Here is a 56218-nt window from a genome sequence, read left to right as displayed (position 1 = left end):
GGCAGCAATCGGCGCCCTTCCGCCTCCTTCTCCTCGACGGCCCTCGGCACTGAGGCAGACGCATGGGCTACGCCCTCAATTTCAACCTGATCTGGCGGCATTTCGACAAGCTGTGGGGCGGCCTGCTGCTCAGTCTCGAGCTCGCCGTGATCTCCATAGCCATCGGCATCGTCATCGGGCTCGTTCTGGCGGTCTGGTACGTCTCGGCCGGGCGCGTCGTCCGGTCCATAATCGCCGCCTATGTCGAATTCATCCGCAACGTGCCGCTGATCCTGCTTGTCTATCTCGTTTTCTACGGCCTGCCGACCGTGGTCGATCTCGCCTACAGCGCCCAGACCTCGTTTGTCGCGACACTGTCGCTCTATAGCGGCGCGTATCTGGTCGAGGTGTTTCGCTCGGGACTCGAAGCCGTGCCGCGCGGACAGATCGACGCTGGCAAGGCGATCGGCCTGACGCCCTGGCAGCGGCTGCTCCATGTGCGCCTACCGACGATGCTGCGGATAACGCTGCCCGCGCTTTCCAACACGTTCATATCGCTCTTCAAGGACACGTCCGTCGCCTCGGTCATTTCGGTGCCCGAGCTCACCTACGGCGCCCAATGGATCAACTTCAACACCTTCCGGATCGTCGAGGTCTACCTTGTGGTGACGGCGATGTACCTCTTGACCGGCTACGCGCTTCTCTATGCGCTTCGGCTTGTCGAGCGCCGGTTCAGGGCGGCGCACTAACATGCTTGGCCAGATCGCCTATGCCTTGCCCTTCCTAGCCCAGGGTTTTGCCGTGACACTGTGGGTGTCGCTGCTTGTCGTGGTGTTGTCGCTCGTCGCCGGCGTGATGATGGGCGTCGGCCTTGTCTACGGCCCTACGCCGCTGCGCTGGGTGGTGCGCATTTTCAGCGACACCATACGCGGCATTCCGATCCTGGTGCTCATCTTCTTCGTCTATTACGGCCTGCCTGCCATCGGCATCCATCTGGAGTCCTTCTGGGCCGCCGTGCTGGCGCTCACCCTGTTCAAGACGGCCCAGGTCATCGAATATCTGCGCGGCGCGGTCGGTTCCATACCGAAGGGGCAGTCCGAGGCGGCGATGGCGATCGGGCTGACCTTTCGCCAGCGACTGGCCTACGTCATCTTTCCGCAAGCGTTCAGGCGCTTCCTGCCGCCATGGATCAATGGCGTCACCGATGCGGTAAAGGGCAGCGCGCTGGTCTCGCTGCTGGGCATCACCGACCTGATGCACGCCATCAACCAGGTCATCGGCCGCACCTACGAGGCGATGCCGCTCTACATCCTCGGCGCAGTCATCTACTTCGCCGTCAATTACGCCCTCTCCCTGGCCAGCCGACGGCTGGAGCGGCGTTTCTCCTTCATCCGGGAATAGCAAGATGTCCATCGCCCCGCCCGCCAATCCGGCGCTTCTCGATATCCGCGACGTTTCCAAATCCTTTGGATCCGTCGAGGTTCTGCGCTCGGTCAGCCTGCAGGTGACACGCGGCGAGGTGGTGACTGTCATCGGGCCTTCCGGCAGTGGCAAGACCACGCTGCTGCGCTGCGTCAACTTCCTGGAGAGCTACGACAGCGGCTCCATCCGCATCGACGGAAAGGAGGTTGGCTTCCGCGAGACGGGAACACGCCAGCGCCGCAGCGAGCGCGACCTGGCGAAGATGCGCGCCGAGACCGGAATGGTGTTCCAGAGTTTCAATCTGTTCCCGCATCTGACCGCGGCCGGCAACATCATGCTTGGCCTGCGCAAGGTGCGCGGCAAAAGCAGCGCCGAAGCCCGTGCCATTGCCGAGCATTGGCTCGGCCGGGTCGGCCTTGCCCACAAAGCAGACAGCCTGCCGGCCGAGCTTTCCGGCGGCCAGCAGCAGCGCGTCGGCATCGCCCGCGCGGTGGCGATGGAGCCAAAAATCCTGCTTCTCGACGAGATAACCTCGGCGCTCGATCCGGAACTCGTCGGCGAAGTGCTTGAGGTCGTGCGCAGTCTGGCCGAAGACGGCATGACCATGGTGATGGTCACGCACGAGATGGCCTTTGCACGCGACGCCTCGAGCCGCATCATCTTCATGGCGGATGGCGGCGTCAGTGCCGCAGGCCCGCCTGCCGAGATTCTGGGCGAGGAGATCGACAACGAACGTCTTCGCAGCTTTTTGGCGCGGTTCCGCGCCTCGCATTTCTGACATCGGACGGCGAAAGCTGTCGCAAGGAGCCTTTTCATGTCGCCTTACACCCGGCTCGCCGAACTGGGCCTGACGCTGCCCGAGCCGCCGACGCCGATCGCCAATTTCGTCACCCACGCCGAAAGCGGACGGCTGATCTTCCTCTCCGGCCAGGGGCCATTGCGCGCCGATGGCACGCTTTGCACCGGCAAGGTGGGCGAGGACGTCACGGTGGAGGAGGCCTATGGGCATGCCCGTCTCACCGGCTTGAACCTGCTTGCCGTTATGCATGCCGCAGCGGGTGACCTCGGCCGCATCGTGCGCGTCGTCAAGCTGCTGGGTTTCGTCAACGCGATCCCGACCTTCAGCGACCATCCGAAGGTGGTCAACGGCTGCTCCGATCTTTTCGCCGAAGTCTTCGATAGTATCGGCGGGCACGCCCGCTCGGCGATCGGTGTTGGCTCTTTGCCGGGAAACATCACGGTCGAAATCGAGGCGGTCGTCGAGACCGCCGCCTGACGTCTACCAACGGGACCTCTAGAGATGAAAACCTATTCCGAAAACGGCTCCAACACGACAATTCGTCAACGACTCGGCCTTCGCCCGATCATCAACGTTTCCGGCACGATGACGGCGCTCGGTGCCTCGATCATCGTCCCGGAAGCGATCGCCGCGATGTCGGAAATCGCTTCGCAGTGGGTGGAGATGGACGATCTGCAACGCGCCGCAAGCACGGTCGTCGCGCGCCTCACAGGGGGCGAGGCCGGCTTCGTCACCGCTTGCTGCGCCAGCGGCATCACCATGGCGATTGCCGGCACGATGACCGGCACCAACCTTCTGGCGATCGAGCGGCTGCCGGACGACACCGAGGGCCTCAAGTCGGAGGTCATCGTCCAGCTCGGCCACATCGTCAATTACGGCGCGCCGATCGACCAGTCGATCCGGCTTGCCGGGGCCAAGGCCGTCCCGGCCGGCACGGTCAGCGTGACGCAGGATTATCATGTGCGCGACGCGATCCGCGACCGCACCGCGGCCGGCCTCTACGTCGTTGCGCATCACACAGTGCAATACGGCATGCTCTCGCTCGAGGAATTCTGCGAGATCTGCCACGCCAAGGGCGTCCCGGTGATCGTCGACGCCGCCTCGGAATACGACCTGCGCGGCTTTCTCGCACGCGGCGCCGACATCGTCGTCTATAGCGGGCACAAATTCCTCTCGGGGCCGACTAGCGGCATCGTGACGGGGCGCAAGGATCTGGTGCGAGCCGCCTATCTCCAGAATCGTGGCGTTGCGCGGGCGATGAAGGTCGGCAAGGAAAGCGTCGCCGGCACCATGGCGGCGCTGGAGGCCTGGGAGCGTCGCGATCACGCCGGCATCCGCAAGCGGGAGGATGCGGCCTTGCATCTGTGGGAGGACGCATTGCAGAGCCTGCCCGGCATCGCCGCGCATGTCATTCCCGATCCGACCGGCAATCCGCTCGACCGCCTGCAGGTTTTTGTTACGCCTGAGAGCAGGTTCAGCGCCGCCGGCCTTGCCTCGGCGCTGGCGGCAGGCTCGCCTCCTATTATCGTGCGCAACCACGAGGTCGAGCGCGGTCACTTCTTCCTCGACCCGTGCAATCTCCATCCCGGCGAGGCGGAGATCGTCGCCGAACGCCTGCAGGCTGTGTTGAACGCAACCGACCGCCCGGCGGATGCGATGAAGCCGGCTCGCAAGGACACCGCCGGCGCGTTGCGCTGGCCGGATTAGGTGACGATGGCGCCATGCGCCCGAATGGACGCAGAGGCATCGCATCCTTGCCGTCGATCCCGAATTCCGCTAATGCGCGCCTTTGCCGCCGGGAGCAGAAGCTTGGACGATCAACGCGCCGACGTCGCCATCATCATGGGCAGCCAGTCCGACTGGGCGACGATGCGCCACGCCGCCGAAACGCTGGAGGCGCTGGGCATCCCGCATAAGCGGCTGATCGTCTCGGCCCATCGCACCCCCGACCGGCTCTATGACTTCGCCAAGGGCGCCAAGGCGGCCGGTTTTCGGGTGATCATCGCCGGCGCCGGCGGTGCGGCGCACTTGCCGGGCATGACAGCGGCAATGACGCCGCTCCCCGTTTTTGGCGTGCCGGTGGAATCGAAGGCGCTTTCCGGACAGGACTCGCTGCTCTCCATCGTGCAGATGCCGGCAGGCATTCCGGTCGGCACGCTGGCCATCGGCAAGGCGGGCGCCATCAATGCCGCGCTTCTGGCTGCGGCCGTGCTGGCGCTAACCGACGAAAAGCTCGCTGCTCGGCTCGATGCCTGGCGCGCCGCCCAGACCGCCAAGGTCGCCGCCGAGCCCACGGACACGCCATGAGCCTGCCTGCGGGATCGACCATCGGCATCATCGGCGGCGGCCAGCTCGGCCGCATGCTGGCCATGGCTGCCGCCCGCCTCGGCTACCGCACGGTCGTGCTGGAACCGCAGCCGGATTGCCCGGCGGCACAGGTCGCCAACCGGCAGATCACCGCCGCCTATGACAATACGGCCGCGCTCGCCGAACTGGCTGCAGTCAGCGCGGTCGTCACCTACGAGTTCGAGAACGTGCCGGTCGTGGCCGCCAGCGCGCTTGCCGTCACGGTCCCGGTCTATCCGCCGGCACGCGCACTGGAAGTGGCGCAGGACCGGGTGGCGGAGAAGAAGTTCCTCAACGGCATCGGCATTCCCACGGCGGATTTCTGTCCCGTCGACAATGACGACGAATTGACGGCGGCGCTGAAAAAGTTCGACGGCAGCGGCATATTGAAGACGCGGCGCATGGGCTATGACGGCAAGGGCCAGCGTGTCTTCCGCAACATGGAAACGGGCGGCTTTGCCGGCACCTGCGAGGCGATGGGCAACGTGCCGTTGATCCTCGAATCCTTCGTCGCCTTCGAACGCGAGATTTCGGTGATCGCGGCGCGCGGCATAGACGGTTCGCTCGCAGCCTACGACCCGGCAGAAAACGTCCACCGCGACGGCATCCTGCACAGCTCGACCTTGCCAGCCAGGATAGGCTCCGAAACCGCCGCTGCGGCGCAGGCAGCAGCAGCAGAGATACTTGCCGCACTCGACTATGTCGGCGTCATCGGCATCGAGTTCTTTGTCCTTGCCGACGGCGCGCTGCTGGCCAATGAGATCGCGCCGCGTGTTCACAATTCCGGCCACTGGACGGAAGCCGCCTGCATCGTCTCGCAGTTTGAGCAGCATATTCGTGCTGTCGCCGGCCTGCCCTTGGGAAATCCCGGCCGCCATTTTGACTGCGTCATGGAAAACCTGATCGGCGACGACATCCTGCGCGTCCCAGCGCTGCTCGCCGAGCCTGACCTGATGCTGCATCTCTATGGCAAGGCCGAGGCGCGTCCCGGCCGCAAAATGGGCCATTTTACGCGAATGAGCCGTCGCCGCTGAGGCTATTGGACGGCGCCGCTCTAACGCCGTCGATAGAGCAGAAACTCAAAATCCGCCGCACCATGAAGCATGCTGCGGTTGACACGGGCAAGGCTCCTCGTTTATGAGCCACGCACAAGTTGAGAGGCGCGCTTTCCGAGCGCGCCTTAATAATTCGGCCCAAGCGGGCCCAGACCGACGGGCAAGACCATGAAGATCAAGAATTCGCTCAAGGCGCTCAAGGCGCGTCACCGCGACAACCAGCTGGTTCGCCGCAAGGGCCGCGTGTACATCATCAACAAGACCGCTCCGCGCTACAAGGCGCGCCAGGGCTGAGTCTTTTCGCGTGGAGGCCTGCCTCCACGCTTGCATGATGTAATTGCTGGCCTCCCGGCCCTCTCACGCTAAATTCAGTTTGACGATCTGCCGTCCGGGGTTAGATTCTCGGCCATGCGGATTCGTTTTGCATTCTTCGCGGCGCTTTTTCTTTTCGGCTCCGCCGTACCTCCGGCTCAAGCGGAGGACACGGTCGCCCCTCCGATTGCCACGACCAGGGAGGCAAGGCTCGACCAGCTGTTTGTCGACCTGAAGCGCGAGCGCAACGAAAAAGCCGCAGAGCGCATCGCCGCGCGCATCTCGAACGAGTGGGTGCAATCCGGCAGCGCCTCGATCGACCTGATGATGCAATGGTCGCAAAAGGCGGTCGAAGAGAAAAAGTTCGACGTGGCGCTCGACTTCCTCGACCAGGTGGTGACCTTGCAACCGGCCTATGCGGAAGGCTGGAACCGGCGCGCCACCGTACATTTCATGATGAATAATTTTGGGAAATCGATGGCGGACATCGACCGCACGCTGCAGCTCGAGCCGCGCCATTTCGGCGCGCTGTCCGGCCTGGCACAGATCATGGCCGTAACCGGCCACAAGGAATCGGCGCTGGAAGCCTGGCAGCGCGTGCTCAGCATCTATCCGATGCTGCGCAGCGCCCAGGATCAGGTCGGCACGCTTTCGGAAGAACTTGCCGGCGAAGGGATTTGATGCCGGTGGACCAGTGCGCCTGGCTGCGACGCTCCACGGCAATTTCAACATTGCTGCCGTTCTTGCAGTGCTGCTTGTCGGTGAGCGCGAGGTGTGGTTTCCTGTCTAGGGTTGGAGCGGTTCGGCAATCATGATCGCAGCTTACATCGACGAATTCATAATGTTTTGCGCCGGTCTATGGATGTCGGGCGTCGGCTACGGGTTCTTTCAGCTGCCGAACCAACCCCAAACCGGACAACAGACTTGGCTGGCACGCCTTCCCAGCCATTTCAAATGGATGGGACCGCTCTTGCTGATAATCGCGATCGTGCTCGCCGTCGCCTCACCTTCTTGATCGGCAATAAGTCGCTACGCTCCCAGTCCCATCGAGGCGAGGCTTCAGCTTGGTGAATTCGGCGTGAGCGGCCTAAAGCCGTCGCGTTTGAATGGATTCTTGCGACGCGCTTTAAGTCTTTGTTTTTACCCAAATCGCTGCGCATCTTTGGGTGATTTGCTCTAGCGCCTGATCTGGGCGTCCGAACCGACATAGGCGATGCGCAGCATGTTGGTGGAGCCCGGCGTCCTCAGCGGCACGCCGGCCGTGATGATGACCCGGTCGCCCGGCTTGCCGAACCCTTCGTCCAAAGCGATGCGGCAAGCGCGGTCGACCATGTCGTCGAGGTCGATGGCATCGGGCGAGACGACACAATGCGTGCCCCACAAAAGCGACAGCCGCCGCGCCGTGTTGACAATCGGCGACAGCGCGACGATCGGCACCTGCGGCCGCTCGCGCGCGGCGCGCAGGCCGGTCGTGCCCGACGCCGTATAGCTGATGATCGCCGACAGTTTCAGCGTCTCGGCGATTTCGCGGGCGGCGAGCGAGATGGCGTCGGCGCCGGTCGCTTCAGGCTCCGAGCGCTGTGCATTGATGATGCCGGCATAGGTCGGGTCGGTTTCGACCTTGCTGGCGATGCGGTTCATCATCGCCACCGCCTCGACCGGGTAGGAGCCGGCCGCGGATTCGGCCGAAAGCATGATGGCGTCGGCGCCTTCGAACACGGCGATCGAGACGTCCGACACTTCGGCGCGGGTCGGCACTGGCGCGGTGATCATCGATTCCAGCATCTGCGTGGCGATCACCACCGGCTTGCCGGCGCGGCGCGCGGCGCGGGTGATCTGCTTCTGGATGCCGGGCACGGCTTCGAGCGGCATTTCAACGCCGAGATCGCCGCGAGCAACCATCAGTGCGTCCGAAAGTTCGATGATCTCGGCCAGCCGGGCGACGGCTTGCGGCTTTTCGATCTTGGCCATGATGAGCGCCCGGCCGCGCGCGATCTTGCGCGCTTCCGCCAGATCCTCCGGACGCTGCACGAACGACAGCGCCACCCAGTCGACGCCGGTGGCCAGCACCGCATCCAGGTCCCTGCGGTCCTTTTCGGTCAGCGCGCCGACCGGTAGGTCGGTGTCGGGCAGGCTGACGCCCTTCTTGTCGGAGATGGTGGTGCCGGCCACGACGGTGCAGACGATCGCCTTGCCGTCGCTCCTCACCGCCTTCAGCTCGAGCTTGCCGTCATCGATCAAAAGGCGGTGACCGGCCTCGACCGATCTCAGGATTTCGGGGTGGGGCAGATAGACCCTGGTCGAATTGCCGGGCTCGGGATTGTCGTCGAGCGTGAACGTCTGGCCGCGTGTCAGCGCCTCCTTGCCGTTGGCGAATTTGCCGACCCGCAGCTTGGGCCCCTGCAGGTCGGCGAGAATGCCGATCGGCCGGCCGACCGCTTTCTCGACGTTGCGGATGCGACCGACAAGTGTGCGCATCAATTCATGATCGGTGTGGCTCATATTGATGCGAAACACGTCGGCGCCGGCTTCGAAGAGCTTCTTCAGCATGTCCTCGGAGGAGGAGGCCGGACCGATGGTGGCGAGTATCTTGACCTTGCGGCTGCGTCTCATTGACTGTTTGTTCCCGGGGCGGCTGGAGCGCCCCCCGTTGCGGGGTCATCGGTCAGCTGGACCATCCAGCTTGCCTGCTCGCCCGTGTCATATTCCTGGAATCCGGCGCGCTGGAAGCCCCGAGCGACGCAATCGGCAACGCCGGCGATCTTGAACTCTTTTTCGGCCACGCACATGTTGATCGGGCCATCCCAGCGCCCGCCACGCTCGGCGTCTTCTGCATAAAGATAGTAAAACCTTGATGACAGCGGCCCTTCGATCAACGTCTTGCAGCTCGATCCCTCGATATGCCACCAGCCCTCGGTGATCCAGCCGGCCTTGGCGCGATAGCCGATGCCGACGCCGACCAGATTCTGCGTGGCGTTGCAGACACGGAAATCGGCGCGCGCGGGCGAGGCAGCAACCATCGCGGCGAGGCCCACGGCAAGGGTCAGGAGCGGCATGGCGAAGCCGTAGCGCACGCGCGACTTGCCGGCGGAACCCATCCTGAAACCCTTCAAGAACCACATTTGCATCTCTCAACGCCCCTTTTCGGAAAAGTCCGGGCGCATGTCAACGCGCCCTTTTGCTCAATTCCAATCGATTTAGAAAGGCTCCGGCGCATGGTCTGTCACCTTCCGCCAGATTTCCGCAGAAACCGTGGCCAAACGACGGCATTGCGCACGCGTCCTCTTCGTGGAATGACGATACCACCCTCCCCGGAAGCCAGCGAACAGACCATTTCCCGCCGATGACCCGATCCACAGTTTTCGCGCCATTCGACATCGTCGAAGGCGACCGCAAGCGAGGCGTCGTGCTCTTGGCCGATCACGCTCGTCGCGACCTGCCGGAGGACTATGGCAGCCTCGGCCTGCCGGCGGTGGAATTCGACCGCCATATCGCCTACGACATCGGTGTCGAGACAGTGACGCGCGAGCTGGCGGCTTTGCTCGGCGTGCCGGCGGTGCTCACCAACTTTTCGCGGCTTCTGATCGACCCCAATCGCGGCGAGGACGATCCGACGCTGATCCGCCAACTCTATGACGGCACCGTCATTTCGGGAAATTATCCGCTCGCCCCGGAAGAACGTGAAAGGCGGCTCGATCGCTTCTACCGGCCCTATCACGATGCGGTCGGCGCCATGATTGCCTCGGTGGCCCAGGCTTCCGCGAGTGCGCCCTTCATCTTTTCGGTACATTCCTTCACCCCGTTCATGCAGGGCTTCGTGCGCCCCTGGCATGTCGGTATCTTGTGGGATCGCGACGACCGAGTGGCGCGACCGCTGATCGATATGCTGGCCGCCGACAAAGACCTCGTCGTCGGTGATAACGAGCCTTATGACGGCGCGCTACGTGGCGACACCATGTTCAGGCATGCCATCGTCAACGGCTTTGCCCATGCGCTGATCGAAATCCGCCAGGATCTGATCGCCGATGGGAAGAATGCGGTCGCCTGGGCCGAACGGCTGGCGCCGATCGTTGACGCGATCAACAGCCGTCCCGATATACATCAGGTCAAACGATTCGGCTCGCGCACCGGGCCGCTGTAAGGGAGGGCCCAAGGAGGCCAAGAACACATGACCGAACTCAGCGACGAGCAAAAACGCGATTTCGAAGCCGCCGCCTTCCGCCGGCTGGTTGCGCATCTGCGCGAACGCACGGACGTGCAGAACATCGACCTGATGAACCTCGCTGGCTTCTGCCGCAACTGCCTCTCCAACTGGTATCGCGACGCCGCCGAGGCCGAGGGCGTCGATCTCAGCAAGGACCAGTCGCGCGAGATCATCTACGGCATGCCCTATGCCGAATGGCAGACGCTCAATCAGCTTGACGCCTCCGATGCCAAGAAGGCGGAGTTCGAGGCAAGACGCCCCAGGGATCATTAGGATCGCTGAACGACCGAGTTCGGCCCGAGCCGGTCAGCGCAAACCGAGAGGAACGCTGCGAAGGGAGGAGAGCATCATGTCAACAGTCAAGGACGTCTTGCGCGAGCTCGTCGCGCTCGAAGATCCGAAGATGCGCGAGGCCAATGAACGCCGTGGCGACGATCACGGTGTGAACCTCACCCATCTTCGCGCTCTCGCCAAGCGATTGAAGACCCAGCATGACCTCGCACTTCAGCTCTGGGCTACAGGAGACACCGCCGCGCGCCTTGTCGCGACCCTGGTGTGCAGGCCGAAGGCCTTCTCTGCGGCCGAGCTCGACACGATGATAAGCGACATTCGCTCTCCCAAGCTGCTCGATTGGTTCATCGTGAACGTGGTGAAGCCCGGCCGCCACGCCGAAGAACTTCGTCCGGGCTGGAAGGACGGCGACGACCTTGTCGGTCGCGCAGGCTGGAGCCTGACGACCGAAAGGGTCGTCAAGAACGCCGAGTGCCTCGATCTCGATGCCCTGCTCGACCAGATTGAGAAGGAGATGAGAGAGGCGCCTGCCCTGAAACAATGGGCCATGAACCATTGCCTCGCCGAGATCGGCATTCACCACCCGAAACTTCGAACGCGAGCAATCGGGATTGGCGAACGGCTCGCTGTCCTCATCGACTATCCTGCATCGCCTGGCTGCACGCCACCTTATGCACCGATGTGGATCGCCGAGATGGTTCGCCGACGCGAGGGGACCGGAGGTCCATGACGGAACCTTTTGGCTTGGCCCAAGCACTTTCAACCGGGAGCGCTTGACTGGAAATTGAATCGATCTAATTTGCCGCGCGAAGCTATTTTCGCACCGGATTCTACACGATGGACACGCTAAAAATCATGCAGACCGCCATTCGTGGACGATGGGCCGTGGCGGCCATGTTCCTGGCCAACGGCTTTCTGACCGGCGCCTGGGCGCCGCAGATCCCGGTGTTCCTGACCCGGCTCGACATCTCGAAGTTCACGCTCGGCCTGCTGATCCTGCTGTTCGGCGCCGGCGCAGTCACGGCGATGACCTGGTGCGGCCACCTGATCTCCAGGCATGGATCGCGCACCGTGCTGCGCTGGTTCGGTCTCATCGGAAGCTTCGGCCTGCTGGTTGTGGCGCTCGCGCCCAATGTGCCGCTTGCGGCCATCGCCATGTTCATCTTCGGCGGTTCGATCGGCGGCATGGATGTCGCCATGAATGCCAATGCGGTGGTGGTGGAACGGCGGTTGTCCCGCGCCATCATGTCGTCCTCCCACGGCTTCTGGAGCCTTGGCGGTTTCGCCGGCGGCGCTCTCGGCGGGTTCGCCATCCAGAACTATGGTCATCTCGCCCATGCGATCGTAGTGACGGCGTTCGCTTTCGCCCTGGTTGCAGTGGCAGTCCGCTATCTGATCGCCGAAGACAAGCCGCTCCGAGGACCATCAAGGGGCACCGGGCAGCGCAAATTTGCCCTGCCTGGAAATCCGCTGGTCTATCTGGTCGGGCTGATGGCGCTGATGACGATGATCTCCGAGGGCGCGGTGCTCGACTGGGCGGCGCTGTATCTGCAGCAGGAACTCGGCGCCGATCTTGCCATCGCTGGCCTTGCCTACGCGGCCTTTTCCGGCATCATGGCCGTGATGCGTTTCTTTGGCGACGGCGTGCGCAACCGTTTCGGCGCGGTGACGACGCTGCGCGTCTCGGCCCTTGTCGCCGCTGCCGGCATGCTGGTGGCCGGGCTGGCGCCCTCGCCCTGGCTCGCCATCGCGGCTTTTGCCTTCTGCGGCTTCGGCATCGCCAATATGGTGCCGATCCTGTTTTCGGCTGGCGGCAACCAGGAAGGCATGTCGTCCGGCACCGGCATGAGTGTCGTCACCACAATGGGCTATTCCGGCATTCTGGTGGCGCCGTCGGCAATCGGCTTCATCGCCGAGCACTCAAGCTTCGGTCCGATCTTCGTCGCTTTGTCGGGGCTGCTGGTCGTCGTATTTTTGATGGCCGGGCTCGCTCACCGCGCCGAATTCGCTCCCGACGCAGCGCCAGCCGAATAGCGCTTCAACTCCTCATAGAGAAAATCCGCGACACGGCGGATGCGCACGCTGGTGCGCACGTCGCGGTGCATGGCCAGCCATACCGGCAGCGTCGGCAGCGCGAGGCCCGGCAGCAATGTCTCCACCAACGGATCGCGGTCGGCCAGCGGTTCCTGGCCAAAACCGATACCGTTTCCCGCCCGCACCGCCTCCCACAGCACAATCTGGTTGTCGGTCCTGAAGCGGAAGGCATTGCGGGTGAGCGGGACGCCAAACTGCGCAAAGCCGCGAATGATCTCGTCGCTGCGGTCGAAGCCGATCAGGTCGTGGCCGACGAGATCGCCGGGCTTGAGCGGACGACCGCGTCGGTCGAGATAGGATTTTGCCGCGCAGGCGCGGAGCGGAATGTCGGTCACCTTGCGCGCCACCAGCTCGTTCTGCGCCGGCTTGACCATGCGGATGGCGATATCGGCATCGCGGCGCAAAAGGTTCTCAACCTGGTTCGACGCGACAATCTCGACCTCGATGCCGGGCTCCTCGGCACCCAGCCGCGCCGTCATCTCGGGCAGGACATAGGCCGCCACCACCTCGCTGGCGGCAATCCGCACCGTGCCCTCGATCGCCTCGACCGATCCCAGTGCCAAAAGCGAAAAGGCGCTTGCCTGCTCGCTCACCGCTCGGCCGCGTTCATAGAGCGTGCTGCCGGCTTCGGTCAGCGCATAGCCGCGCCGCCCGCGCCGGAACAGGGTGACGCCGAGCGCCTGCTCCAGCTCGGCGATATGGCGGCCGAGCGTCGGCTGGCTTGCGGCCAGCTTACGCGCGGCAGCGGACAGGCTGCCGGTTTCCGCCACGGTGACGAAGCTCTTAATCAGGTTCCAGTCGATTTCCATTCAAAACTGAATATCATATCGCCAAATTCAGTCAATTTCCATTCATTTTCGAGCGGGTCATATTGCGAGCGTAACGCAAACACGGAGACGAAAAATGACCAAGATTGCAATTCTCGGTGCCAATGGCCGGCTCGGCCGCGTGGTGGCCAAGGCCTTTATCGACGCCGGCTATGATGTCCGCGCCGTCACCCGCAGCGGCAAGATACCGGCAGAGCTCACCGGCGCCACGGCCGCCGCCGGCGATGGCCTCGATCGCGAGGCGCTTATCCGCGCCACCGAAGGCGTCGACATCATCTTCAACGGCCTCAACCCGATCTACACCGACTGGGGGAAGTGCCTGCCGATGGCCGAGAACGTCATGGCCGCGTGCCGGGCGAACGACGCATTGCACCTCGCTCCAGGCAACGTTTACAATTACGGCTCACCGATGCCGACGGTGATCACCGAAGACACGCCATTTCTCCCGACGACCGAAAAGGGCCGCATCCGCGTCGCCATGGAAGACCTCTTTCGCCGCGAGGCCGAAGCGGGTCGAGTGCGCACCATTCTGCTGCGAGCCGGCGATTTTTTCGGCGGCACCGGCACCGGCTCGTGGTTCGATCTGATTGTGGCCGCCAAGATGGACAAGGGCGTCTATACGGCCCCCGGACCGGCCGATCTCGTGCATGAATGGGCCTATCTGCCAGACCTGGCCAAGGCTTTCGTCGGATTGACCGAAAACCTCAACAAGCTCGGCTCCTACGAGGCGCTGAACTTTCCGGGCCACGCCGTCACCGATCTGGAGATCAAGGCGACCGCGGAACAGGCCCTGGGGCGCACGCTGAAACTAACGTCGATGCCGTGGTGGGTGCTGCGCGCCGGCAGCCCGTTCGTGGCGATGTGGCGCGAGCTCGTCTCGATGTCCTACCTTCGCTTCGAGCCACACCAGCTAACCTCGGCGAGGCTGGAGGGCATCATCGGCACGATCCCGCATACGCCGCTGGATAAAGCCATCGCGGATGCCCTGAACGACATCGGCATTCCAACCGCCGGTGCAGCAGGCAACCGGATCGCCGCCTGACAGAAGATGCCTGATCAGGAGAAGCAGCGGCGGCCGATAGGCCTCCGCGGCTTGCCGTAGGCACAAGGCTTCAGATCCTGCCCATCAACAGCAGCACCAGCAGCACGATCAGAATGACGCCGACGATACCGGAAGGGCCATAGCCCCAGGATCGCGAATGCGGCCACGTCGGCACTGCGCCGATCAGGATGAGGATCAAAATAATGATGAGAATGGTGCTGAGCGTCATGAGAGATTCCTCGCCATGAGGTGCTACTATACCGCTACAATGCGAAAGGCCGCCCGGTTGTTCCCGAGCGGCCTCTTCTTTGAGCGGCCAATGGACGCGCGGCACTCCAAGCAAAATCGGCCTATTCGGCGGCCTTCGGGAAGGCGATCGCCGGTTCGGCGTCCAGCTCTGGTGTCGACTCCTCCGGCGAGATCGCACCCTTGCCGCGCCCAAACAAGCGGCTGAACCAGCCGCGCCGTGCGCCGGGCTTGACCTTGGCCCGGGTGAACACCATCAGCATCGACGGCGTTACCACCAGCGTCAGCACGGTGGCGAACGACAGGCCGAAGACGATCGCCGAGGACAGTGAAATCCACCATTGCGTCGACGGCGCGTTGATCGTCGTCTCGTGATGGAAGATTTCGAGGCCGAGGCCGAAGGCGATCGGCAACACGCCGAGAATCGCCGACACCGCCGTCAGCACGACGGGGCGCGCGCGTTCGCGGCAGGTCTGCAGCACCGCTTCGACCTTGTCCCAGCCCTCTTCACGCAGCCGGTCATAGGTGTCGATCAGCACGATGTTGTTGTTCACCACCACGCCGGCCAGCGCGATGACGCCGATGCCCGACATGACGATGCCGAATGTTTCTCCCGTTATCAGGAGTCCCAGGAACACGCCGACCGTTGCCATGACAACGCAGGACAGCACCAGCCAGACGCTGGTGAACTTGTTGAACTGCGCCAGAAGCACGATGAAGATCAGGAAGATCGCGGCGCCGAAAGCTTTGCTGAGGAAGGCGCTGGCCTCCGCGCTGTCCTCGTTCGAGCCTGCGAGCTTCCAGCGTATGCCGCTGCCGAGGTCCATGTCGGCGACGGCCTGGGTGACCTGCTGCTGGACAGCAGCGACCTGTTCGCCGGCGGCGACATTGGCCTGGATGACCACCGTGCGCGCGCCGTCGATGCGGTTGAGGATGCCGACGGTCGGCTCCGGCTTGCGCACGACGAAATTCGAGATCGGCACCGAGCCTTGCGAGGTCTGCACCCTGAGATCGTCGAGCGCCGACAGCGTGCGCCGGTCTTCCGGCAGGCGCAGCCTGATGTCGACGGCGTCATCCGCCCCGGCTGGCCGGTATTCACTGAGCTTCAGCCCATTCGTCACCAATTGCACCACCGTTCCGACCGAGGTCGGGCTGATGCCGTATTGTGCCGCCTTGGCGCGATCGACCTCAAGCGCCCAGTCGACGCCGGGCGGCGGCAGGCCGTCGGAAATGTCAATCACACCGGACACCTTGGCAATGCGGGCGGCGACCGCGCGTGCCTTGTCGTCGAGACCTTTCGGATCGACGGCCGAAAGCCTGATCTGGATCGGCTTGCCGGTGGGCGGGCCGGCCTCGGGCACGCGAACCTCGACGTCGACGCCGGGAATGCCGGCCATGACGCCGCGCAGTTCGTCCAGGATCGCATTCGCCGATTTGCGCTCGCGCCAGTCGACGAATTCGTATTGGATCACCCCGACCACGTCTTCAGGTATGTCCTGGCCACCGCCTTGCGTCTTGCCGACACGGGTATAGACCGACTTCACGCCTGGCCAGCCGAGAAGCCGGTCCTCGGCGATCTTTGTGGAGGCATCCATTTCGGCGAGCGAAAGGTTGCCGCGGGCGTGCACATAGAGCAGGCCGTAGTCAGGCTCGACATTCGGGAAGAACTCGACGCCTGCGCCGTATTTCGAATAGGCAAAGCCGACACCGAACAAAAGCGCGACGGTGAGCAGAAGCACGGTGACGGGAAAGCGCACCGCCTGCTTGACCACGGCCATGTACCAGCCATCACGGTTGTCGTCCTCGTCATGGGGCGGCGCCTTGGCGAACAAGGCGCCCAGCGTCGGCGCAAAGACCAGCGCATAGAGCATCGAGGCCGAAAGCGTGACGATCAGCGTGATCGGCATGTATTTCATGAAGTCGCCGATGATGCCTGGCCAGAACAGCAGAGGCGAAAAGGCGGCGATGCGCGTCATCGTCGCGGCGATGACCGGACCGGCCATGCGCTTGGCGGCAAGCTCGAAGGCCTCTGCCTTCGGCATGCCTTCGCTCATGCGCCGCTCGGCGAATTCGGTGACGATAATGGCATCGTCGACCAGCATGCCGACCGCCAGGATGAGGCTGAACAGCACGATCATGTTGATCGTGTAGCCCATCATGGCCAACAGAAGGATGCCGATCAGGAAAGACGATGGAATGGCGAGGCCAATCAGCACCGAGGCCCGGCCCGACAGCGCGTAGAGAATGACGATGAACACCAGGATCACGGCGATCACGACGTGGTTCTGCAGATCGCCGAGCAACTGGTTGACGAAGACCGACTTGTCCTGCGTGTAGGTGACATGCATGCCTTCCGGCATGGTCTTTATGAAGGCGTCGGAGACTTCCGTGACCTTGGCAATCGTATCGATCAGGTTGGCGCCGATGCGCTTCTTCACCTCGATTGCAATCGCCGGCTTGCCGTCGAGGCGGGTGACCGTCTCGGCATCCTTGAAGGTGGAGCGGATGGTGGCGATGTCCTTGGCCTGCACCACCGCGTTGGGGGTGGCCACGACCGGCAGGTTTGCGACGTCCTCCGGAGTCTCGATAAGCGAGGGAACCTTGACCGCGTATTTGCCTTCGGATCCTTCGATGTTGCCGGCGGCGACAAGACTGTTGGAATTGCCGACGGCGCCGATCAGCTGCTCGAGCTGCAGCCCGTAGGAAGATAGTTTCATCGGATCGATGACGACTTCGACGAGATCGTCGCGCGCGCCCTGCAGCGAGCCTTCCAGCACGCCCGGCACTTCCTCGATACGATCGCGCAACTCGCGCGCCGCCGCCGTCAGCACGCGTTCGGGCACCTCGCCCGACAGCGTCACCACCAGGACGGGGAATTCGGAGATGTTGACTTCGGTGACCACAGGCTCCTCGGCTGCCTGAGGCAGGTCGGCCTTGCCGTCCTGGACCTTGCTGCGTGTATCCTGCAGCGCCGTCGCCAGGTCCGTCTGCGGCTGGAACTCGACCAGCACATAGCCGCCGCCCTGGAAGGCGGCCGAGCGCATTTCCTTGAGGCCCTTGAGGCTTTTCAGCTTGGCTTCCATCGGCCGCAGCAGAAGGCGCTCCGAATCCTCGGGCGAGATGCCCTGATAGATCAGGCTGACATACATCATCGGAATCGGAACGTCGGGTTCCGCTTCCTTCGGCGTCGACTGATAGGCGACCGCACCCGCAAGGATGAGGAAGATCAGGACCGAAATGGTCAGCCGGGCATTGTTGATTGCGAGCTTGACGATATCCATGATTATTGCGTCCCGGCCGTCGCTTCGCCCAACAGCTTCTGGATGGTCGCCTGGTCGGCCTCGACCGGCTTGATCACTTCGCTTTCTTTCACCAGTTCCTGGCCGGCGACGATGATGCGCGCATCGGCAGGGATGCCGCCGAGCACCAGGCCGGTTGGCGTGTCGTCGACGAGGTCGATCGGGAAGAACACGACCTTGTCGTCCTTGTCGACGGCGCGAATGCCGAGGTCGCCCTTGTCGCCGAGCGTGACCACCGAGCGCGGCAGCATGACGGCGTCGGTCGGCTGCGCGCTCAGCGCGATCTCGGCCGTCATCCCGGCCGGAATGGTGCCCTCGGGATTGGGGATCGCGATCTCGACGCGGAAGGTGCGGGTGGCGGAGGAGGCGTCGCGGCTGATATAGCGCACGGTGCCCTCGACGGTCTGGCCGCTGACCAACCGTACATTCGCTTTGTCGCCGATCTTCAGATAGCCGAGATCACGTTCGCTGACTTCGCCGCGGGCAATTACCGGATCGAGCTTCAGAATGGTCGCCACCTCACCGCCCTGCATCACGGAACTGCCAAGCTCCACCGGCACCCGGTCGATGACGCCGTCGAACGGCGCCTTCACCTCGTTGCGGTCGAGCTCGGCCTGCGCGGCTTCCAGGTGCGACTGGGCCAGCGTGAGGTTGGAGCGGGCCGTGTCGAGCTGCAGCTTGGGCAGATTGCCGGTTTTCATCAGCCGCAACGCTGCATCGAGTTCGGCCTGACGCTGAACCAAAAGCTGCTTGGCGTTGCTGACCGCCGAAAGCTTTTCCTCGGCTGCCAACATCAGCACGAGGTCGCCGGTCTTGACGCGCTGTCCCTGCTTGACCGGCAGCTTGTCGATGACGCCGGCGACACGCGTCGCCAGGACCGCGCGCTTATCGGCTTCGGTCAGTCCGGAAATCCGGATGGCGCGCGCATAGGTGCGCCGCGGCGGGGTAATGACCGCGACGGTGCGTAAGGCTGCCTTTGGCTGTTCTGCCTCAGTGGGCTTGGGCTTACCCGCGTCAGCCGTGTTTGGCTGCTCGACTTCGCCTGCCTTGGGCTTGTTGTCGGCAGACGCGCTCCCGACGGACGAGAACTCGCCCGTCACCATCCAGGCAGCGAACCCGACAAGCACAACAATGGCTGCAAGCTTGTGAAACCTGTATTTCGGCATCATCGTTTTTCCAGTGCGCGGGAATCGGCCAGGCCGCGTCTTCTAACTCGGCGCGTCGCCGATATGGGTGCGCGCAAGGCCGTGTTCAACTTGCCGTGATCGACGAACGAGCTTCTACATCAAAGTTGCACCGCAATATAGTCAGAAAAGTTGATGGGTTATTACTTCGCTGGGCAGGACGCGCTCGCCGCCATGAGGCGCGCCGGACCAGCGCGGCCGTTCGTCTGCGACATCGCACTCGGCGCAACGCGGATGCAAGAGTACCGTGTAGACCGCATTCCTCGGGCAAACCCTTGGTTGCGTCGACCATCATCGGTTCTGTGTTCGGCTTTCCGGTGCCGTTGGGAAAGGCGCCATCGAAACAGCGTGGCAGCAGCTGTCAGCATGGTGGAAACCAGTTTCATGCGAAGGTCACCTCCCTCGACATGGGCAGTGTCCGGATGCGCTTGCCGGTCAGTGCGAAGATGGCGTTGGCGAGTGCCGGTGCCGCCGGCGGCGTGCCGACCTCGCCGACGCCGCCCATCTTGTGAAAATTCTCCAGTATTGCGACTTCGAACGCCGGACACTGGGAGATGCGCATGGCATCGTAGTCGTGAAAATTCGACTGTTCGACCATGCCGTCGGCAAAGCTGATTTCCTGAGCCATCGCCGCCGACAGGCCATAGATGGCGGCGGAGATGAGCTGCGCCTCGATGATGCCGGGATCGAGTGCGGTGCCGACATCGGCGGCGATCCACACCTTCTCAATGCGGATTCCGGCCGGCGTGTCGGCGACCTGGACGATCTCGCCGACCCAACTGCCGAAGGACAGCGTGAACGCCATGCCCTTGGCCTTGCCGGCGGGCAGCGCCTCGCCCCATTTTGCCATTTCGGCGACCTTCTCGACCACCTTCACCGCTGCCGGATAGGCAGCCATCAGCTTCTTGCGCAGTTCGACCGGATCGGTTTTCCCGGCGACGGCGATCTCGTCCAGAAATCCTTCATGGAAGAAGCCGTTGATTGAACTGCCGACCGATCGCCAGGAGCCGACAGGGATCGAGACGGGTGCGGCGACGCCAGTCACCCGGTAGTTCGGGATCGTATAGGGCTGGTTATGGGCTCCGTCGACGATCGACTTGTCGGGGCCGAGCGGCGATATCGAGGGAAACAGCCGGCGCAAGGTGCTGGCTATCAGCGATGGCGAGGCGATTGTCATGTCGACGGCGACCGGCATGCCGTCGCCGCCAAGCCGCGCCTGGAATTTGCCGATCGCGGCTGGCCGGTACGCGTCGTGGCGCATGTCCTCCTCGCGCGTCCAGATCACCTTGATCGGCCGGCCTGCGGTCTCCTTCGCCATCAGCGCGGCACAGAGCGCATAATCCACCTCGACACGTCGACCGAAACCGCCGCCCATGAATGTGGTGTGGACGTTGACCTTGTCCTGCTCGATGCCGACAACACTGGCGCAAAGCTGGCGCACCAAGGTCGGCGCCTGGTTGCCGCACCAGATGTCGAGGACGCCGTCCTTCAACCGCGCCGTGGCGTTCATCGGCTCCATCGTCGCATGTGCCAGATAGGGCACCGCGTAGTCGGCCTCGACTATTCTTTCGCGCGGCGCGTCGGCGAAGGCGGTATCGACATCGCCATCGTCGCGCATCACCGAGCCTTTGGTCCCAAGCGCCTGCTTCAGCACGTCGGAAATCGCGGCGCTGTCCAACGGATATTCGGGATCCGCCCATTCAGCGTCGATCGCCTCCGCCGCCTTGAATGCCGCCCAGGTGTTTTCGGCGATGATGCCGAAGCCGTGGCCGTAATTCGTTTCGATCGGCACGATCTTGATCACACCAGGCATTTTGCCGGCCTTGGAGAGGTCCGCCTTGACCGGCTTGGCCCAGAAGCGCGGGCTCATCTTGATCGTCCCGTACAGCATGTCCGGCAACGTCACGTCGATGCCGAAAATCGGCGCCCCGGTGACCTTGGCCGGCATGTCGATGCGTTTTTGCGGTTTGCCGAGCAGTTTCCAGTCAGCTTTGTCCTTGAGCCTGACATCCGCAGGCGGCGCCATCGTCGCAGCGGTCGCGGCGACAGCGCCATAGGTCACCGACTTGCCCGACGCCTTGTGCAGGACCCTGCCATTGGCCGTTTCCAGCTCGGCGGCGGCTATGCCGAGCTTTTGCGCGGCCGCTGCAATCAGCATCTGCCGCGCGGCGGCACCTGCCTGCCGCATCTTCAGGAAAGCGTCGCGCGTCGAGGCCGAGCCGCCTGTGCCTTGGAGGGCGAGGAATTTTCCGACCACGCCCATGCCGGCGCGCACTGCTTCCGCGGTCATGCTTTCGTCGAAGAAGGCGAACGGACCGCCCTCTTCCAGGATCGCTGAGTTGTAATAGGCGTAGGAGGCCGGGCCGTGCTCGACCTTGACCTGGTCGAGCCCGACATCAAGCTCTTCGGCAACCATGGCGGCGAGCGTCGTCGAGATGCCTTGTCCCATCTCGGCACGCGGCGCAACGATGGTGATGGTGTTGTCGGCGCCGATCTTCACATAGGGATTGAAGGTCGCTTCATCAGCGGCGAGATCGCCTTCCAGCGGATTCGGATAGGGTTTGCGATAGTAATAATAACCGACGGCGACGCCACCCGCGATGGCAGCCGCGCCGATGAGAAACGTGCGGCGGGCGGTCTTTCCGACACTGGCCATGGTCAGATCCCCGCCGTCTTGAGGACGACCGCTCGTCTGATCGCCGCGCGGATCTTCGGGTAGGTGCCGCAGCGGCAGAGATTGCCGCCCATAGCATTGTCGATGTCGGCATCGGTCGGGTCGGCAACCTCGTCGAGCAGCGCCACCGCGCTCATGATCTGGCCGGCCTGGCAGTAGCCGCACTGAGCGACCTGCTCTTCCAGCCATGCCTGCTGTACCGGATGCAGTCTGCCTTCGGTGCCGATGCCTTCGATCGTGATGACCGCGCCGGTGACCTCACCGACCGGCAATGAACAGGAGCGCACGGGCTGGCCGTCGACATGCACCGTGCAGGCGCCGCAGGCGGCAATGCCGCAGCCGAACTTCGGCCCGGTCTTGCCCATGAGATCCCGCAGCGCCCACAGCAGCGGCATTTCGGGATCGGCATTGATATCGAATGCCTGCCCGTCGACGGTGAGGCGCATGGGGATACCCTTCGTTGTCGTCTACAGCCCAGGGGAGAAGCGCTCGCTTCGTGCCTCAAACATCTTGACAAATTTCGTTATTTTGTCAACAGAGCTTTTGCAGGATAAAGTTGCACCATGATCGAGATCGAAGACATCGCCGACATAGACCCCAAACGCGCCCGTATCCTCGACGGCGCGATGAAGGTGTTTTTGGCCTATGGTTTCGCCCGCACCACCATGGACGACATTGCGCGTGCCGCCGATATGTCGCGGCCGGCGCTCTATCTCCAGTTCAAGAACAAGACCGACATCTACCGCGCCATCGCCATGATGCTGCTTGGCCGTTCGATCGAGCAGGCGAAAGCGGCGCTTGCCGGCGACAGCGCCTTCGCCGAGCGCATGACGCGGGCCATCGACGAAGCGCTGATCTCGATGATGCGCACCGTCCACGCCTCGCCGCACGGCGCTGAACTCCTCGACATGAAATCGAGCGTGGCCGATCTGGTCGGATGCTGGCGCGGCGGCCTTGTCGAGCATGTCGCAACCGCAATCGAGGACGAGGCCATCGAAAATGGCGTCGATCTCACCGCCAAGGGCCTGTCGGCAAAATTGCTGGCCGACATGCTGCTCGACGGGCTGGAAGGCATGAAGACGCGCATCAGCGATCCTGACGAACAGCGGCAAGCGGCGGCCGCACTGATCAGGGTGATCGATCTAGCCTTGAAAAAAGGCTGACGTCTCCAAATGCCTCAGGCTTGGCGGTGCGCCGCCTCCGGCTTCTTGCGTGCCGCGAGGAACTCCTTGACCCGCCGGCCCGGTGCCGGACCACGCACCGGCTTGAAGCCGTCGTCGAACTCGCCTGAGAGATCAAGCGTCGGCCGCTTGCCGACGGCGTCGTAATTCTCCTCCAGCCAGTCGCTGGCGGCGGTGCGGCCAAGGTCGCGCAGATAGGTCAGGAACGCCCATTCGGCATTGACCTTGGACGATGCCGACAGATCCTTGAACGCCTCGTCGGCATCGATGCGGTGCATGCGGATGTCGCGGTATTCGCCATGCGGCAGCCGGCCGGCGGCGATCAGTTCCTTGACGAAGGCGATCGAACGGAATTCACGCAGCAGCCCGGCGTTGAAGGTGATCTCGTCGATGCGGTTCTGGATTTCGTTGGCGCTCTTCGGCGTCCCTTCGCGGACCACCGGATTGATCTGCACCAAAAGCACGTCCTCGGTGGCAGCCGTCTTGAAGAACGGGAACAGCGCCGGATTGCCGCCATAGCCGCCGTCCCAGTAGGGCACGCCCTTGATCTCGACGGCGCGGAACAGCTGCGGCAGGCAGGCAGACGCCATCACCGTGTCGAGGTCGATCTCGCCATCGGAAAAGACGCGCAACTGCCCGGTCTCGACATTGGTCGCGGAGATAAACAGCTCCATCGACCTGCAGGCGCGCACATTGCCGAAATCGATCTCCTGCTCGATCACATCGCGCAGCGGGTTGAGGCCGAGCGGGTTGGCGACATAGGGCGAAAACACCCGCGACATGGTGTCGAAGAACAGATAGCCGGGCGTATTCTCGATCGACCAGTTGCCCCAGGCCACGTCCCACGGCATGCGCTGCACCGGGCTGAACCGTCCCTTCAGCGCCACTGCGCGCCAGAAATCGTCGAGTTTCCGCCGCGCGCCCTCGACGCCGCCGCGGACGAAGCCATCGGCCAGCGCCACGGCGTTCATGGCGCCGGCGCTGGTGCCCGAAACCGCCGCTATCTCGAGCCGTCCGTCCTCCAGCAGCCGGTCGAGCACGCCCCAGGAAAAGGCGCCGTGCGAGCCGCCGCCCTGCAGCGCGACGTTGATCTTCTTCGGCTCCTCCGCCTTGCCGTTTGTCGTCATGGCGTTGCCCTTGATTTGTCGGTCAGACTTGTTTTGCGCTCCCAATTCACTGGGCGGTCCAGCCGCCGTCGACCGAGATATGCGTGCCGTTGATCTGCGCTGCCGCATCCGAGCACAGGAACACCGCGGCAGCGGCAACCTGCTCGACCGTGACGAATTCCTTGGTCGGCTGCTTTTCGAGCATGACCTCGCGGACCACCGTGTCGCGGTCCATCTTGTTCGCCTTCATCTGGTCGGGGATCTGCGCCTCGACCAGCGGCGTCAGCACATAGCCGGGGCAGATGGCGTTGCAGGTGATCTTGTCGCGCGCCAGCTCCAAAGCGACCGTCTTGGTCAGCCCCATGATGCCGTGCTTGGCCGAGACATAGGCCGACTTGAACGGCGAGGCGACCAGCCCGTGGGCCGAGGCGATGTTGACGATCCTGCCGCCGCCGGCTTCTCTCATCAGCGGGATGGCGGCGGCGATGGTGTGGAAGGCCGACGACAAATTGATGGCGATGATGGCATCCCACTTCTCGATCGGAAATTCTTCCACCGGCGCGACATGCTGGATGCCGGCATTGTTGACCAATATGTCGACGGAACCGAATGTCTCGGCTGCCTTCGCAACCAGCGCCCGGCATTCGGCCGGCTTGGACATGTCTGCCTTGACGTAGACGGTCTTCACTCCGTGATGTTTGGCGATCGCATCGGTGATGGCCTGGTCGTCGGCCGTGTCGGAAAAGGAATTGACGACGACGCTGCAGCCTTCCGCCGCGAGCGCATGGGCGATGGCCAGGCCAATGCCCGAGGTGGAACCGGTGACGATGGCGGTTTTTCTGCTGGGCAAGGCGAAATCCTTCAGTACGGTGCTAACGGATGCATATTGCAGTGCAGCATATATGTCTCGTGCGGCGCAAGAACAGCGGCACGGATTGGCGATGACATGAAATTTTTGTCATGAAGAGGCCGGCTTCTGTCGAAGTTGTGCGCCTGACAGGCCCTGTGAAAACAGTTTCGTCAGCGATCCCGGGGGGCCACTTCAGGGTGCTCCTAAGATTGCGTTTTGGATGAAATTGTCATCTGGCTCATGAAAAGATGGAGAGTCCTCCGCACGGCGAGGGACGGCGGCTCGGACGGATGCCACTCCGGAAAATGGCCATCAATCGCCATGCGCGCCAACCCATAGACAAAGGCACGTGCGGCAAGCACCAGATGATCGAAGTCGGTATCCGGAGCAAGCCGACCCTGTTGTTGCGCTTGGGTCAGCAGGTCGATCATTTTCCGGCGAATGGCTTCATTCTGATCACGAAGACTATCAGAGGCGTGGAAATCAATCAGCGTTCGGGAGCTGATGATCTGGAAGTGCGTGGGATTGCTGATCGCCCATTCCAGATAGCCTTGTCCGATTGCTTCGAAGACCGCAATGGGATCTGCGCTGTCGACTTTTGACTGTGCATCGCCAACGGCCTCGGTCAGCCGGTTCATCGCCTGTTCGGCGACCGCGGTCAGCAATGCTGTTTTCGACCGAAAATGCCGGAATGGCGCGCCGGGCGAAACGCCGGCACGCTTTGCGGCCTCGCGCACAGACACATGCTCTGCGCCGCGCTCCTCGATGATCTCCACGGTTGCAGTGATCAAGGCCTCGACCAGATTGCCGTGATGATAGCGCTTGGGGTTGGCGGCTTCGCCGGAATCCGTGGTGTAGGTCATGCCTTCCCAGTAACACGAGGTCAAAATGTAATCACTGATTATTTTCTTGCGCCTGAGCGATTCATATGTAATCAGTGATTACACCCCAACGGAGGTTACCATGCTTCGCATCATCACAACGACTGCCCTCGCTTTCTCCTTATTGTCGCTCGTGTCTGCCAAGGCCGAAGATCGGCCCACCCTGGAAATCGCTTGGCCGGCGGCCGGTTCGGTCATCGAGCTCGGCAACGATGCCGAGAAGGCGATAGGCGTCATCGTCAGGAGCAACTTCACGCTGCTCCCTGCGGGCGAATGCGGCGACAACAGCCACTGCGGCCACGTGCATATGAAGATCGATCCCGACGGAGACACCTGCAACATCCCCGGCAGGCCATACAACAGCATGAACAGCGACTTTGGCGGCGATCTTATCAAGGCTCGTTTCGGCCATTGCCCGGATGCCGACGGCAAGCACGTGATCGGCATCCTGCTTGCCGATGATCATCACAAGCCCATCCTTGTGGACGGCAAACCCGTTACCGCCCTGGTGACCGTGACGACGAAATAGCGTGGGCCGGCTGGCATCTCTGCCTCATTCGAGGCGGAGATGTTCTGACAAGGGCTACAGAGGATGGTTTCGGCCGGACCTTGTCCGGCCGGCGTTCACGACATGGTGTCGAGCTTGCGCTGCATGGCGGCGATCTGTTCCTTCAACTCCTGAAGGTCATCGGGTTTTTCCGATGCTTCTTTCCTGGCCGGCTCTGCCGGCGCCGCGGAAGAGCCATTCGAGCCTGCGGGTGGGAAGGGCGTGAACAGGCGCATGGCATTCTGGAACATCTCCATGTTGCGGCGCGTCTGCTCTTCCAGCGCCTTGATCGGCGTGGCGATCTTCATCATGTCCAGCGGCGACTTGCCCAAGGCACCCTTCATCTGCTCGCGGAAGCGTTCTTGCTCCTTTGAGAAGGCGATCATCGACTGCTCGAGGAAGCTCGGCACGATCATCTGCATCTGGTCGCCGTAAAAGGCGATCAACTGGCGCAGGAACGGGATCGGCAGCATGTTCTGCCCATCCTTGTTCTCCAGCTCGAAGATGATCTGGGTCAGCACAGGATGGGTAATGTCGTCGCCGGTTTTGGCGTCCTGGACGGTGAACTCCTCGCCCTTCTTGACCATGTCGGCAAGATCCTCGAGCGTCACATAAGTGCTGGTGCCGGTGTTGTAGAGGCGGCGATTGGCATATTTCTTGATGATAATCGGTTCGTCTTTCGCGGCCATCAGTATCCTCCCGGGACACCGGCGCACTTGAGTAAGCGGCCGGTAACGATTGCGCTTTTCAAGGATATGCGCAAAAGCGTCACAATTCCAAGTGGTTTGTGCAGTGCGGGATCGATTAATGCTGCACGGCAGCCTAAATATGCTGCGCAGCAACGGGCGGGCTGTTTCCATGGCGATGCGCAACCTGCTTGCCGCGCATGGGCGGCATGCCCATTTCCGGTTTGACTTGGGTCACGGAAAGGGCAAGAAAAGTCCCTAACCGCACCCCAAATTCGACCCCTGAAGTCTGGAGAAAGAACATGTCCGCTTCCAATGCCATTGTCGTCGCCAGTGCGGCGCGCACGCCCGTCGGTTCCTTCAACGGCGCCTTTGCCAACACACCGGCCCACGAACTGGGCGCCGTCGCCGTCAAGGAAGCGCTCGCCCGTGCCGGCGTCGACGGCAAGGAGGTCGATGAGGTGATCCTCGGCCAGATCCTGACCGCGGCTCAAGGCCAAAACCCGGCACGGCAGGCGGCGATGGCGGCCGGCGTGCCGCAGGAAGCGACCGCCTGGGGCCTTAATCAGCTCTGCGGCTCGGGCCTGCGCGCCATCGCGCTTGGCATGCAGCAGATCGCTATAGGAGATGCAAAAATCATCGTCGCCGGCGGTCAGGAATCGATGTCGATGGCGCCGCATGCGCAGCACCTGCGCAGCGGCGTCAAGATGGGCGACTTCAAGCTGATCGACACCATGATCAAGGACGGCCTGACCGACGCCTTCTACGGCTACCACATGGGCAATACGGCGGAGAACGTTGCCCGGCAGTTCCAGATTACCCGCGACGACCAGGACACATTCGCCGTCGGCTCGCAGAACAAGGCCGAGGCCGCCCAGAAGGCCGGAAAATTCAAGGACGAGATCGTCGCCTTCACCGTCAAGGGCAAGAAGGGCGACACCATTGTCGACCAGGACGAGTACATCCGCCACGGCGCCACGATCGAGGCGATGACCAAGCTCAAGCCCGCCTTCGACAAGGAAGGCACCGTGACCGCCGCCAATGCTTCTGGCATCAACGATGGCGCCGCTGCCGTGGTGCTGATGACCGAAGCCGAAGCCGCAAAGCGCGGCATCACGCCGCTGGTGCGCATCGTTTCCTGGGCAACCGCGGGCGTCGACCCGCAAATCATGGGCACCGGGCCTATCCCCGCCTCGCGCAAGGCGCTGGCCAAGGCCGGCTGGTCGGTCGGCGATCTCGACCTGGTCGAAGCCAACGAGGCCTTCGCCGCGCAAGCCTGCGCCGTCAACAAGGACATGGGCTGGGACCCGTCCATCGTCAACGTCAATGGCGGCGCCATCGCCATCGGCCATCCGGTCGGCGCCTCGGGGGCCCGTGTCTTCAACACGCTGGTCTACGAGATGCGCCGCAGAAGTGCCAGGAAAGGCCTCGCCACGCTGTGCATCGGCGGCGGCATGGGCGTTGCCATGTGCGTGGAGGCGCTGTGAAGACAGACTACAGCGCCGTGCATCCCTTGGGGCGCGCAAAAGACGCTGTAGCACTTTGAGCTTGCGCAGAATCCTTTCCGAAAAATCGAATTCGATTTTGGGGGTTCATACACCAGGCAAGCCATGAAATAGTCGCTGGCGAACGGGGCTCAATCGCCGTCAGAGCGATCCCGCCCGCCGCTCACGAATTGAAAAGGGGAGGACAGCATGACAAAGGTAGCACTCGTCACCGGCGGGTCGCGCGGTATTGGCGCCGCGATTTCGATCGGCCTGAAAAACGCCGGCTACAAGGTTGCCGCGAATTACGCCGGCAATGACGAAGCGGCGCAGAAATTCAACGCGATGACCGGCATCCCGGTCTACAAATGGTCGGTCGCCGACTACGATGCCTGCGCCGCCGGCATCAAGCGGATCGAGGCCGATCTCGGCCCGGTTTCCGTGCTGGTCAACAATGCCGGCATCACCCGCGACGCCATGTTCCACAAGATGACGCGCGAGCAGTGGAAAGAGGTCATCGACACCAACCTGTCGGGCGTCTTCAACATGACGCACCCGCTGTGGGGCGGCATGCGCGACCGCAAGTTCGGCCGCGTCATCACGATCTCCTCGATCAACGGCCAGAAGGGCCAGACCGGCCAGGTCAACTATTCGGCGTCAAAGGCCGGCGACATCGGCTTCACTAAGGCGCTCGCCCAAGAAGGGGCGCGGGCCGGCATCACCGTCAATGTCATCTGTCCCGGCTACATCGCCACCGAGATGGTCAGGGCGATGGATGAGAAGGTGCTCAACGAGCGCGTCATTCCGCAGATCCCGGTCGGCCGCCTCGGCGAACCGGAAGAGATCGCACGCTGCGTCGTCTTTCTCGCTTCCGACGATGCCGGCTTCATCACCGGCTCAACCCTAACCGCCAATGGCGGTCAGTACATCGCCTGAGGCGTCAGCCCCTCGCCGATAACTGAGCCAGCCCGGTACGGGCATACACGCCCGTGACGCTGTCAGGCGACAAGCTTCAGCCCTGGTTCGGCTGCAGGCTTGGTCTGGGCGATCGGACCTGGCTCGCGCGAAGGTGCCGGCAGGCGGGCAAGCGGCGCCCGGCTGAGGCCTGACAATTTCAAGGCGATGCGACGCTTCAGGAATGGATTGAGGTCCAGTGCCGAAAGCACGAGATTGCGGACGAACCGCTTCACCGGACTGCGGGTAAGCGCCATGTTTGTCATCGTGCCCGCCAGTTCAAGCACCTCTTGGGCCGCCGGGCGCCGCAGCGTCTCGTAGAGGTCGAGTTCGGCTTCCGGGCGCGCGCCATTCACCACGTCGCCAAGCAACTGGCCAAGCACGACCGCGTCGATGATGCCAGTGTTCATGCCTTGCCCTCCCGCCGGGCTGTGCACGTGCGCGGCATCACCCATCAGAAACAACCGGTCCTTGCGGTACGACCGGACCAAGCGGTGATGCACGCGAAAACGCGAGCTCCACGACAGGTCGAGCACCCGGGTTCCGTCTTTGGTCGGCCCCCGGCTGTCGAACAGCGCCTGGATGTCGGCGACCTCGGGCTTTTCCGGCGCATCATCCATGGCTGCGACGACCCGGTATGATCCGTCCGGAAGCGGTGCCACCACCACCAGCCCGGCTGGTGCAAAGAACAGCGACACTTCGGTCGGCCCAACCGGCCAGTCGAGACGAACATCGGCGAGTACGAACGAAGCGTCATAGGCCGCGCCGTCGAACTGAGGCCGGTCGAGCTGCGCACCAGGCTGTTCATGCCGTCGGCACCAACGACATAGCGCGCCGATATTAGTTTCTCGCGGCCGTTCTCGACCACCGTCACACGCGCGCCATCAACGTCCTGAACGACCGCCTTAGCCTCGACCATGCGGTGAATCACGCCGCCCAGGGCGGCAATCCGTTCGGCGAACACTTGCTCGGTCAGGTTCTGAGGCAGCATCGTCAAATAGGGATGCCTTGACGGAAGCTTGCCGAAATCGAGCTTGAGCAGCGCCCGATTGCGGTCGCGAATAGCAAAATTCTGCAGCTTCAGCGCAAGTTCGCTCAACCGCTGTGTGACGCCGAGAGGCTCCAGCGATTCCAGCGTCTGGGCGTGGATGACGCCAGCCCGCGAGGTCTGAAGCCCCTGCGCCAGTCTGTCGATCAGAACATGATCGACACCGGCCTGGTGCAGCACGATGGACAGCGCCATGCCGGTCGGGCCGGCGCCAATGATCAGGACTTCTGTTGTATCGGGCAACATTTCTCTCTCCATTTGTCAACGATCGTTGACTTTCTAGTTGGACCTATTGCATTTGTCAACGGTCGTTGGCATATGAATTTTCATGACCGAGAATCAGCCGAAGAAACCCAGCAAGTCGGACCGCACGCGCGCCCAAATCCTTAAGGCCGCGAGGCTTCTGTTCGCCGAGCACGGCTACGACGGCGCCTCCATCCGCGACGTCGCCGCGCATGCCTCGATCGATCCGGCCATGGTGATCCGCTATTTCCGCAGCAAGGACGAGTTGTTCGCTAGGGCGGCGGTAATCGACTTGCAATTGCCGGCACTGCGGGTGCTCGACCGAAACGCCGTCGGCGAAACGTTGATCAGGCGTTTTCTCGAAATCTGGGAGAGCCCGGCCAGCGGTCCTGGCATGGCCATTCTGCTGCGTTCGGCGACGTCGAACGAATTCGCTGCCGAAAAGTTGCGCGACGTATTTGGCAACCAGGTGAGGCCGGTGGTCGCGGCGGTCGCCGACCCCGCCGACCCCGCCGACGCCGGCCGACGGGCGGGGCTCGTTTCGAGCCAGTTGCTGGGTTTGGCGATGTGCCGATACCTGCTGCGGCTTCCGCCCGTCGTCGCCCTGTCCCACGACGAGATCATCCAGAACATCGGCCCTACTTTGCAGCGCTATGTCGTGGGAGAGGACGTATCTTGAACCTGCCGCTCAGCGGGTGGCCGAGTCTGGTCCTGCAACGACTGCTGCCGACCGATTGCGGGAGGCCGATTTGTGCCGAAGCGGCACGCAAAGGTTAACGGCGGTCGCGCAGCCCTGTGCAAAACCCTGTTCCCGCCTGTGGATTCTCGGTGGAAAACCTGTTCACGACACAACATGTTGGGGTGAACAAACGGGGAAACTTCCGCCAGCGCTGATTCGTCGCCGTTTCGTTCCGGCTTTGACCGGAAGGTTAACGACAAAGGCTGAAAACACCCCTCGAACCGTTAAGGCGCGTTAGGAAAGATCAATAATTTCATAATGTTGGGTGACGCCTGCCGGCCTGCGCCGATCGTTCACCGGCAAATGTTAACGACGACGTCCGCCCTGCATGAATCGGGCCAGTTCAGCGATTCAGCATGTGGTGAGACTCGCCGGCAAAAAACCCAGATATAGCCGTGAACAAAACCTGAATCAGCAAGAGTCAGCGATTCGTAGCTGATTCGTTCCAGACTCGTTCCAACTGTTAAATCAGGACCGGTTGACAACACCAGACGGGAGCCTTCGAGCTGCCGTTGGAACATTCCGCTTTCGCTTCGCGCCCGAAATCCCTATGTGTCGCTTGTCACACGCGCCACCATGGGGCGCGCTCCCGACAACGCGAGGCAGAGAGCCTTATTTCCAGGTCGATGAACATCCAGTCGAAACACACTGAGCCGCTGATCCTGTCGGGCCGCGACGTGACTGCCGTGCTCGGGCCGACCAATACCGGTAAGACCCATCTCGCCATCGAGCGCATGGTGGCGCATGAAAGCGGCATTATCGGCCTGCCGCTCAGGCTGCTCGCCCGCGAGGTTTATACACGCGTCTGCGAGAAGGTCGGCGCTCACAAGGTGGCGCTCATCACCGGCGAGGAGAAGATCCAGCCCGACGGCGCCAGATATTCGGTCTGCACGGTGGAAGCTATGCCGCGCCAGACCGACGCCGCCTTCGTCGCCATCGACGAGGTGCAGCTGGCCGGCGATCTCGAGCGCGGCCACATCTTCACCGACCGCATCCTGCATCTGCGCGGCCGCCAGGAGACGCTGCTGCTGGGCGCGGCCACCATGCACGGCATCCTCCAGCGTCTGCTGAAGGGCGTGTCGGTGGTGACTCGGCCACGGCTGTCGCATCTCGCCTATGCCGGCTCGAAGAAGCTGACCCGCCTGCCGCGGCGCACGGCGATCGTCGCCTTTTCCGCCGACGAGGTCTATGCCATCGCCGAACTGATCCGCCGCCAGCAGGGCGGTGCGGCCGTCGTGCTCGGCGCGCTATCGCCGCGCACTCGCAACGCGCAGGTGGCGCTGTTCCAGTCAGGTGATGTCGATTACCTGATCGCCACCGATGCGATCGGCATGGGCCTAAACCTCGATCTCGATCATGTCGCCTTCGCCCAGAACCGTAAATTCGATGGCTACCAGTATCGCAACCTGACGGCGGCCGAGCTCGGCCAGATCGCCGGCCGCGCTGGCCGGCACTTGCGCGACGGCACCTTCGGCGTCACCGGCCAGGTCGATCCGCTCGACGAAGATCTGGTCAAGAAGATCGAAGGGCATGAGTTCGACCCGGTGAAGGTGCTGCAATGGCGCACCGCGCATTTCGATTTCGCCAGCCTCGATGCGCTGAAGCGCTCCATCGAGACCAACGCACCGGTCGAAGGCCTGACCCGTGCGCTGCCGGCAGTGGATGCACAGGCGCTCGAGCATTTGTCCCGCGACGAGGACATCCGGGCGCTTGCCACCGACGCCAGGCGCGTGGCGCTGCTGTGGGAGGCCTGTGCCCTCCCCGACTACAGGAAGATCGCGCCGGCCCAGCATGCCGACCTGATCGCCTCGATCTACACGGACCTTGCCAGGCATGGCCATGTCGACGAGAATTACATGGCAGAGCAGGTCCGCCGTGCCGACACCACCGAGGGCGACATCGACACGCTGTCGCACCGGATTGCCCAGATCCGCACCTGGACTTTCGTCTCCAACCGGCCCGGCTGGCTGGCCGATCAGGCACACTGGCAGGAAAAGACGCGCGAAATCGAAGACAGATTGTCGGATGCGCTGCATGAGCGGTTGACGAAACGCTTCGTAGACCGCAGGACTTCCGTCCTCATGCGGCGCCTTAGAGAAAATACCATGCCTGAAGCCGAAATTAGCCCAACCGGAACCGTCCTCGTCGAAGGCCACCATGTCGGCGAGCTGCAGGGGTTCCGCTTCACCGCCGACCAGAGCGCCGGCGGCGAAGACGCCAAGGCGGTGCGCACGGCAGCCCAGAAAGCGCTTGCAGCCGAGTTCGAGGCGCGGGCCGAGCGCTTCGGCGCCTCGGCCAACGGCGACATCGCGCTCGGCTCCGACGGCACGCTGCGCTGGATCGGCGCGCCGATCGGCACGCTGGTCGCAGGCGACGAGCCGTTGAAGCCGCGCCTTGTGCTGCTTGCCGACGAGCAGCTCACCGGTCCAGCCCGCGACAAGGTCGCGGCGCGCGCCGAGCGCTTCGTCAATTTTCAGATCGAGTCCTTGCTGAAGCCGCTGGTCGACCTCAAAAACGCCGAGCAGATCACCGGCATCGGCCGCGGCATCGCCTTCCAGCTCGTCGAGCATTTCGGCCTCATCAACCGCCGCGACATCGCCGAGGAGATGAAGTCGCTCGACCAGGAAGGCCGCGCCGCCCTTCGCCGGCTCGGCGTGCGCTTCGGCGCCTACCACGTCTTCGTGCCTGCGCTGATCAAGCCGGCCCCGGCTGGACTGGTGACGCTGTTATGGGCACTGAGGAACGACGGCAAGGACAAGCCCGGCTTTGGCGACGTGGTTCACGCGCTGGCCTCCGGCCGCACCTCGGTGGTCATTGACCCCACCTTCGACAAGACCTTCTACAAGCTGGCCGGCTACCGCAATCTCGGCCGTCGCGCGGTGCGCGTCGACATCCTCGAGCGGTTGGCCGACCTGATCCGGCCCGCAACCAACTGGAAACCGGGCCTCGGTCAGCGCCCCGACGGCGCTTATGACGGTCAGTCCTTCATGGTGACGCCGCCGATGATGTCGATCCTCGGCGCCACGGCCGACGACATGGAAGAGATTTTGAAAGGACTCGGCTACCGGGCCGAGCCGAAGCCAGCTGTCGAAGTGAGGGCGCGGCTCGAGGCACAGGACAATGCCGCGCGTGAAGCCGCCGCGGCCAAGCAGGCGGCGCAAGAACAAGCCGAGCAGGCCAAGGCAGCGGAAGCTGCGATTGCGGACACAGCCGCCGACGCGCCGGCCGAGAGTTCGGAGTCGGAAGCGGCTGCCGTGGCAGAGGCCACAGCCGAAGTTACCGCGGAACCCGCGACCAAAGCGGAACCTGTCGCAGAAGCTCAGCCGGAAACTCCGGCTGAGGTCACGGAAGAGGAGCTGTCTCCAGCCGAAGCCGCAGCTGAAATGCCTGCGGTATCAGCGGCTCAGCCAGAGGCAGAAGCCGAAGCCGCCGAGGTTGAGGTCGCACCGGCAGAGCCGGCTTCCGAAGCCTCGCCTGCAACGGAAGCAGTGTCGGCGGAACCCGCCGCGGCGGCGGAAGTCGCCACCGGCGAGGCCGCTCCAGAGGTTCCAGCAGAGGCCGAGGAACCAAAACCCATTCTGTTGTGGCGGCAGGGCCGCTTTGACCAGCGCCCGCGCCACCGCCACCATGACAACCGGCCCCGTGACAATTCACGGGACAATCGCCCGCGCAACGGGCAAGCCGCGCGCGACGGCCGTGGCGACGCGCCGGCAGATGCCACCAGCGGACAACCGACCGGCGCTCCTGGCGGCCGGCCCACCCATGAGGGACGCCGCGATGGCGCCGGCAAGCCGCGCTTCGACCGCAGCAAATTCAAGCCCAAGCCCCAGGGCGAGGCGGGAGAGCGGCGCGACGGCAAGCCGCAGGGCGAGCGTTCCGATCGTCGCGAAAGCCGGCCTGACTGGAAGGGCGGCAGGCAGGACGGCAAGGGTGGCGCGCCAGGTGGAAAGCCCGCGTTCCAGCCTAAGCCTCGCGAGGAGCGTCCTGTGCGCTTCGACCCGGATTCTCCATTCGCCAAGCTCGCCGCGTTGCGCGACCAGCTGAAGAAGTAAGCCCCGCTCGCTCCGATGGTCACTGATGCCCGCCAGCGCATCGACAAATGGCTGTTCTTTTCGCGTGCGGTGAAATCGCGATCGCTGGCCGCGAAGCTGGTGGTGGCCGGACGCGTCCGCATCCATCGCGACAAAGCAGCGCAGGCCTCCGATATGGTTCGGGTCGGCGACGTCCTGACCATCACTCTTGAGCGGCGCATCTTCGTCTGGAAGGTGCTCGGCACGGGGAGCCGGCGCGGCCCGGCCGAGGAAGCGCGCCTGCTTTACGAGGATGTGTCGCCACCGCCGGTGCCAAAAGGCGAGGCCGTTCCGGATGCGATTCCCGCGCTGCGCGATGCCGGCAGCGGCCGCCCGACCAAGAAGGAACGCCGGGATACCGACCGGTTGTTCGACGACGACTGACGCATAACCGGGCTTAGCCGCATCGCCCCTCTGGAATTCCATTCCGGAACATCGGTGTCGCGCGGCAATGGCTGCCCTTGCAAGCAGCGGGTAAAGGCGTTACCTGACCAAAAAAGCCCAACAAAAACGGGACGTCCCGGAGCCGACTGATGACCTATGTCGTGACCGACAATTGCATAAAATGCAAATACATGGACTGCATCGAGGTCTGTCCGGTCGACTGTTTCTACGAAGGCGAGAACATGCTCGTCATCCATCCCGACGAGTGCATCGACTGTGGCGTCTGCGAACCGGAATGCCCGGCCGACGCGATCAAGCCGGACACCGAGCCGGGTCTCGACAAATGGCTGCAGATCAACACCGAATATGCTGATAAATGGCCCAACATCACCGCCAAGAAGGAGCCGCCGGCCGACGCCAAATCCTTCGATGGCGAGGCCGGCAAGTTCGAGAAATATTTCTCCGCCGAGCCCGGCGAAGGCGACTGACAAGACCGCTGAGTCAGCCAGCATAACGCCGCGTAATAGGCACGGCACATTAACCGCCTTGACAGGCGGCGATGGCGCATGGCCTTCGCGCGTGCAGCAAAACCTTGATTCTTCCGACTTTTTGTGCTACATCAACCAAACATGCCGGTGACACAACGTCGATTTATGGCGCAAACGCCCCAAATCACTGAAAGGTGAATTTCTCAATCCGGACCAGAGTGATCTGGGGCAGGCGATCGCAATTATGCGGTTTGCCGGCCTCGGCTTTTCCGGTGGGTTCATCGTTGCGCGGCTAACGATCGGTTACCCGATCGCGCGAGTTCGGCCGGCAGAATGCCGGTACCACACCAAGGAGTTCATGGCGTAATGGCAACTATCACCCCGCAGAAGAAGTCCAGCGCAGCGCGTCACGGTTTTAGGACCGGCGAGTACATCGTCTATCCGGCGCATGGCGTCGGCCAGATCGTCTCGATCGACGAGCAGGAAGTTGCGGGCCACAAGCTGGAACTGTTTGTCATCGACTTCCAGAAGGACAAGATGCGCCTGAAGGTGCCGGTTGCGAAGGCGACCTCCATCGGCATGCGCAAGCTGTCGGAAGAAGATTATGTCGATCGCGCGCTGAAAGTTGTGCAGGGCCGCGCCCGCGTCAAGCGCACCATGTGGTCGCGCCGCGCCCAGGAATATGACGCGAAGATCAATTCCGGCGACCTGATCTCGATCTCGGAAGTGGTGCGCGACCTCTACCGCGCCGACAACCAGCCGGAGCAGTCCTATTCCGAGCGCCAGCTTTATGAGGCGGCACTCGACCGCATGGCGCGAGAGATCGCGGCCGTCAACCGCATGTCGGAAACCGAAGCGGTGCGCCTCATCGAGGTGAACCTCAACAAGGGTCCGAAGCGCGGCGCCAAGGCCGACAACGAAGAAGCCGAGCAGGAAGAAGCTGCCTGAGCGCTTTCGCCTTAGAATTCAGAAAAACCCGGCCTCGCGCCGGGTTTTTTGTTTTTTGCATGTCGTTATGCCAAAACCGCTACGCCCTTTTGGGGCAACATGCATTAATCTTCGCCGCCGCCTTCCTTCTCTGCCTCCTGCTTCAGCGTCGCGATGAACCGCTTGGTTCGCTGGCGCTCCGGATTGCTGAACAGAACAGCGGCGGGGCCTTTCTCGACGATGGCGCCGGCGTCGAGGAACACCACCTCCTGCGCGATCTTGGAGGCGAGGCGCAGATCATGCGTCGCCATCACCATCGTGGTGCCCTCGCGGGCGAGCTGGCTGAGCACGTCGACCACTTCCTGCGCCAATTCCGGGTCGAGCGCCGAGGTCGGCTCGTCGCACAGCAGCACCTTCGGCGACGGCGCCAGCGCCCGGGCGATCGCCACGCGTTGCTGCTGGCCGCCTGACAGCGTCGCCGGCCAGGCATCGGCCTTGTCCACCATGCCGACCTTTTCGAGCAGAGCGAGCGCCCGCTCGCGCGCCCTCGCCGTCGGCCATTTCAGCACCGTCACCAGCCCCTCCATGACATTTTCGATCGCCGTGCGGTGCGGAAACAGCTGGAAATTCTGGAACACCATGCCCGTCTGCAACCGCAGGCGCTGGATGGCCCTGCCGGGAACTTTGCCGCCCGGGTGGAATTCGAGCGCGTCGTCGCCGATGCGCACCGTGCCCGAAGTCGGGATCTCGAGCAGGTTGATGCAGCGCAGCAGCGTGCTTTTCCCGCCGCCCGAGGGACCGACAAGGGCGGTGACGCTGCCTTCCTCGATGGTGACGGTCACGCCCTTCAGCACGAGGTTGTCGCCAAAGCGCTTCTCGATGTCGGTGAGGCCGATCATGAGCGCGCCTCCAGGAAGCCGCCATAGCGGTTGAGCCGCTTTTCCAAGCGCGTCTGCAATGCCGACAGCACGGAGCTCAGCGCCAGATAGAGAGCCGCCGCCTCGATATAGAGGATCAGCGGCTCATAGGTGGTGGCGACGATGCGCTGCGCCGCCTGGAACATCTCCGGCACGGTGATGGCGGCGGCCAGCGATGTATCCTTGACCAGCGAGATGAAGGTGTTGGATAGCGGCGGCACCGCGACGCGGCCGGCTTGCGGCAGTATGGTGCGCCGCATCGCCTGGCTCCAGGTCATGCCGATCGAATAGGCCGCCTCCCACTGCCCCTTCGGCACCGAGCCTATGACGGCGCGGATGATTTCCGACGTATAGGCGCCGATGTTGAGCGTGAAGCCGATCAACGCGGCTGAAAAAGCGTCGAGCAGGATGCCGACCGAAGGCAGTCCGTAGAAGATCAGGAAGAGCTGCACCAGAAGTGGCGTGCCACGGAAGATCCAGACGTAGAAGCGAACCACCGCGACCAGCGGCTTCGGGCCGAACAGCCGGACCAGCGCCGCGACCAGTCCGACGAAGAGGCCGAATGCGAACGACAGCAGCGTCAGCGGGACGGTGAAGATCAGCGCGGCCCATAGCAGCGTGGGCAACGAGTCCAGCATCAATTGCAGCCAGTGCGGCACGAAAACCCTCCTTGCGAGATTGCCGCCCAAAGACCGGCCCGGCAGCATCGAGGCGCGACCATACGATCGTCATATCACGCGAAAAGCGGCGGCCGTCAAAGACGGCTCGCCGCGATACTTGCCATGCGGGCCGGCAAACCCGGCCCGCTCCGTGAAATGCGCTTACTTCGAAACGTCCTGGCCGAAATAGGTGTCGGCGATTTTCTGGTAGGTCCCGTCGGCCTTGATGTCGGCCAACGCCTGATTGATGGCGGCGACCAGTTCCGGATCGCCCTTGCGCACGATGACGCCGGAATAGTCGGCGTTTTCTTCCTGCGCGGCGATCTTCACATCGGCGTCGGGCTTGTGCTTCTTGAAATCGAGGAAGGACAGGCTGTCGTTGATGGTGGCGTCGGCGCGGCCGGTAAGAAGCAGCTGGATCGACTGGTCGAAACCGTCGGTGCCGACGAGCTCGGCGCCGTTCGTTTCGGCGAGCTTGCCGAAATTCGAGGTCAGCGACTGCGCTGCCTTCTTACCCCTAAGGTCGGCAAAGCTCTTGATGTCGGTATTGTCGCCGCGCACGATCAGCACCGCCTTGGAAGCGATGTAGGGATCGGAGAAATCATACTTGGCCTTGCGCGCCTCGGTGATGCCGACCTGGTTGATGACTGCGTCATAACGCTTGGCGTCTAGGCCAGCGATCAGCCCGTCCCATTTGCCTTCGAGGAATTCGGCCTTGACGCCGAGGCGCTTGGCGATCGCCTGGGCGATCTCGACGTCGAAGCCGACCAACGCACCCGAGGCATCATGATAGGTGAAGGGGGCATAGGTGCCTTCCGTGCCGACCTTGAAGACACCGGCCTGCTTGATCTGATCGAGATTGGCGCCGGCATGGCCTGATGTGACGGCCAGAACCTGCAATGTTGCGGCGACGATAAGCGATTTGAGCCATTTCATTTTTCTGTGATCCCGTCCTTGGCCGGTGTCCGGCGCATTTGTGAGCGCCGGAAACTGACAGATGCAGGCTCGCAAAATAAGGAATAAGATTTCAAAAATGATATGATTTCGAAATCCAATTCTCAAGCCCACATCGAGTCACGCCAACCGACCGCGTAGCGACCGCCGCAACGAGCTTTCGGACAGTGCAATCCACGCGACCTCAGCGGCGGAACCATTCACCCGCGTGGCACGTTCTTGGCTGTTGTAGGGCGCGGCGTCGCCAATTCAACCACGATGCCAGCTTAGGGTCGCACCACAACGCCCGGAACAGGGAGCGTGGCATGATGGAAGATACGGCAGGGCGAACCATGGTCCGCGCGGCGATGAAAGCCCCCTATCTCGAGCGCGACGAGGAGCATCTTCTCGCGCTGCGCTGGAAGGAAGACAACGACCAGCAGGCGCTGCACCAAATCGCCATGGCACATATGCGGCTGGTCATTTCCATGGCCTCGAAGTTCCGCCACTATGGCCTGCCGCTCGGCGACCTGGTCCAGGAAGGCCATGTTGGCCTGCTGGAGGCAGCGGCCCGCTTCGAACCGGAGCGCGAGGTACGGTTTTCGACCTATGCGACATGGTGGATCCGCGCCTCGATGCAGGACTACATCCTGCGCAACTGGTCGATCGTGCGTGGCGGCACCAGTTCGGCGCAAAAGGCGTTGTTCTTTAATCTGCGGCGCCTGCGCGCCCGCTTGGCAAACGGCGCCGAGCCGATCTCGAATACCTCGCTCTATCGCGAGGTGTCGGTGGCGCTCGGCGTCTCCGAGGCCGACGTGGCGATGATGGATTCCCGCCTTTCGGCACCGGACAGCTCACTCAACCAGCCGCTCGCCGACGATGCGGGCGCCACCGAGCGGATGGATTTCCTGGTTTCTGACGATCCTCTGCCGGACGAGGTCGTGGGTGACACGATCGATGTCGAACGCCGCTCTGTCTGGCTGAAAACGGCGCTCGGCGCGCTCAACGCCCGCGAGCTCAGGATCATCGAGGAGCGCCGGCTGAGCGACGAGGGCGCGACGCTCGAAGCGCTCGGCGAGGCGCTCGGCATCTCCAAGGAGCGCGTCCGCCAGATCGAGGCACGCGCCATGGAAAAGCTCAAGATAGCGCTGGTGAAGCAAAACCCCGAGTTTCTGGCGACAGCCGCCTAGGGTGTGTCGAGATTCAGGTTAGGCCGAGCCGAAAACGGTGGTTTCCGAGAACCGGAGCGGAGCGTACTCAAAGTACGTGAGCACCGGAAGCGCAGGAAACTGCCGTTTGCAGGCCGGCATCACCTGAATATCGACACACCCTACCTGTCGGTGATGATCTTGACTTTATCGCCGGCCGAAACGGCTGCACCGGGCGACATCGCATTGAGCACCCTGAACAGGTCGAGCTTGCGGTCGACGCCGACCATCTGCGCGGCGAGCGAGCCCATGGTCTGTCCGGGCTGCACCGTGACGACGCGGATATGCAGCGGCTTCAGCGCCGCTTTCTCGGCCGCGCTCAAGATACGGAACGAGCCGCTGACCGAGCGCGCCACGGCGTCCAGCGAGGTGCTGGCGGAGGGGGCTGCCGTCAACAGCCGGTAGACCTGACCGCCGGCGCGGATCACCGCGATGTCGAACTGCCAGCCCTCGGCGCTGGCATGCGCCGTCGCCGCCTCGTTGCCGTTGATCGTTTCCTGGCGCACGCTGCTTTCGTCGAGACCAGCCACCCAACCGCTGCGGATGTAGTCGGTCAGCGGGCGGCTCTTGTCGATCGAAACGCCGTCGAAGCGGATCGCTATGTCGCCCGGCCCGGTTGCCGTCACCGCCGCGGCCGAGTTGTCGATGATGAAGCCGCCGGGCACCGAGAATGACACGCCGAGCCCCGGATGCAGGAAGGTTTCGCCACGCACATAGCCTTCCTCCGGCGTGTCGCCATAGAGCAGGCCGTCTATACCGGCGAGGAAGGGGTCACGGTCGCGCGTCCCGACGCCAGGCGCGCCGAACTGGCGGGCATGGCGCTGCGCCAGATCGATGCGCTGCGGCGTGTTGGGGTGCGTCGCCAGGAAGTCGAGGCTGGCGTCGGTGGCGCCGCTGATCGAGCGGAAATCGGTGTAGGCCGACATGGACTGCAGGAAGCGGCCGGCGGCAAAGGGATCGAAGCCCGCCTCGCCGATCGACTTGATGCCGATGCCGTCGGCCTCCAGCTCCTGATTGCGCGAGAACTGGGCAAGCCGCAGCTTGCCGCGGATCAGTGCCGCCTTGGCGGTCGGGCTGTCGCCGAGCACATCCGAGACGACCTTCGTAGCAAACCCCTCCTCGGCCTCAAGCTGCTGGCGCTGCAAGCCATGGTTGGCAGTGACGTGGCCCATCTCATGCGCGATCACCGCGGCGAGCTCGGCCGAATCGTTGGCCAGCGCCAACAGGCCGCGCGTGATGTAGAGATAGCCGCCCGGCAATGCGAAAGCGTTGACGTTGGGCGAATTGAGGATGGTGATGCGGTAGGTCTGGGTCGGGTTGGCCGACACCACGGTCAGGCGGCCGACGACCTTGGCGACCATGCGCTCGAGCTTGGGATCGGAATATTCACCGCCATAGGTGGCGAGGATACGCGGATGCTGCGCCTTCGCCATTTCGGCGAGCTTGCTGTTAGCGGCGACATTGTCGACCGTGATCGGTTTGCTGGAAGGCTGGAAGCCGGATTCCTGAACGTCCGGAGGCGTGAACATCTGGCAGCTTGCCAGCGCCATGGCAAAGCCGGCCAGCGCGAGGAAGCGCGCCAGCGGTTTCCTTCTCACTCTGTCGGTGCCGGTCGGCAGAACAGCTTCCTTTCGGGTCTCGGCACATGACCCCGAAAATCGGGCATCGATTTTCAGAAAGGATCATGCGCAAAAATCAAACTGCCACAGCGTCCTTCGCGCCCACGAGCACGCGCTGCACCGTAGTGGCAAATCACAGCCTGTGCCGGACCAGTATCGGAGGACCTAGCCACACTACTTTGACCAAGGCAAGCAAACGCCACGTCGCGTGAAGCCGGTTTGGCCGTAAATTATGTCCGCTTCCGGGCAACATCTCGTGATCCCTGGCCAAACGGACCTGCACCGAGATAGCGCCGGAAGGCTACCGGTCCAGCCTTGGTAAAAAAATCGGCGACAGTCCCCGTCGCGGCAACCGTGCCATTGTCCAGGAACACCAAGTCCTGGCTGATACGGTGGGCGTCTTCCGGCTGATGCGTGACGAACAGCACCGTCATGCGCCGCTCCGCATGGACGCCGGCTACCAGATCGAGCATGTCATCGCGCAAGGCCGGCCCGAGCGAGGCGAACGGCTCATCGAGCAAAAGCACCGGCCGGTCGCGCACCAGGACGCGGGCGAGCGCGACACGCTGCCGCTCGCCACCGGAGAGTTCGCGCGGCAGGCGCTGTTCCTTTCCGGCAAGGCCGACGCGCTTGACTGCCCCCGTGATTGCGACATGGTCGGCCTCGGTCAGCCTGAGTGACGGCGAGCGGCCGAGGCCGACATTTCGTTCGACCGAAAGGTGGGCAAAGAGATTATTTTCCTGGAACACCATCGACACGGGCCGCGCCGAAGGCGGTTTGGCGCCGACATCGGCGCCGCCGATCAGCACGCGGCCCGATCGCGGCGTCTCGAAGCCGGCCACCAGATTGAGCAGCGTCGACTTTCCCGAGCCGCTCGGCCCCATGATCGCGGTGATCTTCGAGGCGGCGAACTCGACATCGAACAAAAACGGCGCTTCACCATAGCTGAACGAAACCTTTTCCAGCCGCACGGCCGTGCCGTTTTCAGCGCTGTTGAGCATCATGATTTTTCTCCCCGCCCCAGCCAGTCCGCGGCCAGCACAAGCGCAAGACAGACCAGGCCGAGCAGCAGCGCTAGGCCTGCGGCATCCAACGTGCGGTAGCTGCCCATGCGCGCCAGCAAGAGATAAGGCAGTGTCTGTAGGGAATCGCTGCCGAACAGGGCGATGACGCCGAGATCGCCGAGCGACAGTGCCATGGCAAAGGCGAAACCGGTGGCGAGCGGCCGCCGCAGCGACGGCCAGTCAACCAGACGGAACCGGCTCCAGCCCGAGATGCCAAGCAGCAAACAGAGCCGCTCGTGGCGTTCGCTAGCCGCATCATAGCCGGGACGAATGGCGCGGATGGCAAACGGCATCGCCATCACCGCATTGACGGCGACGACCATGACAGGGGCGATGGCGAAGATGTCGCTGACGGTGCGCAGGAGCAGAAACCAGCCGGCGCCGATGACGATGGGCGGCACGACGAGAACGAAGCCGGCGCCGGTATCGGTGGCGTGTTCGAGCAGCGTCTTGGCGCCGACGCGACGGGGCAAGGTCAGCGCCCGTCGTGCCATGACGAGCGACAGCGACAGCCCCACCGAAAGCAGCGCCGCCAGCAAGGCGAGCATGGCGCTGGTCAGCGTCGCTTGCCGCACCGCGCTCTCGCCCGCCAGCCGGCCGAGATCGGCGCCAAGGCCCGACATCACCGTGGCCGCCATCGGCCCGGCGACGAACAGCAAAGCGACAACGATCAATGCGGCGTTCAGCACGGTCTCGGCGATGCCGGGCGAAAGATACCGGCGCGGCGCCACCGGCAGGTTGGCGTCGCCGACAGTGTTGGCGCCGAGCCGCATCAATGCCAGCACCACGACGAAGGTCAGCGCGATCTGCAACAGTGTCAGCGTCACCGCGCGGGCAGGATCGAAATCGAAACGCAGTGCCTGGTAGATGGCGACCTCCAGCGTCGTCGCGCGCGGCCCGCCGCCCAGCGTGAGCACGATGGTAAAGGACGTAATGCAGAGCATGAAGACAAGCCCGGCGACGCCCGGCAATGCCGCGCGCAACGTCGGCCATTCGATCAGCCGGAAGGCCGGTCTGGCGCCCATGCCGAGCTGGCTCGCCAGCCGCCACTGGTCGGCCGGCACTGTCCCCAGCGCTTCAAGGAACAGCCGCGTGGCCAGCGGCAGATTGAAGAAGACATGGGCGACGAGAATGCCGGACAGGCCGTATATGCCTGGCCAACCCTGACCGCCAATCGCGCTGAGCAGGCCGGCGAAATAGCCGGCACGGCCATAGAGGGCCAGAATGCCGAGCGCGGCGACGATGGCCGGCAGCGCCAGCGGCACGGCGAAGAGCTGCAGGATCAGGCCGCGGCCAAAGAACCACGGATGCCGCGACAGCGCCCGCGCAACGAGCAGCGCCGGCAGGACGGACAGCAGTGTCGACAGAAGCGCTTGCCATAAGGTGAAACGGACAACGCGGAAGAGATAGGGGTCGAAGGCCGACGCGGCGCCGGACGGGTCGCGGGCGCCTTCGACGATGAGCCCGGCGAACGCTCCACCGATCAAAAGTGCTATTGCCGCAAGCGCGAGAATGCCAGCTGTGACGCGGGAATCCGATGATGGCGCGCGTTGCACGCTAGACCACCAGATTCGAGATTCTTAGCGAGGATTGCGTTCCTTCGCGCCCCCCTCTGTCCTGCCGGACATCTCCCCCACGAGGGGGGAGATTGGCAGGTTCAGCGCTCCGCTCATTCCGGCAATGTCGGAGATTGGCGAAAGCCGGCATGATGGCCGATCTCCCCCCAAGTGGGGGAGATGTCCGGCAGGACAGAGGGGGGCGCCGTAGAGTGATCATCGTCAATCAGAAGCTACTTGCTCATCACCGCCAGCCATTCGTCGACCCAGGCCTTGCGGTTGGCGGCGACCTCTTCGGGGCTGAACAGCAAGGCCTTGGTCGGCTTGACGAGCTTGTCGAAGGCTGGGTTGAGCGGCTTGTCGGTCTTGCCGGCAGGAAACATCCAGTTGGTCTCGGGAATGACGTTCTGGAATTTCGGACCGGTCATGAAGGCCAGGAACTTTTCCGCCAGCGGGTTCTTCGCACCAGTCGTGGTGATGCCGGCAACCTCGATCTGCAGGTACTCGCCCTCCTCGAAGGACGCCGCCTGATAGCGTTCGGTGTTTTCGGCGACCATGTGATAGGCCGGCGACGTGGTGTAGGACAGCACCATCGGCGCCTCGCCCTTGGTGAACAGGCCATAGGCCTCGCTCCAGCCCGGCGTCACGGTGAGCACCTTTGCCCTGAGCTTGGCCCAGGCTTCCGGCGCCTTGTCGCCATAGACCGATCTCACCCACAACAGCAGGCCGAGACCGGGCGTCGAGGTGCGCGGATCCTGGATGACGATCTTCTCATCGGCATCGCCCTCGACCAATTCCTTCAGGCTCTTCGGCGGGGTCTTCAGCTTTTCGGTGTCGTAGACGACGGCGAAATAGCCATAGTCGAACGGCACAAAAATATCGTCGCTCCAGCCGCCCGGCACCTTGACGTCCGATACCGGGCCATGCGGCGAAAACAGGCCGGTAGCCTTGGCTTCCACCGTCAGATTGGTATCGAGGCCGAGCACGATGTCGGCCTTGGTCGCGGCCCCTTCCAATCTGACGCGATTGAGCAGCGCGACGCCGTCGGCGACCGCAACGAAATCGAGAGTGCAGCCGCATTCCGCCTCGAAGGCCTTCTTGACCGCGGGGCCTGGACCCCAGTCGGCGGTGAAGCTCTCATAGGTATAGACGGTGAGTTTCTCCTGCGCGGATGCTGGCCCGGTGCCGAGAACGGACGCGGCAAGCAGCATTGCCGAAACAAGAGAGTATGAAAACGTGCGCATCGGCGCCTCCTTCGTTCACATTGAAAGGAATTGAGGCGTCGGGCTGTCCGAAACGTCTAATCCCTCCGCCGGTACAAACCGGATCAGGTTCAGCGGGTTGGCATGGTTGCCTCTCAGCTGGTCCGCGAAGATCACGTCCAGCACCCCGTTAGAGCGTTTCGACACATAGGCCCGGCCGAAGTGCTGCGCAAGCTGAAGTTTGCAGGGCATCTGGAGCGCGGCCTTCCGTTTCGCAAGCAGGGCTGGTAAGGGCCACGCATATGAGCAAATTCACCATCCTGCTTGGCGGCGATCTTATCCGCACGCCGCTGGTCGACCGCCAGGTCGAAGGCTCCCGTGTCATCGCCGCCGACGCTGGCATCGGCCATGCCCGGACGCTGGAGCTGACGCCGGAACTCTGGGTCGGCGACTTCGATTCGGTGCCGGCGGACTTGCCGGACGATCTGGCCGCCGTGCCCCGCCAGGTGTTTCCGGCAGAAAAGGACAAGACCGACGGCGAGCTGGCTATCGCCGCTGCGCTCGAACGCGGCGCGACCGGGCTCGTGCTCGCCGGCGCGTTCGGCGGCAAGCGCACCGACCACGCCTTCCTGCACCTCGCGCTCAGCATCCGGCTGGCCGAGGCAGGCATAGAGGTGCTTTTGACCAGCGGCGCCCAGGAAGGCATCCCCTTGCTTCCCGGAAAGACCGGCTTCGACTACGCCGACAGCACGCTGTTTTCGATCCTCGGCTTCTCCGACCTTTCCGGCTTGACCGTTACCGGCGCCAAATGGCCGCTGAACCACGTCGAGGTCGCGTTCGGCTCATCGCTGACCATTTCCAACGAGGTCAAGGGCCGGCTCGAAATCGCGCTGGGCAGCGGCCGCGCGCTGTTGCTCGCCCATCCTTTTCCCCTACCTGAAAGCTGACATGGCGCCGCCACTTCTCAATCTCGACGGGATAAAGCTGACTTTTGGTGGCACGCCGCTGCTCGACGGGGCGGAACTGACAGCGTCGGCGGGCGACAAGATCGCTTTGGTCGGCCGCAACGGCTCGGGCAAGTCGACGTTGCTCAAGATCGCTGCGGGATTGATCGAGCCGCAGGACGGCGAGATGTTCCGCCAGCCTTCGGCGACAGTGCGCTACCTGCCGCAAATGCCAGACATGGATGGTTTCGCCAGCGTCCGCGCCTATGTCGAGGCGGGGCTTGGACCCGCCGATGACCCCTACCGCGCCACCTATCTGATGGAGCATCTCGGCCTGTCCGGCGAGGAACGACCGAACGATCTGTCCGGCGGCGAGGCGCGGCGCGCTGCCCTTGCCCGCGTCATGGCGCCGGAGCCCGACATTCTCCTCCTCGATGAGCCGACCAACCATCTCGACCTGTCGGTCATCGAGTGGCTGGAGGAGGAGCTTGCCCGCACCTCTTCGGCGCTGATTGTCATCTCGCACGACCGCCGCTTCCTCGAGCGCGTGTCACGCGCCACCGTCTGGCTCGACCGCGGCCAGACCCGCCGTCTCGACAAGGGTTTTGGCCATTTCGAGGAATGGCGCGACACGGTGCTGGAAGAAGAAGAGCGCGAGCAGCACAAGCTCGGCCGCCAGATCGTGCGCGAGGAGCACTGGCTGCGTTATGGCGTGACGGCGCGACGCAAGCGCAACATGCGCCGGCTCGGCGAGTTGCAGACCATGCGCCAGCGCTTTCGTGGCCATCGCGGCGCCGAGGGCGCGGCGACCATGGTGGCCAGCGACGCCGCCGAATCCGGCAAGCTGGTGATCGAGGCCAAGAACATCGAGAAGAGCTTTGGCGACCTCACCGTGGTCAAGGGCTTCTCGACCCGTATTCAGCGCGGCGACCGCGTCGGCTTGGTCGGGCCGAACGGCGCCGGCAAGACGACGCTCTTGAAGATGCTGACCGGCGAATTGAAACCGGACTCAGGCACGGTGCGGCTCGGCACCAATCTGGAGATCGCCACACTCGACCAGAAGCGCGAGGCGGTCGATCCGCAAGAGACACTGGCGCAATACCTCACCGACGGACGCGGCGAGAACCTTGTCATCAATGGCGAGCAGCGCCACGTCGTCTCCTACATGAAGGATTTCCTGTTCAAACCGGAACAGGCGCGCACGCCGGTGCGTGAGCTTTCGGGCGGCGAGCGAGCGCGGCTGTTGCTGGCCCGCGTGCTGGCACGGCCGGCAAACCTTCTGGTGCTCGACGAGCCGACCAACGATCTCGACATGGAGACGCTGGAACTGCTGCAGGAGCTGGTCGCCGGTTTTGCCGGCACCGTCATCCTGGTCAGCCACGACCGCGATTTCCTCGACCGCACCGTGACCAGCCTGATCGCGCCGGACGGCGGCGGCCGCTGGATCGAATATGCCGGCGGCTATTCCGACATGCTGGCGCAGCGCGGCGGCACCAGGCTGGACGACCGCAAGGCGCGGACGAAGGCCGAGACCAGCGAAGCGACGGCGGCAGCCAGGACCGAAGCAGCTGCGCCGAAGGGCCCGGCAAAGAAACTGTCGTTCAAGCAGAAATTCGCGCTGGAATCGCTGCCCAAGAAGATCGAGGCGGTGACCGCCTCGATCTCACGGCTGGAGGACAACATCGCCGACCCGGCCTATTACGAGCGCGATCCGGCCTCGTTCCAGAAGACCATCGCCGCCCTCGACAAGGAAAGAGCCACGCTGGCCGCGCTTGAGGAGGAATGGCTGGAACTTGAAATGTTAAGGGAAGAAATGGAGGGATGAGGAGCGTTCGGCCGCGGGCCGATCGATCGACAATTATTTGTAGATTGGAGCGACGAACGCCGAAGCCATAGCGGAGGGCTGGGCGCACGATCAGACGCCGTTTCGTCGTTGCTACGCCGGGCAAATGCGCATACATTATGCGCACACTGCGGAGGTCACAATGCGCAAGCTAACCTTGAACGCGGTTCGCCAGCCGGCAAACCTGTCGATCGACTCAAAACTCATGAAGGAAGCCAAGGGGCTTGACGTGAACGTCTCACGCGCCGCGGAGGCCGGCATCGCAGAGGCTGTCGCTGCCGAAAAGGCGCGACTATGGAAGCTTGAGAACCGAGCCACGATCGAGGCGTGGAACGAATACGTCGAAAAGCACGGTATTCCGCTGGAAGAACATCGGCAGTTCTGATGGCACGCTATGATGTCTTCGCGGGCCGGGTCGAAGGCAGCTATTTGCTGGACGTTCAATCCCACCTGCTCGACGATTTTAAAACACGGGTGGTGATCCCGCTTCTGCCGATAGCAATGACGCCGCCGCCGATGCGAAAGCTCCACCCCATCCTCGAGATCAATGGCCGAAAATTGATAATGGCGACCCATCTGATCGCCACGGTTCCGGCCAAGGAATTGGGTGAAAGTCGACTGAATATCACCAGGCACCACGACGACATCGTGGCAGCACTCGACATGCTGTTCCAGGGCTTCTGAGCCAAAGGGGAGCGTTAGGCTGGTGAGGCCGCTCAGCCCGCCGTCTTTGTCTGCCAGGCCTTCAGCGCCTCATCGAACACCTTCTCGCCGGGAATGCCCTTTTCCATGGTGAGCAGCGCCCGCCGTCCGGTCTTGTAGACGACCGGCACGTCGATCCAGTTCTGGCCCCGGAGCAGGGTCAGATTGGCATCTTCGTCCGCCTTGGTGTCGTTGAGAGCGACCAGGAAGAAGCCGTCGGCGATCTTGGCCGGGATGCCGATCAGCGGACTACCGGCATCCTGTTCGGAGCCCTTCATGGCGACGCGCAGTATATTGTCGACGCCGCCGCCGTCGAAACCGTCGGGCGTCAGGAAAATCATTTCGATGATATGGCTGGCCGGCAGCGTTTGGTCGGTGTTGCGGCGGATGGTCATGCGCAACTGCACGTCCTTGCCCGGAATGCTCGCCTCGGCGCGGATTGCCGGCTCGGGCGGCAGATTGCCGCCGGGCGATTCCTGCACCAGCGACCAGACGATGCTGCCGGGCTCGGCTGAGCCTTGGGCGGTGCTGGTGCGCTCCTCGTAGAAGATCGCCTTCTGGCCGACCGCCAGCGCGGTTTCCGCAGGCGCGGCTGTCGGCGCGGCCGGTGTGGCACTCGGGGTCGGCGCTGCCGGGGCGGCTGCGCTGTCGGTAGGCGCCGCCGGCGCCGGCGCTGCTCCATCGGCAGGCGGCGTTGTTGCAGGGGCTGCACCTGGCGTGGCGGGCGCATTCGTGGCTGGCGCATCGCCGCCCGGCGCTGCGGGCGCAGGTGCGGCCGGAGGCGGCGTGGTCAGTGCTGCGACGGATTCGCCCTCTCCGATGCCGCTTTGTCCTGAAGCAGCGGGGCCGGGATCGACCTCACCGCCCTCGGGCGTCAGGCGCTGGGTGAACTTTGCGCCCTCGGCATCCGTTGGAGCCGCTGCGGCCGGAGGCCTTGCCGCGGCATCGGTAGCCGGCTCGGCCGGAGCAGGCTTGACCAACGGTTCGATCGTTGCGACCTCGGTGCTGTTGAGACCCAGCATATTGCTGAACGCGTCCTTGTTCAGCCAGATGCCGTAGCCGCCGCCGGCAACGACGAGCAGAGCGACGACAGCGGCGATCAGCCCGCCATAGCTGCGCTTGCGCTCGGCAGGACGCAGACGCGGAAAGGTGTCCGCCGCCGGTTCCTCCTCGTTGGAAAAGACATCGCTTCTAAAGACGTCGCCCTTTTCGTCCGCCGCTGGAAAATCCCTGTCCGAAGGCACCGGATCGGTGCGCTCTGGAGGAGAAGCAACGGACGGCGGCTTTTGCCAGTTCGGCGCGGCTTTGGCGGCAGGCGTCGGCTGCCATGCCGGTTCGGTCTTTGCCGGCTGCCATGCTGGCTCGGCCTTTGCCGGCTGCCGGACATGGCTGGGTTGGTTCTTGTTGCGGTCGATGGAGGAGAAGATGTCTTCCAGTTCCGCCAGCGGATCGGATGCGGGCGCAGGCTTGGCATAGCCCCGCTCGACGCTGGCGATGGCGTCTTCCAGGGTGCGCTTATGCTGGGCAACGACCGAAGGCGCCAGCGGCGGTGTGTTCTTGGCCAGCTTGTCCGCGATGGTCGAGCGAGCCTTCTCATAGACTCTCGCGCGTATCTCCGGCGTCGGATTGCCAAGGCCATCGAGCGTCTTTTTCAGAGCACCAACAAAATCTGCCATGCTTCAGTCGACCTGCATTTCGTTTCTGGGCCGGCCCCCGCAAATCGGCCGCGATGCCCGGAACGGCTGAGAATCTAGTCTTGAAACGGATCGGTCACAAGTATTGTGTCGTCCCGTTCAGGGCTGGTGGAAAGGAGTGCGACCGGCGCGCCGATCAGTTCCTCGATATGACGGACATATTTGACTGCCTGGGCCGGCAGATCGTTCCAGCTTCTGGCGCCGGCGGTGGTGCCTTTCCAGCCCTCCAGCGTCTCGTAGACGGGTTCGACTCGCGCCTGCGCGCCCTGGCTGGCCGGCAGATAATCGATCGCCTCGCCGTCGAGGCGGTAGCCGGTGCAGACCTTGATCTCGTCCAGACCGTCGAGCACGTCGAGCTTGGTCAGAGCGATGCCCTTGATGCCGTTGACGGCGACGGCCTGGCGAACCAGCACGGCATCGAACCAGCCGCAGCGGCGCTTGCGGCCAGTGACGACGCCGAACTCGTGGCCGCGCGTGCCCAGGAACTCGCCGATCTCGTTCTTCTGTTCGGTCGGGAACGGACCCTCGCCGACACGCGTCGTATAGGCCTTGGTGATGCCGAGGACATAGCCGATGGCACCCGGGCCGACGCCAGATCCGGCTGAGGCCTGGCCGGCGACCGTGTTGGACGAAGTGACGAACGGATAGGTGCCGTGGTCGATGTCGAGCAGCGTGCCTTGCGCGCCTTCGAACAGGATGCGTTCGCCGGCGCGGCGCTTGTCGTCGAGGATCTTCCAGACACGGTCCATATAGGGCAGGATCTCGTCGGCGACGGAAATCAGCTCATTCATGATCGCGTCATGCGTGACTTCGGCGTGACCGAGCCCGCGGCGCAGAGCATTGTGGTGCGTCAGCAGCCTGTCGACCTTCAAGGGCAGCGTTTCCAAATCCGCCAAATCCATCACCCTGACCGCGCGCCGGCCCACCTTATCCTCATAAGCGGGGCCAATGCCGCGACGGGTCGTGCCGATCTTCGTTCCGGAATTGGTGGCGGCGTCCTCGCGGAATCCGTCCAGTTCCCGGTGCAAGGACAGGATAAGCGCGGTGTTTTCGGCTATTTTCAGGCGCTCAGGTGTCACCTCGACGCCTTGCGCCTTCAATTTCGCCACTTCCGCGACGAAGGCGTGCGGATCGAAGACGACGCCATTGCCGATGATGGACAGCTTGCCTTGCCGCACCACGCCGGACGGCAGCAGCGACAGCTTGTAGACCTTACCGTCGACAACCAGCGTATGGCCGGCATTGTGGCCGCCCTGGAAGCGCACGACGACGTCGGCGCGCTCCGACAGCCAGTCAACGATCTTGCCTTTGCCCTCGTCGCCCCATTGCGAGCCGACGACCACCACATTGGCCATGTTTCTTTTCCCTTGAGGCGCCGCTCGGAGCGGCTTGAAATGGTTTCGAAACGACAGGCTTCTATCGCATTGGCCCGAAAATCGGAATCGATTTCGGCGAGCACGATGCGAACATTCAAAGCCTTGAGACGCGTACTGTGTGCGACCAAGTGGACGCACGTCGCTCTATAACGTCAAGACCCGGCGAGCGCGACCATTCTTTACCGCCGAAGGCGCCCCCAGGCACAACAATTTTCGCCTTTGACATCATTTACTTGGACGAACCATCCCAATAGGTCGGCAAAAGACCCTTCGCCTGCCCGCCCCGGCTGGAAAATTTCGCGATGCATCGAACCGCCTATCTATTCCTGCTGTTCACCACCTTGCTGTGGGGCGGCAACTCCGTGGCCGGCAAGCTGGCGGTCGACCACATTTCGCCGATGACGCTGGTCTTCCTGCGCTGGGTTCTGGCCGTTCTGATCATGCTGCCGATCGGCTGGCGAACGCTGCGCGAGGACTGGCCGGTGGTGCGCAGGCATTGGTTGCTGCTCGGCGGGCTCGGCGCTTGCGGCTTCACCTTCTTCAATGCCATCTTCTACACGGCGCTCAACTACACCACGGCGATCAACGTCTCGATCGAGCAGGCGGCGATACCGATCGTGATCATCCTCGCCAATTTCGTGCTGTTTCGCCTGCGTGTGAACCGGGTGCAGATCGCCGGCGTCGTGCTGACGATCATCGGTGTCGCCCTGACCGCCAGCAATGGCGATCTGCGCCAGCTCCTCAGGCTGGATCTCAATTTCGGCGACGCCATCATGCTGATCGCGGTGCTTTGCTACAGCTTCTACTCGGTCGGGCTGCGGCTGAAGCCGGCCATACGCTGGCAGAGCCTGATGCTGGCGCTGTCGATTGCCGCACTTGCCACTTCGCTGCCTTTCTTCCTGTGGGAGGTGGCGGCCGGCAAGGTCATCGTTCCCGATGCACGCGGCTGGGCGGTCGCGTTCTACACCGCGATCGGCGCCTCGGTCATCTCGCAGATCTTCTACATCAGGGGCAACGAGCTGATCGGCGCCAACCGGGCCGGCCTGTTCATCAATCTGGTGCCGATCTTCGGCACGCTGCTCTCGGTGCTGATCGTCGGTGAGACATTCCAGCTCTATCAGGCGCTGGCCCTCGTGCTGGTGCTCGGCGGCATCAGCCTCGCCGAATACAGCGGAAGGAAGATGGCGATTTAGCCGGCAATGTTCGGCGCCGGATGCGGATGGTGCGATCCAGAGCCTGTCGCAGCCTCATGGTGAACCAAGCCCCTACGACAGTGGCCGGACGAATATCCAAAACAACTAAAGTATTAAGAATCATAATAACCAGTACGGGTGTATTAAGGATACGAACATTACAATATACGGCGCCATTTCCCTAGAGATTGACTTTTTCAGCTTTCGCAACTCATCTTCCCAGCGCCAGTTTAGCTGATCTCGGTGAAATGGAGACGATCATGAATTTTCGAATGCTCGCGGCGCTTGTCCTTGCTTTTGTTGGCTTGGCAGCCTTTCCCATATCGGCCTCCGCAGCCACCGCCTATACAACCGGGACCTTGAATGTGCGAAGCGGCCCTGGCCCCGGCTATGCAAGGATCGCAACATTGCCGGCCGGCCACAGGGTGACGGTGCTCGATTGCCAGGGCAGCTGGTGCGCAATTCGTGCCGCCGGGATACGGGGCTGGGCCAGCGCAAACTATCTGGACCGCGTCTATGTTTCCCGACCGATCGTCGTGCGGCCGCACATTATCGTTCGCCCGCCGCATTACCGTCCGCATCGGCCGCACCGGCCGCACCGGCCGCATAAGCCGCACCGGCCCCGTCCCGGCAAATGCAAGATCGCGCCCGGCTTCGCCTGCAAATAACGGCCGTCAAAGGATTATCCAAACGCTCTGACGTCATTGTCGAAACGCCCCGTGTGCTTTTGGAAGCACACGGGGCGCGCATGATTCAGGCGCCGCCCACATCGAAATGCAGCCGCTTGGCGGAGTCGATCGACTTGTGCGCCCGCACCTGCTCCAGCACGTTTTCCGGGAACGGCGCATCGAGATAGAGCAGCGCGATGGCATCGCCGCCAGGCCGGTTGCGGCCGAGCTGGAAGTTGGCGATATTGACGCCGTTCTCGCCGCAGACCGTGCCGAGCAGGCCGATGATGCCGGGCGCATCGGCATTGGTCGTGTAGAGCATGTGCTGGCCGACCTCGGCGTCAAGGTTGATGCCCTTGATCTGGATGAAGCGCGGCTTGCCGTCAGAGAAGCAGGTGCCGGCGATCGAGCGCGTCCTATGCTCGGTCTTGACCGTGAGCTTGATATAGCCGTCGAACACGCCGGATTTGTCGCGCTTGACCTCGGCGACGATGATGCCGCGCTCCTTCACCATGATCGGCGCCGACACCATGTTGACATCGGAGACCTGCGGCCGGATCAGCCCGGCAAGGGCGGCGCTGATCAGTGCTCGCGTGTTCATCGTCGCGGTCGACCCGTCGAACAGGATCTCGACCTCTTTGATCGGATCCTCGGTGACCTGTCCGACAAAGGCGCCGAGCACTTCGGCAAGCTTGACGAAAGGTTTCAGGCGCGGCGCTTCCTCGGCGGTGATCGACGGCATGTTGATGGCGTTGGAAACGGCGCCCTTGATCAGATAGTCGGACATCTGCTCGGCGACATGCAGGGCGACATTCTCCTGCGCTTCGGTGGTCGACGCGCCGAGATGCGGCGTCGCCACGACATTCTCCAGGCCGAACAGTTCATTATACTCCGCCGGTTCGACCTCGAACACGTCGATGCCAGCACCTGCCACCTTGCCGCTTTTCAGCGCCGCGATCAGATCGGCCTCGACGACCAGCCCGCCACGCGCGCAATTGATGATGCGCACACCGGTCTTCATTTTGGCGATCGCCGCGGCGTCGATGATGTTACGCGTTTTGTCGGTAAGCGGTGTGTGCAGCGTGATGAAGTCGGCGCGGGCGAACAACTCGTCGAGCTCGACCTTCTCGACGCCGAGTTCCTCGGCGCGGCTGTCCGACAGGAACGGATCGAAGGCGATGACGTGCATCTTCAGGCCGACGCCGCGTGTGGCGACGATCGAGCCGATATTGCCGCAGCCGATGATGCCCAGCGTCTTGCTGGTGATCTCGATGCCCA

Annotated in this window: 55 protein-coding genes, 1 pseudogene and 1 riboswitch (1 of these 57 only partly in view); of the genes and pseudogenes, 31 read left to right on the top strand and 25 right to left on the bottom strand. The window is 63.3% G+C overall.

All coding sequences use genetic code 11. The features are described from left to right. The first annotated feature begins 62 nt into the window (after nucleotides 1–62). The 10 genes from EJ075_RS12810 to EJ075_RS33525 all read left to right on the top strand — a co-directional run bounded on the left by EJ075_RS12810 (nucleotide 63) and on the right by EJ075_RS33525 (nucleotide 6928). Nucleotides 63–728 carry an amino acid ABC transporter permease gene (locus EJ075_RS12810; protein WP_095487308.1) on the top strand — a complete coding sequence of 222 codons (666 nt, stop codon included), beginning with the start codon at nucleotides 63–65 and terminating at the stop codon, nucleotides 726–728. Between the two features lies 1 nt (nucleotide 729). Continuing rightward, complete coding sequence (locus EJ075_RS12805) at nucleotides 730–1380, top strand: amino acid ABC transporter permease (protein ID WP_095487310.1); 651 nt, start codon at nucleotides 730–732, stop codon at nucleotides 1378–1380. A gap of 4 nt (nucleotides 1381–1384) precedes the next feature. Further along, nucleotides 1385–2179: an amino acid ABC transporter ATP-binding protein gene (locus EJ075_RS12800; protein ID WP_126104581.1), complete on the top strand. Its 795-nt coding sequence runs from the start codon at nucleotides 1385–1387 to the stop codon at nucleotides 2177–2179. Between the two features lie 36 nt (nucleotides 2180–2215). Next, nucleotides 2216–2677, top strand: a complete 462-nt coding sequence (locus EJ075_RS12795) for a RidA family protein (protein WP_126104580.1) — start codon at nucleotides 2216–2218, stop codon at nucleotides 2675–2677. A gap of 24 nt (nucleotides 2678–2701) precedes the next feature. Continuing rightward, entirely contained in the window at nucleotides 2702–3907 is a 1206-nt protein-coding gene (locus EJ075_RS12790; protein WP_126104579.1) for an aminotransferase class V-fold PLP-dependent enzyme, read from the top strand. Nucleotides 3908–4009: 102 nt separating this feature from the next. Next, the gene (purE, locus tag EJ075_RS12785; protein WP_126104578.1) at nucleotides 4010–4507 is read left to right on the top strand and encodes a 5-(carboxyamino)imidazole ribonucleotide mutase; all 498 of its coding nucleotides are present in this window, start codon (nucleotides 4010–4012) and stop codon (nucleotides 4505–4507) included. Further along, nucleotides 4504–5580, top strand: coding sequence for a 5-(carboxyamino)imidazole ribonucleotide synthase (locus EJ075_RS12780; RefSeq protein WP_126104577.1), 1077 nt, complete (start codon nucleotides 4504–4506; stop codon nucleotides 5578–5580). Before purE ends, EJ075_RS12780 begins: the two co-directional genes overlap by 4 nt. 189 nt (nucleotides 5581–5769) lie before the next feature. Beyond that, nucleotides 5770–5895, top strand: a complete 126-nt coding sequence (gene ykgO, locus EJ075_RS12775; RefSeq protein ID WP_006327841.1) for a type B 50S ribosomal protein L36 — start codon at nucleotides 5770–5772, stop codon at nucleotides 5893–5895. Nucleotides 5896–6009: 114 nt separating this feature from the next. Next, a complete protein-coding gene (locus EJ075_RS12770) occupies nucleotides 6010–6594 on the top strand; it encodes a hypothetical protein (RefSeq protein ID WP_095487320.1) in 585 nt (194 codons plus the stop codon). Between the two features lie 130 nt (nucleotides 6595–6724). Continuing rightward, nucleotides 6725–6928, top strand: coding sequence for a hypothetical protein (locus EJ075_RS33525; RefSeq protein ID WP_095487322.1), 204 nt, complete (start codon nucleotides 6725–6727; stop codon nucleotides 6926–6928). Nucleotides 6929–7089: 161 nt separating this feature from the next. Here EJ075_RS33525 and pyk read toward each other — a convergent pair whose 3' ends face one another. Next, nucleotides 7090–8526: a pyruvate kinase gene (gene pyk / locus EJ075_RS12760; protein ID WP_126104576.1), complete on the bottom strand. Its 1437-nt coding sequence runs from the start codon at nucleotides 8524–8526 to the stop codon at nucleotides 7090–7092. After that, complete coding sequence (locus EJ075_RS12755; RefSeq protein ID WP_245329986.1) at nucleotides 8523–8969, bottom strand: DUF1036 domain-containing protein; 447 nt, start codon at nucleotides 8967–8969, stop codon at nucleotides 8523–8525. Before EJ075_RS12755 ends, pyk begins: the two co-directional genes overlap by 4 nt. 287 nt (nucleotides 8970–9256) lie before the next feature. Here EJ075_RS12755 and EJ075_RS12750 point away from each other — a divergent pair, with 287 nt between their 5' ends. From EJ075_RS12750 to EJ075_RS12735, 4 genes are all read left to right on the top strand, one after another. Further along, on the top strand, nucleotides 9257–10054 hold the full coding sequence (locus tag EJ075_RS12750; protein WP_126104575.1) for an N-formylglutamate amidohydrolase: 798 nt from the start codon (nucleotides 9257–9259) through the stop codon (nucleotides 10052–10054). Between the two features lie 27 nt (nucleotides 10055–10081). Further along, nucleotides 10082–10390 (top strand): DUF1244 domain-containing protein, encoded by a 309-nt coding sequence (locus EJ075_RS12745; RefSeq protein ID WP_095487328.1) that lies wholly within the window; start codon nucleotides 10082–10084, stop codon nucleotides 10388–10390. 76 nt (nucleotides 10391–10466) lie between these two features. After that, a complete protein-coding gene (locus EJ075_RS12740) occupies nucleotides 10467–11138 on the top strand; it encodes a DNA alkylation repair protein (RefSeq protein WP_126104574.1) in 672 nt (223 codons plus the stop codon). 107 nt (nucleotides 11139–11245) lie between these two features. Further along, the gene (locus tag EJ075_RS12735) at nucleotides 11246–12442 is read left to right on the top strand and encodes an MFS transporter (RefSeq protein WP_126104573.1); all 1197 of its coding nucleotides are present in this window, start codon (nucleotides 11246–11248) and stop codon (nucleotides 12440–12442) included. Here EJ075_RS12735 and EJ075_RS12730 read toward each other — a convergent pair. Beyond that, a complete protein-coding gene (locus tag EJ075_RS12730; RefSeq protein ID WP_126104572.1) occupies nucleotides 12400–13311 on the bottom strand; it encodes a LysR family transcriptional regulator in 912 nt (303 codons plus the stop codon). The genes EJ075_RS12735 and EJ075_RS12730 overlap by 43 nt on opposite strands. Nucleotides 13312–13405: 94 nt before the next feature. Here EJ075_RS12730 and EJ075_RS12725 point away from each other — a divergent pair, with 94 nt between their 5' ends. Further along, entirely contained in the window at nucleotides 13406–14371 is a 966-nt protein-coding gene (locus EJ075_RS12725) for an NAD-dependent epimerase/dehydratase family protein (RefSeq protein WP_126104571.1), read from the top strand. Between the two features lie 70 nt (nucleotides 14372–14441). Here EJ075_RS12725 and EJ075_RS12720 read toward each other — a convergent pair whose 3' ends face one another. From EJ075_RS12720 to EJ075_RS12700, 5 genes are all read right to left on the bottom strand, one after another. Beyond that, the gene (locus EJ075_RS12720) at nucleotides 14442–14600 is read right to left on the bottom strand and encodes a DUF3309 family protein (RefSeq protein WP_077375416.1); all 159 of its coding nucleotides are present in this window, start codon (nucleotides 14598–14600) and stop codon (nucleotides 14442–14444) included. Nucleotides 14601–14721: 121 nt separating this feature from the next. Then, entirely contained in the window at nucleotides 14722–17898 is a 3177-nt protein-coding gene (locus EJ075_RS12715) for an efflux RND transporter permease subunit (RefSeq protein WP_126104570.1), read from the bottom strand. A 2-nt stretch (nucleotides 17899–17900) separates the two neighbouring features. Beyond that, the gene (locus EJ075_RS12710) at nucleotides 17901–19082 is read right to left on the bottom strand and encodes an efflux RND transporter periplasmic adaptor subunit (RefSeq protein WP_126107325.1); all 1182 of its coding nucleotides are present in this window, start codon (nucleotides 19080–19082) and stop codon (nucleotides 17901–17903) included. Nucleotides 19083–19482: 400 nt separating this feature from the next. Then, nucleotides 19483–21756, bottom strand: a complete 2274-nt coding sequence (locus EJ075_RS12705; protein WP_126104569.1) for a xanthine dehydrogenase family protein molybdopterin-binding subunit — start codon at nucleotides 21754–21756, stop codon at nucleotides 19483–19485. 2 nt (nucleotides 21757–21758) lie between these two features. Then, a complete protein-coding gene (locus tag EJ075_RS12700; RefSeq protein WP_095487340.1) occupies nucleotides 21759–22220 on the bottom strand; it encodes a (2Fe-2S)-binding protein in 462 nt (153 codons plus the stop codon). Nucleotides 22221–22337: 117 nt separating this feature from the next. On the opposite strand from EJ075_RS12700, the gene EJ075_RS12695 reads away from it, so the two are divergent. Continuing rightward, on the top strand, nucleotides 22338–22937 hold the full coding sequence (locus tag EJ075_RS12695) for a TetR/AcrR family transcriptional regulator (protein WP_126104568.1): 600 nt from the start codon (nucleotides 22338–22340) through the stop codon (nucleotides 22935–22937). Nucleotides 22938–22951: 14 nt separating this feature from the next. On the opposite strand, the gene EJ075_RS12690 is transcribed toward EJ075_RS12695, so the two are convergent. The 3 genes from EJ075_RS12690 to EJ075_RS12680 all read right to left on the bottom strand — a co-directional run bounded on the left by EJ075_RS12690 (nucleotide 22952) and on the right by EJ075_RS12680 (nucleotide 25774). After that, complete coding sequence (locus EJ075_RS12690; protein ID WP_126104567.1) at nucleotides 22952–24082, bottom strand: patatin-like phospholipase family protein; 1131 nt, start codon at nucleotides 24080–24082, stop codon at nucleotides 22952–22954. Nucleotides 24083–24128: 46 nt separating this feature from the next. Next, nucleotides 24129–24911, bottom strand: a complete 783-nt coding sequence (locus EJ075_RS12685) for a 3-hydroxybutyrate dehydrogenase (protein ID WP_126104566.1) — start codon at nucleotides 24909–24911, stop codon at nucleotides 24129–24131. Nucleotides 24912–25114: 203 nt separating this feature from the next. Continuing rightward, nucleotides 25115–25774 (bottom strand): TetR/AcrR family transcriptional regulator, encoded by a 660-nt coding sequence (locus EJ075_RS12680; RefSeq protein ID WP_126104565.1) that lies wholly within the window; start codon nucleotides 25772–25774, stop codon nucleotides 25115–25117. 46 nt (nucleotides 25775–25820) lie between these two features. On the opposite strand from EJ075_RS12680, the gene EJ075_RS12675 reads away from it, so the two are divergent. After that, the gene (locus EJ075_RS12675; RefSeq protein WP_245458144.1) at nucleotides 25821–26321 is read left to right on the top strand and encodes a hypothetical protein; all 501 of its coding nucleotides are present in this window, start codon (nucleotides 25821–25823) and stop codon (nucleotides 26319–26321) included. A gap of 95 nt (nucleotides 26322–26416) precedes the next feature. Here EJ075_RS12675 and phaR read toward each other — a convergent pair whose 3' ends face one another. Together phaR and EJ075_RS33105 are read right to left on the bottom strand one after the other, a co-directional pair. Further along, nucleotides 26417–27028, bottom strand: coding sequence for a polyhydroxyalkanoate synthesis repressor PhaR (gene phaR / locus EJ075_RS12670; RefSeq protein WP_126104564.1), 612 nt, complete (start codon nucleotides 27026–27028; stop codon nucleotides 26417–26419). A gap of 133 nt (nucleotides 27029–27161) precedes the next feature. After that, complete coding sequence (locus EJ075_RS33105) at nucleotides 27162–27329, bottom strand: hypothetical protein (RefSeq protein WP_164547090.1); 168 nt, start codon at nucleotides 27327–27329, stop codon at nucleotides 27162–27164. Here EJ075_RS33105 and EJ075_RS12665 point away from each other — a divergent pair. Continuing rightward, on the top strand, nucleotides 27328–28512 hold the full coding sequence (locus EJ075_RS12665) for an acetyl-CoA C-acetyltransferase (RefSeq protein ID WP_126104563.1): 1185 nt from the start codon (nucleotides 27328–27330) through the stop codon (nucleotides 28510–28512). The genes EJ075_RS33105 and EJ075_RS12665 overlap by 2 nt on opposite strands. 207 nt (nucleotides 28513–28719) lie before the next feature. Then, the gene (phbB, locus tag EJ075_RS12660) at nucleotides 28720–29445 is read left to right on the top strand and encodes an acetoacetyl-CoA reductase (protein ID WP_126104562.1); all 726 of its coding nucleotides are present in this window, start codon (nucleotides 28720–28722) and stop codon (nucleotides 29443–29445) included. 62 nt (nucleotides 29446–29507) lie between these two features. On the opposite strand, the gene EJ075_RS33950 is transcribed toward phbB, so the two are convergent. Both EJ075_RS33950 and EJ075_RS33945 read right to left on the bottom strand, forming a co-directional pair. Then, a complete protein-coding gene (locus EJ075_RS33950) occupies nucleotides 29508–30083 on the bottom strand; it encodes an FAD-dependent monooxygenase (RefSeq protein ID WP_348627371.1) in 576 nt (191 codons plus the stop codon). A 173-nt stretch (nucleotides 30084–30256) separates the two neighbouring features. Then, a pseudogene (locus EJ075_RS33945) lies at nucleotides 30257–30706 on the bottom strand (FAD-dependent monooxygenase); the annotation flags it as partial. A 133-nt stretch (nucleotides 30707–30839) separates the two neighbouring features. Between EJ075_RS33945 and EJ075_RS12650 the strand changes: the two are divergent. From EJ075_RS12650 to EJ075_RS12630, 5 genes are all read left to right on the top strand, one after another. Beyond that, nucleotides 30840–31433, top strand: coding sequence for a TetR family transcriptional regulator (locus tag EJ075_RS12650; protein WP_095487356.1), 594 nt, complete (start codon nucleotides 30840–30842; stop codon nucleotides 31431–31433). A 686-nt stretch (nucleotides 31434–32119) separates the two neighbouring features. After that, a complete protein-coding gene (locus tag EJ075_RS12645; RefSeq protein WP_126104561.1) occupies nucleotides 32120–35545 on the top strand; it encodes a helicase-related protein in 3426 nt (1141 codons plus the stop codon). A 15-nt stretch (nucleotides 35546–35560) separates the two neighbouring features. Beyond that, complete coding sequence (locus EJ075_RS12640; protein WP_126104560.1) at nucleotides 35561–35947, top strand: RNA-binding S4 domain-containing protein; 387 nt, start codon at nucleotides 35561–35563, stop codon at nucleotides 35945–35947. A gap of 149 nt (nucleotides 35948–36096) precedes the next feature. Then, nucleotides 36097–36435 (top strand): ferredoxin FdxA, encoded by a 339-nt coding sequence (fdxA, locus tag EJ075_RS12635; protein ID WP_095487362.1) that lies wholly within the window; start codon nucleotides 36097–36099, stop codon nucleotides 36433–36435. 366 nt (nucleotides 36436–36801) lie between these two features. Then, entirely contained in the window at nucleotides 36802–37383 is a 582-nt protein-coding gene (locus tag EJ075_RS12630) for a CarD family transcriptional regulator (protein ID WP_126104559.1), read from the top strand. A 104-nt stretch (nucleotides 37384–37487) separates the two neighbouring features. On the opposite strand, the gene EJ075_RS12625 is transcribed toward EJ075_RS12630, so the two are convergent. From EJ075_RS12625 to EJ075_RS12615, 3 genes are all read right to left on the bottom strand, one after another. Further along, entirely contained in the window at nucleotides 37488–38261 is a 774-nt protein-coding gene (locus EJ075_RS12625; protein ID WP_126104558.1) for an amino acid ABC transporter ATP-binding protein, read from the bottom strand. After that, nucleotides 38258–38938, bottom strand: a complete 681-nt coding sequence (locus EJ075_RS12620; RefSeq protein ID WP_029348816.1) for an amino acid ABC transporter permease — start codon at nucleotides 38936–38938, stop codon at nucleotides 38258–38260. The genes EJ075_RS12625 and EJ075_RS12620 overlap by 4 nt, the downstream gene beginning before the upstream one ends. A 162-nt stretch (nucleotides 38939–39100) precedes the next feature. Continuing rightward, nucleotides 39101–39874 carry an amino acid ABC transporter substrate-binding protein gene (locus EJ075_RS12615; protein ID WP_095487677.1) on the bottom strand — a complete coding sequence of 258 codons (774 nt, stop codon included), beginning with the start codon at nucleotides 39872–39874 and terminating at the stop codon, nucleotides 39101–39103. A 323-nt stretch (nucleotides 39875–40197) separates the two neighbouring features. Between EJ075_RS12615 and EJ075_RS12610 the strand changes: the two genes are divergently transcribed. Continuing rightward, nucleotides 40198–41061, top strand: a complete 864-nt coding sequence (locus EJ075_RS12610; protein ID WP_095487366.1) for an RNA polymerase factor sigma-32 — start codon at nucleotides 40198–40200, stop codon at nucleotides 41059–41061. A gap of 140 nt (nucleotides 41062–41201) precedes the next feature. Here EJ075_RS12610 and EJ075_RS12605 read toward each other — a convergent pair whose 3' ends face one another. From EJ075_RS12605 to thiB, 4 genes are all read right to left on the bottom strand, one after another. Continuing rightward, nucleotides 41202–42629 carry a M48 family metalloprotease gene (locus EJ075_RS12605; RefSeq protein WP_164547277.1) on the bottom strand — a complete coding sequence of 476 codons (1428 nt, stop codon included), beginning with the start codon at nucleotides 42627–42629 and terminating at the stop codon, nucleotides 41202–41204. A gap of 299 nt (nucleotides 42630–42928) precedes the next feature. Then, nucleotides 42929–43702 (bottom strand): thiamine ABC transporter ATP-binding protein, encoded by a 774-nt coding sequence (thiQ, locus tag EJ075_RS12600; RefSeq protein ID WP_126104557.1) that lies wholly within the window; start codon nucleotides 43700–43702, stop codon nucleotides 42929–42931. Beyond that, nucleotides 43699–45318 (bottom strand): thiamine/thiamine pyrophosphate ABC transporter permease, encoded by a 1620-nt coding sequence (gene thiP, locus EJ075_RS12595; RefSeq protein WP_126104556.1) that lies wholly within the window; start codon nucleotides 45316–45318, stop codon nucleotides 43699–43701. Before thiP ends, thiQ begins: the two co-directional genes overlap by 4 nt. 233 nt (nucleotides 45319–45551) lie before the next feature. After that, on the bottom strand, nucleotides 45552–46562 hold the full coding sequence (gene thiB, locus EJ075_RS12590; RefSeq protein ID WP_126104555.1) for a thiamine ABC transporter substrate binding subunit: 1011 nt from the start codon (nucleotides 46560–46562) through the stop codon (nucleotides 45552–45554). Between the two features lie 43 nt (nucleotides 46563–46605). Beyond that, a riboswitch (TPP riboswitch) is annotated at nucleotides 46606–46720 on the bottom strand. A 102-nt stretch (nucleotides 46721–46822) separates the two neighbouring features. Between thiB and EJ075_RS12585 the strand changes: the two genes are divergently transcribed. The 4 genes from EJ075_RS12585 to EJ075_RS12570 all read left to right on the top strand — a co-directional run bounded on the left by EJ075_RS12585 (nucleotide 46823) and on the right by EJ075_RS12570 (nucleotide 49991). Then, a complete protein-coding gene (locus EJ075_RS12585; protein ID WP_126104554.1) occupies nucleotides 46823–47467 on the top strand; it encodes a thiamine diphosphokinase in 645 nt (214 codons plus the stop codon). Between the two features lies 1 nt (nucleotide 47468). Beyond that, on the top strand, nucleotides 47469–49289 hold the full coding sequence (locus tag EJ075_RS12580) for an ABC-F family ATP-binding cassette domain-containing protein (protein WP_126104553.1): 1821 nt from the start codon (nucleotides 47469–47471) through the stop codon (nucleotides 49287–49289). 160 nt (nucleotides 49290–49449) lie between these two features. After that, the gene (locus tag EJ075_RS12575) at nucleotides 49450–49692 is read left to right on the top strand and encodes a type II toxin-antitoxin system CcdA family antitoxin (RefSeq protein WP_126104552.1); all 243 of its coding nucleotides are present in this window, start codon (nucleotides 49450–49452) and stop codon (nucleotides 49690–49692) included. Next, nucleotides 49692–49991 (top strand): CcdB family protein, encoded by a 300-nt coding sequence (locus EJ075_RS12570; protein ID WP_126104551.1) that lies wholly within the window; start codon nucleotides 49692–49694, stop codon nucleotides 49989–49991. Before EJ075_RS12575 ends, EJ075_RS12570 begins: the two co-directional genes overlap by 1 nt. Before the next feature lie 32 nt (nucleotides 49992–50023). On the opposite strand, the gene EJ075_RS12565 is transcribed toward EJ075_RS12570, so the two are convergent. Both EJ075_RS12565 and EJ075_RS12560 read right to left on the bottom strand, forming a co-directional pair. Continuing rightward, the gene (locus tag EJ075_RS12565) at nucleotides 50024–51685 is read right to left on the bottom strand and encodes a hypothetical protein (RefSeq protein WP_126104550.1); all 1662 of its coding nucleotides are present in this window, start codon (nucleotides 51683–51685) and stop codon (nucleotides 50024–50026) included. A gap of 74 nt (nucleotides 51686–51759) precedes the next feature. Further along, nucleotides 51760–53058, bottom strand: coding sequence for an adenylosuccinate synthase (locus EJ075_RS12560; RefSeq protein WP_095487377.1), 1299 nt, complete (start codon nucleotides 53056–53058; stop codon nucleotides 51760–51762). 323 nt (nucleotides 53059–53381) lie between these two features. On the opposite strand from EJ075_RS12560, the gene EJ075_RS12555 reads away from it, so the two are divergent. Continuing rightward, on the top strand, nucleotides 53382–54272 hold the full coding sequence (locus tag EJ075_RS12555) for a DMT family transporter (protein ID WP_126104549.1): 891 nt from the start codon (nucleotides 53382–53384) through the stop codon (nucleotides 54270–54272). Between the two features lie 248 nt (nucleotides 54273–54520). Continuing rightward, a complete protein-coding gene (locus tag EJ075_RS12550; protein ID WP_348627370.1) occupies nucleotides 54521–54940 on the top strand; it encodes an SH3 domain-containing protein in 420 nt (139 codons plus the stop codon). Nucleotides 54941–55025: 85 nt separating this feature from the next. On the opposite strand, the gene serA is transcribed toward EJ075_RS12550, so the two are convergent. Beyond that, nucleotides 55026–56218, bottom strand: the 3' portion of a protein-coding gene (gene serA / locus EJ075_RS12545; protein ID WP_126104547.1) for a phosphoglycerate dehydrogenase. It continues 406 nt past the right edge of the window; only the last 1193 of its 1599 coding nucleotides appear in the window; its start codon lies off the right edge, out of view — the gene reads right to left on this strand; its stop codon occupies nucleotides 55026–55028.

This window comes from Mesorhizobium sp. M6A.T.Cr.TU.016.01.1.1 (genome assembly GCF_003952585.1).
Taxonomy (GTDB): domain Bacteria; phylum Pseudomonadota; class Alphaproteobacteria; order Rhizobiales; family Rhizobiaceae; genus Mesorhizobium; species Mesorhizobium mediterraneum.
The sequence above is the reverse complement of the archived record's forward strand: the minus strand, read 5'-3'. Positions and strand labels throughout refer to the sequence as shown.

Coding starts and splice junctions, on each gene's coding strand:
- thiB (WP_126104555.1), bottom strand. CDS start 46,562: ATGCGCACGTTTTCATACTCTCTTGTTTCGGCAATGCTGCTTGCCGCG.
- EJ075_RS12560 (WP_095487377.1), bottom strand. CDS start 53,058: ATGGCCAATGTGGTGGTCGTCGGCTCGCAATGGGGCGACGAGGGCAAA.
- EJ075_RS12770 (WP_095487320.1), top strand. CDS start 6,010: ATGCGGATTCGTTTTGCATTCTTCGCGGCGCTTTTTCTTTTCGGCTCC.
- EJ075_RS12640 (WP_126104560.1), top strand. CDS start 35,561: ATGGTCACTGATGCCCGCCAGCGCATCGACAAATGGCTGTTCTTTTCG.
- EJ075_RS12565 (WP_126104550.1), bottom strand. CDS start 51,685: ATGGCAGATTTTGTTGGTGCTCTGAAAAAGACGCTCGATGGCCTTGGC.
- EJ075_RS12615 (WP_095487677.1), bottom strand. CDS start 39,874: ATGAAATGGCTCAAATCGCTTATCGTCGCCGCAACATTGCAGGTTCTG.
- EJ075_RS33105 (WP_164547090.1), bottom strand. CDS start 27,329: ATGTTCTTTCTCCAGACTTCAGGGGTCGAATTTGGGGTGCGGTTAGGG.
- EJ075_RS12700 (WP_095487340.1), bottom strand. CDS start 22,220: ATGCGCCTCACCGTCGACGGGCAGGCATTCGATATCAATGCCGATCCC.
- EJ075_RS12715 (WP_126104570.1), bottom strand. CDS start 17,898: ATGGATATCGTCAAGCTCGCAATCAACAATGCCCGGCTGACCATTTCG.
- EJ075_RS12575 (WP_126104552.1), top strand. CDS start 49,450: ATGCGCAAGCTAACCTTGAACGCGGTTCGCCAGCCGGCAAACCTGTCG.
- EJ075_RS12790 (WP_126104579.1), top strand. CDS start 2,702: ATGAAAACCTATTCCGAAAACGGCTCCAACACGACAATTCGTCAACGA.
- EJ075_RS12745 (WP_095487328.1), top strand. CDS start 10,082: ATGACCGAACTCAGCGACGAGCAAAAACGCGATTTCGAAGCCGCCGCC.
- EJ075_RS12705 (WP_126104569.1), bottom strand. CDS start 21,756: ATGGCCAGTGTCGGAAAGACCGCCCGCCGCACGTTTCTCATCGGCGCG.
- EJ075_RS12755 (WP_245329986.1), bottom strand. CDS start 8,969: ATGCCGCTCCTGACCCTTGCCGTGGGCCTCGCCGCGATGGTTGCTGCC.
- EJ075_RS12795 (WP_126104580.1), top strand. CDS start 2,216: ATGTCGCCTTACACCCGGCTCGCCGAACTGGGCCTGACGCTGCCCGAG.
- phbB (WP_126104562.1), top strand. CDS start 28,720: ATGACAAAGGTAGCACTCGTCACCGGCGGGTCGCGCGGTATTGGCGCC.
- thiQ (WP_126104557.1), bottom strand. CDS start 43,702: ATGATGCTCAACAGCGCTGAAAACGGCACGGCCGTGCGGCTGGAAAAG.
- EJ075_RS12730 (WP_126104572.1), bottom strand. CDS start 13,311: ATGGAAATCGACTGGAACCTGATTAAGAGCTTCGTCACCGTGGCGGAA.
- EJ075_RS12740 (WP_126104574.1), top strand. CDS start 10,467: ATGTCAACAGTCAAGGACGTCTTGCGCGAGCTCGTCGCGCTCGAAGAT.
- EJ075_RS12810 (WP_095487308.1), top strand. CDS start 63: ATGGGCTACGCCCTCAATTTCAACCTGATCTGGCGGCATTTCGACAAG.
- EJ075_RS12800 (WP_126104581.1), top strand. CDS start 1,385: ATGTCCATCGCCCCGCCCGCCAATCCGGCGCTTCTCGATATCCGCGAC.
- EJ075_RS12570 (WP_126104551.1), top strand. CDS start 49,692: ATGGCACGCTATGATGTCTTCGCGGGCCGGGTCGAAGGCAGCTATTTG.
- EJ075_RS12695 (WP_126104568.1), top strand. CDS start 22,338: ATGATCGAGATCGAAGACATCGCCGACATAGACCCCAAACGCGCCCGT.
- EJ075_RS33950 (WP_348627371.1), bottom strand. CDS start 30,083: ATGGATGATGCGCCGGAAAAGCCCGAGGTCGCCGACATCCAGGCGCTG.
- EJ075_RS12680 (WP_126104565.1), bottom strand. CDS start 25,774: ATGACCTACACCACGGATTCCGGCGAAGCCGCCAACCCCAAGCGCTAT.
- EJ075_RS12805 (WP_095487310.1), top strand. CDS start 730: ATGCTTGGCCAGATCGCCTATGCCTTGCCCTTCCTAGCCCAGGGTTTT.
- EJ075_RS12645 (WP_126104561.1), top strand. CDS start 32,120: ATGAACATCCAGTCGAAACACACTGAGCCGCTGATCCTGTCGGGCCGC.
- EJ075_RS12650 (WP_095487356.1), top strand. CDS start 30,840: ATGACCGAGAATCAGCCGAAGAAACCCAGCAAGTCGGACCGCACGCGC.
- phaR (WP_126104564.1), bottom strand. CDS start 27,028: ATGGCCGCGAAAGACGAACCGATTATCATCAAGAAATATGCCAATCGC.
- EJ075_RS12630 (WP_126104559.1), top strand. CDS start 36,802: ATGGCAACTATCACCCCGCAGAAGAAGTCCAGCGCAGCGCGTCACGGT.
- EJ075_RS12725 (WP_126104571.1), top strand. CDS start 13,406: ATGACCAAGATTGCAATTCTCGGTGCCAATGGCCGGCTCGGCCGCGTG.
- EJ075_RS33525 (WP_095487322.1), top strand. CDS start 6,725: ATGATCGCAGCTTACATCGACGAATTCATAATGTTTTGCGCCGGTCTA.
- EJ075_RS12690 (WP_126104567.1), bottom strand. CDS start 24,082: ATGACGACAAACGGCAAGGCGGAGGAGCCGAAGAAGATCAACGTCGCG.
- EJ075_RS12605 (WP_164547277.1), bottom strand. CDS start 42,629: ATGGCGCTGGCAAGCTGCCAGATGTTCACGCCTCCGGACGTTCAGGAA.
- EJ075_RS12735 (WP_126104573.1), top strand. CDS start 11,246: ATGGACACGCTAAAAATCATGCAGACCGCCATTCGTGGACGATGGGCC.
- pyk (WP_126104576.1), bottom strand. CDS start 8,526: ATGAGACGCAGCCGCAAGGTCAAGATACTCGCCACCATCGGTCCGGCC.
- EJ075_RS12720 (WP_077375416.1), bottom strand. CDS start 14,600: ATGACGCTCAGCACCATTCTCATCATTATTTTGATCCTCATCCTGATC.
- EJ075_RS12625 (WP_126104558.1), bottom strand. CDS start 38,261: ATGATCGGCCTCACCGACATCGAGAAGCGCTTTGGCGACAACCTCGTG.
- fdxA (WP_095487362.1), top strand. CDS start 36,097: ATGACCTATGTCGTGACCGACAATTGCATAAAATGCAAATACATGGAC.
- EJ075_RS12780 (WP_126104577.1), top strand. CDS start 4,504: ATGAGCCTGCCTGCGGGATCGACCATCGGCATCATCGGCGGCGGCCAG.
- EJ075_RS12710 (WP_126107325.1), bottom strand. CDS start 19,082: ATGCCGAAATACAGGTTTCACAAGCTTGCAGCCATTGTTGTGCTTGTC.
- EJ075_RS12665 (WP_126104563.1), top strand. CDS start 27,328: ATGTCCGCTTCCAATGCCATTGTCGTCGCCAGTGCGGCGCGCACGCCC.
- EJ075_RS12555 (WP_126104549.1), top strand. CDS start 53,382: ATGCATCGAACCGCCTATCTATTCCTGCTGTTCACCACCTTGCTGTGG.
- ykgO (WP_006327841.1), top strand. CDS start 5,770: ATGAAGATCAAGAATTCGCTCAAGGCGCTCAAGGCGCGTCACCGCGAC.
- EJ075_RS12550 (WP_348627370.1), top strand. CDS start 54,521: ATGGAGACGATCATGAATTTTCGAATGCTCGCGGCGCTTGTCCTTGCT.
- EJ075_RS12610 (WP_095487366.1), top strand. CDS start 40,198: ATGATGGAAGATACGGCAGGGCGAACCATGGTCCGCGCGGCGATGAAA.
- EJ075_RS12580 (WP_126104553.1), top strand. CDS start 47,469: ATGGCGCCGCCACTTCTCAATCTCGACGGGATAAAGCTGACTTTTGGT.
- EJ075_RS12585 (WP_126104554.1), top strand. CDS start 46,823: ATGAGCAAATTCACCATCCTGCTTGGCGGCGATCTTATCCGCACGCCG.
- EJ075_RS12750 (WP_126104575.1), top strand. CDS start 9,257: ATGACCCGATCCACAGTTTTCGCGCCATTCGACATCGTCGAAGGCGAC.